Annotated in this window: 34 protein-coding genes; 20 read left to right on the top strand and 14 right to left on the bottom strand. The window is 70.4% G+C overall.

Annotation, left to right across the window (positions count from 1 at the left end; translation table 11 throughout):
- Positions 1–175 precede the first annotated feature (175 nt).
- Complete coding sequence (locus tag Q1K70_RS01370) at positions 176–1564, bottom strand: M14 family metallopeptidase (protein WP_300154691.1); 1389 nt, start codon at positions 1562–1564, stop codon at positions 176–178.
- A 110-nt stretch (positions 1565–1674) separates the two neighbouring features.
- On the bottom strand, positions 1675–2475 hold the full coding sequence (locus Q1K70_RS01375) for an enoyl-CoA hydratase/isomerase family protein (protein WP_300154694.1): 801 nt from the start codon (positions 2473–2475) through the stop codon (positions 1675–1677).
- A gap of 217 nt (positions 2476–2692) precedes the next feature.
- Between Q1K70_RS01375 and Q1K70_RS01380 the strand changes: the two genes are divergently transcribed.
- The 6 genes from Q1K70_RS01380 (at position 2693) to Q1K70_RS01405 (ending at position 10414) form a co-directional block, all read left to right on the top strand.
- A complete protein-coding gene (locus tag Q1K70_RS01380; protein WP_300154697.1) occupies positions 2693–5389 on the top strand; it encodes an acetate--CoA ligase family protein in 2697 nt (898 codons plus the stop codon).
- On the top strand, positions 5386–6513 hold the full coding sequence (locus tag Q1K70_RS01385) for an HD domain-containing phosphohydrolase (RefSeq protein WP_300154700.1): 1128 nt from the start codon (positions 5386–5388) through the stop codon (positions 6511–6513). Before Q1K70_RS01380 ends, Q1K70_RS01385 begins: the two co-directional genes overlap by 4 nt.
- 3 nt (positions 6514–6516) lie before the next feature.
- A complete protein-coding gene (locus Q1K70_RS01390; RefSeq protein WP_300154702.1) occupies positions 6517–7728 on the top strand; it encodes a hypothetical protein in 1212 nt (403 codons plus the stop codon).
- Between the two features lie 11 nt (positions 7729–7739).
- Entirely contained in the window at positions 7740–8561 is an 822-nt protein-coding gene (locus Q1K70_RS01395) for a galactosyltransferase-related protein (protein ID WP_300154705.1), read from the top strand.
- Entirely contained in the window at positions 8558–9577 is a 1020-nt protein-coding gene (locus Q1K70_RS01400) for a glycosyltransferase (protein ID WP_300154707.1), read from the top strand. The genes Q1K70_RS01395 and Q1K70_RS01400 overlap by 4 nt, the downstream gene beginning before the upstream one ends.
- Positions 9578–9661: 84 nt before the next feature.
- Positions 9662–10414 (top strand): SDR family oxidoreductase, encoded by a 753-nt coding sequence (locus tag Q1K70_RS01405; RefSeq protein ID WP_300154710.1) that lies wholly within the window; start codon positions 9662–9664, stop codon positions 10412–10414.
- An 85-nt stretch (positions 10415–10499) separates the two neighbouring features.
- Here the strand turns inward: Q1K70_RS01405 and rnhA are convergent, their stop codons facing one another.
- The 3 genes from rnhA to Q1K70_RS01420 are packed head-to-tail and all read right to left on the bottom strand — an operon-like array spanning position 10500 to position 12182.
- Positions 10500–10979, bottom strand: a complete 480-nt coding sequence (rnhA, locus tag Q1K70_RS01410) for a ribonuclease HI (protein WP_300154713.1) — start codon at positions 10977–10979, stop codon at positions 10500–10502.
- A complete protein-coding gene (locus Q1K70_RS01415; protein ID WP_300154716.1) occupies positions 10972–11493 on the bottom strand; it encodes a TPM domain-containing protein in 522 nt (173 codons plus the stop codon). The genes rnhA and Q1K70_RS01415 overlap by 8 nt, the downstream gene beginning before the upstream one ends.
- Positions 11490–12182, bottom strand: a complete 693-nt coding sequence (locus Q1K70_RS01420) for an ABC transporter ATP-binding protein (RefSeq protein ID WP_300154718.1) — start codon at positions 12180–12182, stop codon at positions 11490–11492. The genes Q1K70_RS01415 and Q1K70_RS01420 overlap by 4 nt, the downstream gene beginning before the upstream one ends.
- Here Q1K70_RS01420 and Q1K70_RS01425 point away from each other — a divergent pair.
- The 7 genes from Q1K70_RS01425 (at position 12181) to Q1K70_RS01455 (ending at position 19551) form a co-directional block, all read left to right on the top strand.
- Entirely contained in the window at positions 12181–12897 is a 717-nt protein-coding gene (locus Q1K70_RS01425) for an arylesterase (protein WP_300154721.1), read from the top strand. The genes Q1K70_RS01420 and Q1K70_RS01425 overlap by 2 nt on opposite strands.
- A 9-nt stretch (positions 12898–12906) precedes the next feature.
- Positions 12907–13716 carry a type III pantothenate kinase gene (locus Q1K70_RS01430; RefSeq protein WP_300154724.1) on the top strand — a complete coding sequence of 270 codons (810 nt, stop codon included), beginning with the start codon at positions 12907–12909 and terminating at the stop codon, positions 13714–13716.
- Positions 13717–13798: 82 nt separating this feature from the next.
- The gene (locus tag Q1K70_RS01435) at positions 13799–14530 is read left to right on the top strand and encodes a tetratricopeptide repeat protein (RefSeq protein WP_300154726.1); all 732 of its coding nucleotides are present in this window, start codon (positions 13799–13801) and stop codon (positions 14528–14530) included.
- 167 nt (positions 14531–14697) lie between these two features.
- Positions 14698–16005, top strand: a complete 1308-nt coding sequence (eno, locus tag Q1K70_RS01440; protein WP_300154728.1) for a phosphopyruvate hydratase — start codon at positions 14698–14700, stop codon at positions 16003–16005.
- An 80-nt stretch (positions 16006–16085) separates the two neighbouring features.
- A complete protein-coding gene (locus Q1K70_RS01445; RefSeq protein ID WP_300154731.1) occupies positions 16086–16868 on the top strand; it encodes a dienelactone hydrolase family protein in 783 nt (260 codons plus the stop codon).
- 113 nt (positions 16869–16981) lie between these two features.
- Complete coding sequence (gene folD / locus Q1K70_RS01450; RefSeq protein ID WP_300154733.1) at positions 16982–17863, top strand: bifunctional methylenetetrahydrofolate dehydrogenase/methenyltetrahydrofolate cyclohydrolase FolD; 882 nt, start codon at positions 16982–16984, stop codon at positions 17861–17863.
- Between the two features lie 11 nt (positions 17864–17874).
- On the top strand, positions 17875–19551 hold the full coding sequence (locus tag Q1K70_RS01455; protein ID WP_300154735.1) for an AarF/UbiB family protein: 1677 nt from the start codon (positions 17875–17877) through the stop codon (positions 19549–19551).
- A 127-nt stretch (positions 19552–19678) separates the two neighbouring features.
- Here Q1K70_RS01455 and Q1K70_RS01460 read toward each other — a convergent pair whose 3' ends face one another.
- The 5 genes from Q1K70_RS01460 to Q1K70_RS01480 all read right to left on the bottom strand — a co-directional run bounded on the left by Q1K70_RS01460 (position 19679) and on the right by Q1K70_RS01480 (position 28485).
- On the bottom strand, positions 19679–21748 hold the full coding sequence (locus Q1K70_RS01460) for a [FeFe] hydrogenase, group A (RefSeq protein WP_300154737.1): 2070 nt from the start codon (positions 21746–21748) through the stop codon (positions 19679–19681).
- A gap of 2 nt (positions 21749–21750) precedes the next feature.
- Positions 21751–23640: an NADH-ubiquinone oxidoreductase-F iron-sulfur binding region domain-containing protein gene (locus tag Q1K70_RS01465; protein WP_300154739.1), complete on the bottom strand. Its 1890-nt coding sequence runs from the start codon at positions 23638–23640 to the stop codon at positions 21751–21753.
- Positions 23640–24146, bottom strand: a complete 507-nt coding sequence (locus tag Q1K70_RS01470) for an NAD(P)H-dependent oxidoreductase subunit E (RefSeq protein WP_300154741.1) — start codon at positions 24144–24146, stop codon at positions 23640–23642. The genes Q1K70_RS01465 and Q1K70_RS01470 overlap by 1 nt, the downstream gene beginning before the upstream one ends.
- A 589-nt stretch (positions 24147–24735) precedes the next feature.
- On the bottom strand, positions 24736–26799 hold the full coding sequence (locus tag Q1K70_RS01475) for a hypothetical protein (protein ID WP_300154743.1): 2064 nt from the start codon (positions 26797–26799) through the stop codon (positions 24736–24738).
- Positions 26800–26850: 51 nt separating this feature from the next.
- Positions 26851–28485: a thiamine pyrophosphate-dependent enzyme gene (locus tag Q1K70_RS01480; protein ID WP_300154746.1), complete on the bottom strand. Its 1635-nt coding sequence runs from the start codon at positions 28483–28485 to the stop codon at positions 26851–26853.
- A 188-nt stretch (positions 28486–28673) separates the two neighbouring features.
- On the opposite strand from Q1K70_RS01480, the gene Q1K70_RS01485 reads away from it, so the two are divergent.
- The 4 genes from Q1K70_RS01485 (at position 28674) to murI (ending at position 33603) form a co-directional block, all read left to right on the top strand.
- Positions 28674–31928: a PAS domain S-box protein gene (locus tag Q1K70_RS01485; protein WP_300154749.1), complete on the top strand. Its 3255-nt coding sequence runs from the start codon at positions 28674–28676 to the stop codon at positions 31926–31928.
- A gap of 77 nt (positions 31929–32005) precedes the next feature.
- Positions 32006–32215, top strand: a complete 210-nt coding sequence (locus Q1K70_RS01490) for a hypothetical protein (protein ID WP_300154752.1) — start codon at positions 32006–32008, stop codon at positions 32213–32215.
- Between the two features lie 26 nt (positions 32216–32241).
- Entirely contained in the window at positions 32242–32718 is a 477-nt protein-coding gene (locus tag Q1K70_RS01495) for an EVE domain-containing protein (protein WP_300154754.1), read from the top strand.
- A gap of 78 nt (positions 32719–32796) precedes the next feature.
- Positions 32797–33603, top strand: coding sequence for a glutamate racemase (gene murI / locus Q1K70_RS01500; protein ID WP_300154757.1), 807 nt, complete (start codon positions 32797–32799; stop codon positions 33601–33603).
- Between the two features lie 16 nt (positions 33604–33619).
- Here the strand turns inward: murI and Q1K70_RS01505 are convergent, their stop codons facing one another.
- Positions 33620–34345 carry a tetratricopeptide repeat protein gene (locus tag Q1K70_RS01505; protein WP_300154760.1) on the bottom strand — a complete coding sequence of 242 codons (726 nt, stop codon included), beginning with the start codon at positions 34343–34345 and terminating at the stop codon, positions 33620–33622.
- A gap of 247 nt (positions 34346–34592) precedes the next feature.
- Here Q1K70_RS01505 and Q1K70_RS01510 point away from each other — a divergent pair, with 247 nt between their 5' ends.
- From Q1K70_RS01510 to Q1K70_RS01520, 3 genes are all read left to right on the top strand, one after another.
- Complete coding sequence (locus Q1K70_RS01510; protein WP_300154763.1) at positions 34593–37919, top strand: PAS domain S-box protein; 3327 nt, start codon at positions 34593–34595, stop codon at positions 37917–37919.
- 4 nt (positions 37920–37923) lie between these two features.
- On the top strand, positions 37924–39216 hold the full coding sequence (locus Q1K70_RS01515; RefSeq protein ID WP_300154767.1) for a diguanylate cyclase: 1293 nt from the start codon (positions 37924–37926) through the stop codon (positions 39214–39216).
- A gap of 512 nt (positions 39217–39728) precedes the next feature.
- Positions 39729–39818: an LPXTG cell wall anchor domain-containing protein gene (locus tag Q1K70_RS01520; RefSeq protein WP_300154770.1), complete on the top strand. Its 90-nt coding sequence runs from the start codon at positions 39729–39731 to the stop codon at positions 39816–39818.
- A gap of 48 nt (positions 39819–39866) precedes the next feature.
- Here Q1K70_RS01520 and Q1K70_RS01525 read toward each other — a convergent pair whose 3' ends face one another.
- From Q1K70_RS01525 to Q1K70_RS01535, 3 genes are all read right to left on the bottom strand, one after another.
- Entirely contained in the window at positions 39867–40670 is an 804-nt protein-coding gene (locus Q1K70_RS01525; RefSeq protein ID WP_300154773.1) for an ArsA-related P-loop ATPase, read from the bottom strand.
- 25 nt (positions 40671–40695) lie between these two features.
- Positions 40696–42606, bottom strand: a complete 1911-nt coding sequence (gene cooS, locus Q1K70_RS01530; RefSeq protein WP_300154776.1) for an anaerobic carbon-monoxide dehydrogenase catalytic subunit — start codon at positions 42604–42606, stop codon at positions 40696–40698.
- Between the two features lie 209 nt (positions 42607–42815).
- The coding region (locus Q1K70_RS01535; RefSeq protein ID WP_300154779.1) for a Crp/Fnr family transcriptional regulator at positions 42816–43476 on the bottom strand (661 nt) is incomplete at its 5' end.

Below are 43476 nucleotides of genomic sequence, written 5' to 3' on the forward strand. Positions count from 1 at the left end.
CCGGGCGGTGCTGGCCGGCTTTGCGGCCTGCGTCGCCCGGCCCATTTCCGCGACCGCACCGGCCGACGCCCCGCCGCCCGCCGTTCCCACACACCTCCCCACCCGCACCCGTCGGGGAGGGTCCGGGAGGGGGTCACCCCCTCCCGGCCGCCGGAGGCATTCTTCCTCTCCGCTCTTACCGTCCAAGCTCCAGTTCGCCGCTTTTTTGCAGCTTGCGCAGCAGCTTGTCGCCGCCGGCCATCGCCGGGGGCTTGGCGTCGAAGGCGGTGAGGATCATGCCGCAGAATTTGTCGCCCTTGTAGACTTCGACGCGGTAGATGGAGCCGGCCTTGTCCACGGAGTAGTTGGTCTGAAGGTCGGCGCGGGTGAGGGTGACGCCGGACTCGTCGGCCATGCCCGGTTTGGAGAAGCCGATGACGTTGGTGCGGTAGTCCCGACTTGGTTCGACACGGAAGGATTTGGCCACGGGCACGACCCGGCCGAAGGGGACGACGCGTTTGACGCCGTCGATTTCCATGGGCACGGCTTCGACGCTGCCGTCGTATTCGCAGTATTGGGGATCGAGTTCGGTGACGTTTTTGTTGCCGAAGTAGACCTTGAGGCTTTTGTCCGCCGAGACCAGGGCCATGATGGGGCTGCCGGGGCGGTATTCCACGGCGCTGTCTTTCTTGAGGGGGATGTAGCGCAGCCGTTCCCTGGCGTTTCGCAGGTCGAGGTAGACCTTGTTGTCGAAAAACGACACGGCCACGTTGCTTTGCAGGGCTTCGGCCACATTGGGCGTGGTCAGTTCGAAGCTGCGTTCGAACCCGATGCCGAAGGAGTGCAGGAAGCTCTCGACCACGGCCAGATGGTAATAGGCCGACATGAAGGGGCTGACGTTCTTGCTGCCTTCGATGCCGAAGGCCGGCTTGCCGTGGTTGATGGCGAAGAAGGTCAGGGTCTTGGACATCTCTTTGGCGGTTTCGTCGTCGAGGTCACGGGTGTGGGTGTTTTTGACGTGGTAGGCGTGCATGGGGTCGTAGAGGCGTGCGGTGGCGTCGGCGGCGGCTGTTTCGGCCCGGGCGGCCAGGTCGCCGACGCGCGAGGCGGCCACGGTGGGCTGGTCGATGATGACGGACTGTCCCCAGCGCTTGGGATTCTGCCACTCGGAGACGTAGGTGGGGCTGAAAAAGCCCCAGCCGTCGTGGAGGTGCAGCACGGCCTCGACGCGGGAGTCGGTGATGATGGACTTGATCTTTTGGACGGCTTCGTATTCCGGGTCCTTGGGATCGAGATCGGCGAACTTGCGGTTCATGTCGCCGTGCATGCCCCGGGAGTTGTGGATCATGGACAGGAAGTTGAGGTTGGGTACCACCCACACGGCCCCGCTGGTGATCTTGTAGTGGGAGACCAGCAGGGCGGCGGTAAAAAAGCCGCCGGGCTCGTCGCCCTGGATGCCGCCCACGACGAGGATGGTCGGTCCGGGGCGGCCGGACTCGAGCTTGTGCAGGGTGAAATCCAGATTGCCGCCGTGCGCGGCCGACGCCAGAGCCAGAAGCAGGAGCGTGGTCAGGAAAAGGCGCATGGGACCTCGACGGGGTGGTTTTGCCTGACGTCCCCCGGGGAAGCCGGCGTTTTTCCCCTAGCCCAAAAGGGGCCGGAAGTCACCCGTGTCCGTCCTGGCGCGGCCCGACGTCACTGGGCCTTGCGATCCTTGCGCCGCTGTTCCAGGGCGGCCTTGAATTCCTGCGAATTGAGCCGGTTGAGAATCAGCATGTCCTCGGTCTCCAGGGACCGGCGCAGCTCGTTGATGTCGCTTTTGAGCAGCTTGCGCAGGGCGAGCATGGTGGCCACCTGCGGCTCCTGGTAATAGGCCGCGACCTTGAGCGCTTCCTCCTCCAGCCTGGCTCCCGGCACGATCTTGTCCACGATGCCGAGGGTGAGGGCCTCCTCTGCCGTGAAGCGCGGCCATTGCAGCACGTCCGCGGCCCTGGCCCCGCCGAGCAGGCGCGACAGGAAGTAGCCGCCGCCGCCCTTGGGGATGGTGCCGAGCTGGGCCGAGGCGTTCTCGAACACGCTCTGCTCGGCCACGATGCGGTAGTCGCAGGCCAGGCTCAGGTTGAGGTGGAAGGCGGAGATATGGCCGGCGTCGGCGTGGATGGTGACCTTGTTGAGGCCCGCCATCGTCACGGTGTAGTTGTTCACGAGGTTGAACAGCCGCTGGAGCAGGAAGTCCTCGCGCCGGGAGACCAGGAACTCGTCGAAGAATTCCAGGGTGTCGGCCGCGCCTTCCTTCTGGGGACAGCCGATGAAGACCACCACGCGCACCTGGTCGGTGTGGGCGATGATCTCCAGGTGGTCGAAGAAGGTGTCGATCTTTTTGAGGTCCCGGGCGTGGCGGGTGAAGTGGGGCTTGCCGCGCACGATGAGCACGGCGTCGCGCCGCTCGGCGGAGAAGAACTCGTTGTCCGTGACCAGGCTGGTGGCGGCTTGCATGGTGCCCTCCTTGCGGACTCGAGGCCGTTTCGCGGCACGCCGGCGGCAGGCCTGATGCAAGCCGGCGTCTTTATTGGAAGCTGCCACCGCCGCCGGGTCCTGTCAACACGTCCGCCCCTTCCCGCGCCCGGTGCCGAAATCCGCGAAACCCCTTGCCTTGCCCGGGCGGGCCTTCTATCCTTGGGCGCAACCCTGCAACATACCCACGGAGCCCCTGTTGAGCGCCCGAAGCCTCGATCCCCTCTTCCGTCCCAACTCCGTGGCCGTGATCGGCGCGTCCGCGGACCCCAGGCATCCGGGCGCGGTGATCATGAAGAACCTGCTCGGGGGCAAGTTCCTGGGCCCGGTCATGCCGGTCAACCCGGCCCTGGACGCCGTCTCGGGCGTTTTGTGCTACAAGTCCGTGGACACGCTGCCCCTGACGCCGGACATCGGCGTCATCGCCACGGAGCCGGCGACCGTTCCGGAATACCTGCGCGAGCTCGGCCGCCGGGGCGTGGGCGCGGCCGTGGTGCTGCCCCCGGGCTGGGCCAAGCTGCCCCGCCACGACAAACGGGTGCTCCAGGCCCGCATGCTGGAGGCCGCCGCGCCCTCGGGCATCCGCATCCTCGGCCCTTCCGGCCTTGGCCTCGTCGTGCCGGGCATCGGGCTCAACTGTTCCCTCGCCGCCTCCGACGCCCTGCCCGGGAAGATCGCCTTCATCTCCCAGTCCGCCTCGCTTTTCACCGCCGTCCTCGACTGGGCGCGCACCAAGGGCTTCGGCTTTTCCCACATCCTGTCGCTCGGCGACCGGGTGGACCTCAAGTACGCCGACATCCTGGACTACATGGCCCAGGCCCCCAACACCCGCTCCATCCTGCTCTACGTCGAATCCATCACCGACGCCCGGTCGTTCATGAGCGCCTCCCGGGCGGCGGCGCGCAACAAGCCCGTGCTCGTCATCAAGCCCGGCCGCAAGCTGTGGTCGGTCTTTCCGCCCGACCCTTCCGAGGGCCGCGACGAGGTCTACGACGAGGCCTTCCGCCGGGCCGGCATGCTGCGCGTGGGCGAGATCGACGCGCTCTTCGACGCCGCCCAGACCCTGGCCCGCTCCAGGCCCCTTCGCGGCGAGAACCTGGCCATCCTGACCAACGGCGGCTCCATCGGCATCATGGCCGCCGACGCGCTCCTGGAGGGCGGCGGAAACCTGGCCGCCTTCGACGAGGAGGCGCGCGAATCCCTGTCGCGGCTGCTCGGCCCCAACTGGCTGCGCCACGGCGTGGTGGACATGAGCTTCGACGCCGCCCCGGCCGACTACGCCGAGGCCCTGCGGGCGCTTTTGCGCGCGCCCGGGGTCAACGCCGTGCTGGTCATCCACGTGCCCTTCCCCGGGGTGAGCGCCGACGAGGCGGCCAAGGCCATGGCCGAGGTGCTGGCCAGGACCAACCGCACGGTGCTGGCCTGCTGGATGGGCTACGACCCCGCCTCGGGCGCGGCGCTGACCACGCTCAACAACGCCGGCGTACCCACCTACGAGACTCCGGACCAAGCCGTGTCCGCGTTTCTGCACCTGCTGCGCTACCGCCGCAACCAGGAACTGCTCATGGAGATGCCGGCCAGCCTGCCCCTGGAATACGCCCCGGACCCGGACGCCGCCCGGGCCGTGGTGGAGCGGGCCTTCGCCGAGGGCCGGCTGATCCTGACCGACCCCGAGGCCAAGGAGGTGCTCGGCTACTACGGCGTGCGGGCCGTGGCCTCGCAGTTCACCGAGGACGTGGACGACGCCGTGGCCGCCGCCGAGGCCCTGGGCTTTCCCGTGGCGGTCAAGGTCGTTTCCCCGGACGTGCCCCAGCCCTTCGACGTGGGCGGCATCGTCCTGGACCTGGCCGGGCCCGAGGCCGTGCGCGAGGCGGCCGAGGCCGCCCGCCAGCGCGTGTGCGAGCACGTGCCCGGCGCGCGCGTCGAGGGCTACGTGGTCCAGGAAATGGGCCGGCGGGCCGGGGCGTACGAGGTGACCATCAAGGCCCGGGTGGACCCGGTGTTCGGCCCGTACATCGTCTTCGGCCAGGGCGGGCTGGCCGCCAGGATCACCCGGGACCGGGCCGTGGCGCTCACGCCGCTCAACATGTCCCTGGCCCGGGACCTCGTCTTTCGCACCCGGGTGGCCGCCTCCTTCGGCGGCGAGGCCGGGCAGCCGGCCGTGGACGTTTCCGCGCTTTGCCTCACCCTCAACCAGGTCTCCCAGTGCGTGGCCGACCTGGAGCGCATCGCCGCCATCGACCTCAACCCGGTGCTGGCCCAGCCGGACGGCGTACAGGTCATCGGCGCGGCCATACGCCTCACCGCCGAGGCCGAGCCCGACGCCCACCGCCTGGCCATCCGGCCCTATCCGCGCGAGCTCGAGGAGTGCGTGACGCTGCGAAACGGCCGCCACGCCCTTCTTCGCCCCATCCGGCCCGAGGACGAACCGGCCCATTTCGAATTCTTCAAGCACCTCTCGCCCGAAGACCTGCGCTTCCGCTTCTTCGGCGTCGTGCGCGAGCTGACCCATACTGAAATGGCCAAGCTCACCCAGATCGACTACGAGCGCGAAATGGCCTTCATCGCCACGGCCCCGGGCGAGGACGGCAAGCCCGAAACGCTCGGCGTGGTGCGGGCCTCGACCCGGCCGGACAACGCCTCGGCCGAGTTCGCGGTCATCATCCGCTCGGATTTGAAGGGCCTGGGGCTTGGCCGGCTGCTCATGGAGAAGATCGTGCGCTATTGCAAGGGGCGCGGCACGCGGGAACTGACCGGCCAGGCGCTCATGGAAAACGGCGGCATGCAGGGGCTGGCCGAGAAGCTCGGCTTTTCCGTGGTGCGCAACTACGACGAGGACGTCGTGGAAATGCGCCTGCCCCTCAATGAACCGGGCTCCGGGGGAGGCGCGTCGTGACCCGCGACGCCTGCGCGGCCGAAGAGGCCGTGTCCGCCCAGGAGCTCAAGTCCTACCTGCCCGTCAAGACCCTGTCCCTGCGTCCCTGGGGCAAGGGGCGCTTTTCCCTCTACGTGCGCAAGGGCGGCGGCCTCGTGCTCTACGCCACGCGCGGCGCGGCCTTCACCGCCGAGCAGCTGGCCAGGCTGCGGGCCATGGGCGTGGGCACGGTCTACATCCACAAGGGCGAGGAGCGCCACTACGAGAACTACCTGCGCGAATCCCTGGGCGAGCTTTTGCTCGACGAATCCATCCCCCTGGCCGCCCGGGCCGAGGTCTGGCACGCCAGCGCCGTGACCCTGGTCCGGGGCGTGCTCGAGGAAAAGCTCCCCCACAACATCAGCCGCGCCCGCTTCGACCAGGTCGGCAAGCTCGTGCGCCAGTCCATCGGCTTCCTCCAGGCCCAGGACGCCGTCAAGAACGTGGGGCGGCTCATCAGCAAGGGCTACCAGGAATACCAGCACGGCCTGGCCGTCATGGTGCTCACCTCGCTCGTGCTCATGGACCGGCCCGGGGCCGACGAGGACCTCATGGTCAAGGTCGGCGTGGGGGCGCTGTTGCACGACGTGGGCAAGCTCGGACTGCCGACCGGGCTGCTGGAGCGCCGGCCCGAGACCTGGACGCCCGAGGACGAGGTCGCCTTCCGCTCCCATCCGGCCCTTGGCGTCGGCATGTGCGTGGGCCTGCCCCTGCCGGCCGAGACCATGCACTGCATCCTCTTCCACCACGAGCAGGAGGACGGCCGGGGCTTTCCCGCCGGCCTGCCGGGCACGGGCATTCCGCCCTACGTCAAGGCCCTTTGCGTGTGCAACACCTACGACGCCCTGACCCGGGCCTGCGTCTGGCGGCCGGCCTACCCGCCCTTCGAGGCCCTGCGCAAGATGGAGGCGCGCAAGGAGACCCTGGACCGGACCATGTTCAAGCGGCTCATCATGATCCTGGCCGATGCCGAGATGCTGCCGGGCGGCGGCCAGGCGGCCAGGAAGGGCGAACTGCCCCCGACGCCCCAGCCGGCCCCGTCCGCCCCCACGGGCCAGACAGGCCAGACGCCGGGGCCGGGCGAGGCCGCGCCCGGAGACGGCTAGGCCGTGTCCCAGGCCGCGCGCTACGATCCGGGCGTGTTCGCCGCCACGGTCCTCGACCCGGCCAGGCTTCGCCTGGAGTCCGGGCCGCGCCCGCCGCGCCTGACCGTGTGCCTGCCCCACCTGCACAAGGACCACGTCTTCGGCGGCCTCGGCTCCGTGCTGGAACTGGCCCGGTTCCTGGCCCCGCACTACCCGGAGGTGCGTTTTTTAAGCCTCACCCCCCTGCCCGGCCAAGCCGACCGCCTCGACGCGGCCGCCTGCCTCGGCCGCCGGGACGGCCCGCCGCCCGAGGTCGTCTCCCTGCACGACGACGCGACGCTCACCGTCCACGGGGGCGACGTTTTCCTTTGCACCTTCTGGCGGGCCGTGCCGGTCTGGGAGGCTTTCTCCGACCTGCTGCGCCGGGCCGGGCGGCCGGTCAATCCCTTCTACTACTTCATCCAGGACTGGGAGCCGGGCTTTTATCCCATGAGCCTCGACCACATGCTGGCCGAGGCCACCTACGGCCACGGCCAGGCCTGCACGGCCGTGGTCAACTCCCTGGAGCTGGCCCGGTTTTTGGCCAAGAAACGCTACGCCCTTGGGCAGGTCGTGGCCCTGCGGCCATCGCTCAATCCCGTGCTGGCCGAGGCGCTGTCGGCCCTGGGCCGCCGCCTGCCGGCGCGCCCGGCGGACCGGCTCAACATCCTGGTCTACGGCCGGCCCGGGCACCACCGCAACTGCTTCCCGGCCCTGCTCGCCTGCCTGTGGGCCTGGTTGTCCGCCTTCCGGCCGGCCCGCGCCCTGCCCGTCAACCTCGTGAGCGCCGGCACGCCCCACGAGGACGTGGCCTTTCCCGACGGCTCGACCCTGGTCAGCCACGGCATGCTCTCCCTGCCGGACTACGTCGCGACGCTGCTCCAGTCCCATGTCGGCCTGTCCTTCATGGCCTCCCCCCATCCGTCCTATCCGCCGCTGGAAATGGCGGCCTTCGGCCTGGAGGTCGTGACCAACGCCTACCCGTGCAAGGACCTGTCCAAGGGCCATCCGGCGGTGCGCAACGCGCCCATGCACCGCCCGGCCGCAGCGGCGGCCGTCCTCGACCAGGCCGCGGCCGCCGCCCTGGCCGGGGCGGGCGCCCCCCGGCGCTCCGTGCTGCCGGAGTCCCTCAGCCCGGACGGCTGGCAGGCCAACTTCCGCCGGGCCGGCATCCCCATCCTGGCCCCGGCCGTCTGAACCGGATCGCCATGCACGCGAAGATCGACCTGACCCAGGCCACCGTCCTCGTGACGCTCAAGTTCGATTCCGTGGAGCGCGTGCGCAACCTCATGGTCGTGCTGCGCTTCCTGGAGCGCCACGTCGCCACGCGGGCGCTGCTCCACGAAACGGGAGACGCTCCCCGCTTCCAGGCCCACCTCGGGGCGCTGCCGGCCTGCGCCAGCTATGCCTTCGTGCCGGACGACAGCCCCTTTTTCCACCGCACGCGGCTGCTCAACCGGATGCTCCGCCAGGTCGCCACGCCCCTGGTCGTGGTCTACGACGTGGACGCCATCTGCCATCCGGCCCAGCTGAGGAGAGCCCGGGACGCCGTCCTTGGCGGGGCCGACGTCGCCTTTCCCCACGACGGCCGCTGCCTGGACGTGCCGGAAGCGCTCATCCCGCGGCTCCTCGGCCCGCCGGCCGGCTTTCCCGGCCCCGGGGAATGCCGCACGCTCTACCCGGACGCGACCGGAGGCGTGGTGTTTTTCCGCAAGGCCAGCCTGGTCGCCGCCGGCCTCTACAACGAGCGCTTCCGGTCCTGGGGCCACGAGGACCGGGAACTGCTCCACCGCATGACGACGCTCGGCTACGCCGTCGCGCGCATCCCCGGCTGCGTCCTGCACATGCGCCACCCGCGCCATGCCGACAGCCATCCCGAAAAAAACCCCCATTACGCCGCCAACACCGCGGAATACGAACGCGTCAAGGCCATGGACGAGACGGAGCTGCGCGCCGTCGTGGCCGGCTTTCCCTGGCTTCGCGAGGAGGCCGTCATGGAAGGGGACGCAGGGGGAGGGCAGCGGCCGTGAAGCGCCTGGCCTGGCTGGCCAACCCTCTGTTCGCCCCGGACCTGGGGCCGGCGCTGGCCCCCCACGGCTGGAGCGTGACCCACGTGCACGTGCCGGCCCACCGCTTCTTCGCCTGGGACGATCTGGTCGCGGCCTTCGGCTTCGCGCCGGACGCCCTGGTCTACGGCGACATGAGCGTGCCGCCCATGCTGCTCGGCCTGGAGCGCTACCCCTGCCCCACGGTCTTCGCCTGCGTGGATTCCCACATCCACGCCTGGTATCCGCTCTACGCCCAGGCCTTCGACCTGTGCCTGGTCGGGCTGGCCGATCATCTGCCCGCCTTTGCCGGGCCGCGTGGCGACGCCTCGCGGCTTTTGTGGTCGCCGCCCTTCGCCGCCGCCGCCGACCGGCCGGGCGAGGCGGGCCTTGACGGCCCCAAGCGCCACGACATGGTGTTCGTGGGCAAAGACGACCCGATCCTCACCCCGGTGCGAAGCGCCCTGCTGGCGCGCCTGCGGGAGCGCCTCCCGGGATTCGCCGCCATGACCGGCCCCTTTCGCCAGGCCTTTCGCCAGGCGCGGCTGGTACTTAACATCGCCGAGCACGGGGACCTCAACTACCGGGTGTTCGAGGCGCTCGGGTGCGGGGCCTGCCTGGTCACGCCGCGCATCGGCCACGGCCTGGACCGGCTTTTCACCGACGGCCAGGACCTCTTCCTCTACGACCAGGGGGATTTCGAAGGGCTGTGCCGACTCGTGGAGGGGCTGCTGGCCGATCCCGAACGCCGGCGGCGCGCCGCGGCCTCGGGCCTAGCCAAGGTGGACGCCGGGCATCGGGCCGTCCACCGGGCCCGGGCCTTCGCCGACTGGTTCCTGGAAAAGCCCTTGTCCGCCCTGGCCGCCGGGCGCGTCGCCCGGGCACGGGACATTCACGAACGCGTGCTGCGCCGGCTCTACCTGCACTGGGCCGAGGCCAGCGGCGGGAAGGAGCTGGCCGGGCGGTTTCTTGCGGCCGCCCGGGCCGTGACCGGAAATTGACGGACCGGGGCATCGACAACGCCGCTGCGCAGCGTATGCTCGGGGCGCGCAACCCGCGCGAACCCGCTCCCAAAGGAGGCCTTCATGAAAATCGCGCTCGTCACCGGCGGCAGCCGGGGCCTTGGCAAAAGCATGTGCCTGCATCTGGCCCGCAAGGGCCGAGGCGTGGTCCTGACCTATCGGGAAAAGGAGGCCCAGGCCCGGGAGGTCGTCGCCGCCGTGGAGGCCATGGGCCGCAGGGCCGCGGCTCTGCCCCTGGACGTGGCCGACAGCGCGGCTTTCCCGGCCTTCGCCGAAGCCCTCGGCCGGACGCTCGGCGACGTCTGGGGACGAACGGACTTCGATTTCCTGGTCAACAACGCGGGCTTCGGCATCGACGCGCCCTTTGCCGACACCACAGAGGAGCAGTTCGACCGGATGGTGGCCGTGCACCTCAAGGCCCCCTTCTTCCTGTCCCAGGCCCTGCTCCCCCGGCTGCGCGACGGCGGGCGCATCGTCAACATCTCTTCGGGCCTGACCCGCTTTTCCTTTCCGGGCTACGCCGCCTACGCCTCGTGCAAGTGCGGCGTGGAGGCGCTGACCCGCTACATGGCCAAGGAGCTCGGCCCGCGCGGCATCGCCGTCAACGTGCTGGCCCCGGGGGCCATCGCCACGGATTTCGGCGGCGGCGTCGTGCGCGACAACCCGGGAGTCAACGCCTTCATCGCCTCCCAGACCGCCCTGGGGCGCGTGGGCGAGGCCGACGACATCGGCGCGGCGCTCTCCCTGCTCCTCGACGACGACGCCGGCTGGATCACCGGCCAGCGCATCGAGGTCTCGGGCGGCATGCTCCTGTAATGGAGCGAAAAAGAGGGAGGAAACCGCCTCGGGCGACCAGGAGGGACGATGTCCCTCCTGGGCCTTTCGGTCGGGAAGGCGCGGCCTAGCCCGGGTAGCCCTCATCGGCGGGCAGCCCCCGCGAATTGGCCGCCTGCTTGGCCAGCACGTCGCAACGTTCGTTGTCGGCGTGGCCGGCGTGGCCGCGCACCCACTGGAACCGGACGGCGTGGCGGGCCAGCAGCGGGATGAGCCGCTGCCAGAGGTCCTGGTTTTTGACCGGCTTCTTCTCGGCGTTGACCCAGCCGCGCTTCTGCCAGCCGACCAGCCAGCGCTTCTCGATGGCGTCATGGACGTAGCGCGAATCCGTGACCAGGATGACCTTGGTCGGTTCGACCAGCGCCTCCAGGGCCACTATGGCGGCGAGCAGTTCCATGCGGTTGTTGGTGGTGAGCTTCCTCCCGCCGAAAAGCTCCATCCGCTCGCCGTCCGCTTCCCACACCGCCGCGTAGCCGCCCGGGCCGGGATTGCCCAGGCACGCCCCGTCGGTGTGGATGACAAGCGGCGGCATCGTCGTCTCAGTCATGTCGTTCTCCTTTGCCCCGGCCCGCCGCTGCGTCCAGGGCGTCGACAAGCAGTCCCACGGCGGCCAGCGCCCCCTCGCGCAGCCGCCCTTCCCGGCAGGCCGCGTCGAGGTGCTCCCGGCCGAGGTCCTCGGCGAATCCCGGCGGCAGGGCCGAGACGGCCAGGGGCGCGAGGATCGCCCGGCTGGCCCGGCAGTCGGGGTCGGCGTAGACGAGGGCGGTGTTCGCCCCGGGGACGACGTCGTCCGGGGGCGCGCCACCCAGGCGCAGCCGCAGTTCCAGCCCGAAGCGCGATCGCAGGGCACCGGCCAGGTCGCGAACCAGGTCCCGGTCGGCGGCGTCGAGCACGCCCGTCGCGTCGGCCACGGTCCCCTTGGTCCGTGCCTTTTCGATCACGGCGTTGAAATGTCTCTGATAGGCCACGACGACCAGGAGGAACACGCCCGCCAGGAGCGCCCCCCGGGCCAGACGCTCCAGGGGCCGGCCGCCGCGCGGCGAAAAGAAAAACCGCCTCACCCGTCCGCCGCTCCGCCGTCCTCCACCCGGCCGTCGCGCACCCGGACCATGCGGCCGCAGCGCCCGGCCAGGCCAGGATCGTGGGTGACGAGCACGAGCGTGGCCGCCTCGGACAGGGAAAAAAGCAGGTCCATCACCATCTCGCCCGTGGCCCCGTCGAGGTTGCCCGTGGGCTCGTCGGCCAGAAGCAGGCGCGGCCGCGGGGCCAGGGCCCGGGCCAGGGCCACCCGCTGCTGCTCGCCGCCGGAAAGCTCGGCCGGGTAGTGGCCCAGCCGGTCCTTAAGCCCGACGGCCGCCAGCGCCTCCCCGGCCCGGGCGAAGGCGTCGCGCCGGCCGGAGAATTCCAGGGAGAGGGCGGCGTTTTCCAGCGCCGTCATGGCCGGGGCCAGATGGAAGGCCTGGAACACGATGCCCACGTTTTCCCGGCGAAAGGCCGCCAGCCCGTCCTCGTCAAGGGCCGAAAGGTCGTGCCCGGCCACCCGCACCGTGCCCGAGGACGCCCGTTCGAGGCCGGCCAGGAGCATGAGCAGCGTGGTCTTGCCCGCTCCGGAAGGCCCCATGATGGCCAGCCGCTCGCCCGGGGCGGCCCGAAGGTCCACCCCGCGCAGGATGTTGACCGTGCCGGCCCGGCTCTGTAACGTCAGGCGCACGTCGGACAGCGAAATGATGTCTCCGGCTCCGGCATCCATGCGAAAAAAAACCTCCGGCCACGTCGCCGTCAAAGGATACCAGCTTGTCGGCAAAAGACAAACCCGGTTCGCGGCCATGGCCGCGCTCCTGGCCTGCCTGCTTTGGGCGGGCCCGGTGACGCCGCCAGCCCTGGCCGCCGGCCCCCGCATCGCCGCCCTCGGCGACAGCCTGACCGCCGGCTACGGCCTGCCGGCGGACGAGGCTTTTCCGGCCCAGTTGGAAAAGGCCCTGGCCGCCAGGGGCCGGCAGGCGACCATCGTCAATTTCGGCGTCTCGGGCGACACCACGGCCGGCGGCCTGGCCCGGCTCGGCCAGGTGCTGGCCATGCGCCCGGACGGCGTGATCCTGGAGCTCGGGGCCAACGACATGCTGCGCGGCCAGGACCCGGAATCGGCCCGGGCGGGCCTCGAGGCCGTCATGAAGCGCCTGTCCGAGGCCGGCATCCCGGTCCTCGTGTGCGGCATGCGCGCGGCCAGGAATTTCGGCGCGGACTACGCCGCCGAGTTCGACGCCGTCTATCCCGAACTGGCCAAAAAATACGACGCCCTGCTCTACCCCTTCTTCCTGGACGGCGTCGCCGGCCGGCCCGACCTGACCCAGCCCGACGGCCTGCACCCCACGGCCCGGGGCGTGGCCGAGGTCGTGGCCCGCATCCTGCCCACGGCCGAGGCCTTCCTGGACCGCATCGACCGGACGAAAGCCCAAAACCCCTGACGCACAGCCATGCCAGCCCTGCTCATCGACGTCGGCAACACCAACATCAAATTCGGCCTGGCCGAGCGCCAGGGCCTCGGGCCGTCCTTCGCCGTGCCCACGGACCGCGCGGCCACGCCCGACAGCCTGGGACTGACCCTGGTCACGGCCCTGGCCCTGCACGGCTGCGCCCCGGCCGACGTGGAGACGGCCGTGGCCTCGTGCGTGGTGCCGCCCATGGCGCCGGTCCTGGCCGGGGCCGTGTCGCGCTACCTCGGCGTGCGGCTGCGCTTCGTGCCGACGGACGTGCCGGTGCCGCTCAAAAACCTCTACGGCCGGCCTCACGAGGTCGGGGCGGACCGGCTGGTCACGGCCTATGCCGGACGCATGGCCGTGGATGCCGCGGGGGTCATCGTCATCGATTTCGGCACGGCCACCAATTTCGACTGCGTACGGGACGACGCCTTTCTCGGCGGGCTCATCTGCCCGGGCCTACTGACCTCGCTTTCGGGCCTGGTCAGCAAGACGGCCAAGCTGCCCCACGTGGCCCTCGATCCCCCGGCCGACGGGGCCCTGTCCATCGGCCGGTCCACCTCCGAGTGCATCAACCAGGGCTTCGTGTTCGGCTTCGCGGACATGGTGCAGGGCGTGACCACGCGCCTGGCCGCCCACCTCGGCGGCGAGGTGCGGGTGCTGGCCACGGGCGGGTTCGCCGAAAAGCTGGCCCCCATCTGCCCGGTGCTGCGCGACGTGCGCCCGGATCTTCTCCTCGAGGGCCTGCGCCGGCTGTGGCTCGGACACCAGCCGCCGCGGGCAGGGACAAAAAAGGGATTGTCATAATCTTCTCCCCGTCGCACAATCGAACGATAGAAACGGCGAGGGCCGCCTTTCCGCCAGGCCGGCGCCCAACCAGGAACGCCCCATGCTCCCGGAACTGCTCGGCTGCTACCAATCCCAGAAGCTCGAAAAGATGGGCAAGACCGCGGGCTCGGGCCGCGACTTCACCCAGCGCATCAACTGGCTGGCCATGCGCCTGGACGCGGCCCGCATCCTGATCTTTCCCCTCAACGACAAGAACCTGCCCATGCCCCTGCAAAAGACCGTGACGCCCCAGGAGTTCCTGGGGCATTTCCTGCCCGCGCCTCTGGTCTTCAAGGAGCAGCTGGCCCCGGCGGCCCTGGTCCTCGGCCGGCTGCTCGGCGGCAGCGGCGGCACGGCCATCGACCAGAACGCCCTGCCCGAGGCCGAGCGCGCCCTTTTCACCGTCATCCTGGTGGCCCTTTCCGCCGGCGGCCACGACGACAGCGACGGGGCCGTGCTGGCGGTGCTGACGGGCAGCGGCGCCACCAGCGGCGGCGACGCCCAGAAAAGGACCATCAACGCCTTCGGCATCGAGCTGCGCAAGCAGAAGGACTTCGAGACCGCCGCCGCCTATTACCGCACCGCCCTGGAACTGGCTCCGGGCGACGAGCGCCTGATGTTCAACCTGGCCCGGGTGCTCTACGAACAGGGCGAGCTGGCCGGCTGCCGCGACCTGCTGGAAAAGGCCGTGGCCGCCGATCCGGACTTTTCCGAGGCCCGAAAGTTCCTGCGCCACGTCCGCCGGCGCGAGGGCGTGCTGTCCGAGGTCGAATTCCCGGACATCTCCCTCTAACTCTAAGGCCCGGGGCGTCCCGACAACACGCGCACGCCGTCGCGAAAACGCCGTACGCCGGGACTTATAAATCGCCGCGAATTGCGTTACAGCCTGTAGCGGCGGGCCGCCCGGCCCGCCTTCCAAACACGCCACACCGACCCAAAAGACCGAACAAGGAGACGCTCATGAGCACCATTGCCGCCGTCTGGGCCAGGGAAATCCTTGATTCCCGCGGCAATCCCACCGTCGAAGTGGAGGTCACCCTGGAATCCGGCGCGTCCGGACGGGCCGCCGTGCCTTCCGGCGCCTCCACCGGTACCCGCGAGGCCCTCGAGATGCGCGACCAGGACGCCTCCCGCTTCGGCGGCAAGGGCGTGACCAAGGCCGTGGAGCACGTCCAGGGCGAACTGGCCGAGGCCGTCATCGGCATGGACGCCCTGCAGCAGGTGGCCATCGACAACACCATGATCGACCTCGACGGCACGGAGAACAAGTCGCGCCTGGGCGCCAACGCCATCCTGGGCGTGTCCATGGCCGTGACCCGCGCCGCCGCCATGTTCCTGGGCCAGCCGCTGTACAACTACCTCGGCGGCATCAACGCCAAGGTGCTGCCCGTGCCGCTCATGAACATCGTGAACGGCGGCGCCCACGCCCCCAACAACCTGGACATCCAGGAGTTCATGATCGTGCCGCTCGGCGCGCGCACCTTCGCCGACGCCCTGCGCATGGGCGCGGAGACTTTTCACACCCTCAAAAAGATCCTGGCCGCCGACGGGCACATGACGGCCGTGGGCGACGAGGGCGGCTTCGCCCCCAACCTCAAGGACCACGACGAGGCCTTCAAGTACATCATCAAGGCCATCGAGGAGTCCGGCTACCGTCCGGGCAACGAGATCTCCCTGGCCATCGACGCGGCCGCCTCGGAGTTCTACAAGGGCGGCAAGTACGTGCTCGGCGGCGAAAAGCGCTCCATGAGCTCCGACGAGATGGTCGCCTACCTGTCCGGGTTCGTGGACCGCTACCCCATCATCTCCATCGAGGACGGCCTGGCCGAGGGCGACTGGGAAGGCTGGAAGAAGCTCACCATGGAACTGGGCGAACGCATCCAGCTCGTGGGCGACGACATCTTCGTCACCAACCCCGACATCCTCGACGAGGGCATCCGCCAGGGCGTGGCCAACTCGATCCTCATCAAGCTCAACCAGATCGGCACCGTGACCGAGACGCTCGACACCATCGAGATGGCCAAGCAGGCCGCCTACACCACGGTGGTCTCCCACCGCTCGGGCGAGACCGAGGACAGCTTCATCGCCGACCTGGCCGTGGCCATCAACGCCGGCCAGATCAAGACCGGCTCGCTTTGCCGCTCGGACCGCCTGGCCAAGTACAACCAGCTCCTGCGCATCGAGGAGGAGCTGGAGGACGCGGCCATCTTCTACGGCCCCTACATGGCCGAGAACTGGTACGACGTCGAGGAAGACGAAACGGAATAGGCGCTTGGCCGTTCCCCTTTCGGCGCGCCGGGCAGGTCAGGCCTCCCGGCGCGCTTGTTTTTTCCCCGGAGGTTGCGCCCTTGGCCCCAGCGAACCCGCGCGCCCTGTGGCTTGGCCTGCTCCCCTGCCTGTGTCTGCTGCTGGTTTCCCCGGTCGCCCGCGCGGCCGGCGAGGACATCGCGACCCGGACCGTGACCCTGCCCGCCGCGCGGCATCCGGTGACCGCGACGCGCTTTGTCGCGGCCGGTGACGCGCCGCGTCCGGCCGTGCTCCTCCTGCACGGCCGGCAGGGGCTTACGCCCTTCGCGGACTTCTACCGCCGGCAGGCCTTGGCCCTGGCCCGGGCGGGCCTGGACGCCTATCTCTTCACCTACTACGACGAGACGGACCCGGCCCGGGCCAACGACCCGGTCGCCGCGACGCGGCAGGCGCTTTTCCGGGAACGGGCCCCTGCCTGGGCCGCGCTCGTGCGCGACGTCGTCGGCGACGTCCTGGCCGACGCCAGGTCCTCGGGGCGCGTGGGACTCCTGGGGTTTTCCCAGGGCGGCTTCCTGGCCGTCGGCGTCGCCGGCGCGGACCCGCGCATCGACGCCCTCGTGGTTTGCTACGGCGGCGTCCCGGATGTGTTTCGCGACGCCGTCAGGCGGCTGCCGCCGCTTCTGGAACTGCACGGCGACGCCGACGACGTCGTCCCCCCGGCGCAAGGGAAGGCCCTGGTCGATCTGGCCCGGCGACTCGGGCAATCGGCCGCGATGACTGTCTTTCCCGGGGCCGGACACGGCTTCTCCGGCGAGGACGCCCGCAAGGCCCAGGCCCTGACCGTGAACTTCCTCGGCCGCAGGCTGGGCGAAAACGCCGACTGAAGGGTGGACGCGGGCCGGGCTTGGCGGCTAATGGAGGGAAGACGCGCAAGCCTTCCGGTCGCGCCGTTTTCGCCCGCGACCCCGGGTCGCGGCCACGCAAAGGAGAAACCGCCATGCTGCTCATCGATGGAAAGAAAGTCGCGGCCGAACTGCGCCTGAAAGTCCGAAGCGAGGTGGACGCCATCGCCCGGGAATACGGCCGCCCGCCGCATCTGGCCGTCATCCTCGTCGGCGACGACCCGGCCTCCCAGGTCTACGTGCGCTACAAGGAAAAGGCCTGCGAGGAAGTGGGCATCGCCTCGCGCATCTGGCGGCTCGACGCCGGGACCACCCAGTGCGCCCTGGAGCGCCACCTCACCGAGCTTTGCGAAAGCGACGACATCGACGGCATCCTGCTCCAGCTGCCCCTGCCCCGGGGCCTGGACGCCAACCGCTGCCTGGCCCTGGTCGACCCGAGAAAGGACGTGGACGGCTTCCACCCGGAAAACGTGGGCCGGCTGTCCATCGGCCTGCCGGGGCTCAAGCCCTGCACGCCCTACGGCGTCATGAAGCTCCTCGAATACTACGGCCTCTCGCCGGCCGGCAAACAGGCCGTGGTCGTCGGGCGCAGCAACATCGTGGGCAAGCCCATGGCCATGCTCCTTTCCGCCCAGACGCCCTTCGGCAACGCCACCGTGACCCTGTGCCACTCGCGCACCCCGGACCTGGCCGCCGTGTGCCGCCAGGCCGACCTGCTCGTGCCGGCCATCGGCAAGGCGAAGCTCATCACCCGCGACATGGTCAAGCCCGGGGCGGTCATCGTGGACGTGGGCATGAACCGCCTGCCCGACGGCAAGCTCTGCGGCGACGTGGACTACGAAAACGTCCTGGACCTCGTCTCGGCCATCACCCCGGTGCCCGGGGGCGTGGGGCCCATGACCATCGCCACGCTCATGGCCAACACGGTGGAGGCCTTCCGCTGGCGGCGCGAAAAACCCCTTTGCCCGGCGGGCTAGGCCGGGGCTCCATGTTCTCCCTGGCCTCCATCCCGAATCTGGCCCGAAACGCCCGGCGGTTCACGGAAATCGCCGGCGTGTTGGCCAAGTACGGGCTGGCCGAGTTTTTGGCCGCCACGGACACGTCCCTGTTGCGCGGCCGGCTCAAGGGGCCGGCCGGCGCGGCCCTTTCCGGGCTCAAGCGCGAGGAGCGCCTGCGCCTGGCCATGACCGAACTCGGGCCGACGGCCGTCAAGATCGGCCAGATACTCAGCACCCGGCCCGACCTCGTGGGGCCGGAGACGGCGGCGGAGCTGGCGAAACTGCGCGACGACACAGCTCCCGACGCGCCGGAGGTGGTGCGGGCCACCATCGAGGCGGATCTGAGCGCGCCGCCCGAGGCGCTTTTCGCCACCTTCGAGGAGATTCCCGTCGCCTCGGCCTCCATCGGCCAGGTCCACCGGGCGACGCTCGCCGACGGGTCGCGGGTGGTGGTCAAGGTGCGCCACGCCGGCATCGAGGAGGACGTGCGCGCCGACCTCGACATCGCCATGGGCCTGGCCGAGCTGGCCGAGCGCGGCGTCGTGGAACTGCGCCTGTACCAGCCCCTGGCCGTGGCCGCCGAGATGCGCCGCACCATCCTGCGCGAGCTCGACTTCACCCGCGAGGAGCGAAACATGCGCCATTTCGCCGCCAACTTCGCGGGCGACGCCCGGGTGGCCTTTCCCCGGACGTTTCCGGCCCTAAGCGCCCGGCGCGTGCTGACCATGGAGGAGTTCGACGGGCAGTCAGTGGCCGCCCTGGCCGCCGCCCCGGCCACGCCCGAGGAGTCCGAGCGCCGCACGCGGCTGGCCAGGAACGCGGCCGACGTCTTTTTGGAGATGATCTTTCGCGACAACTTCTTCCACGCCGACCCGCACCCGGGCAATATCCTCATCCTGCCCGGCGACCGGCTGGGGCTGCTCGACTGCGGCATGGTCGGCCGCATCGACGAGCGCACGCGCCGGGCGCTCGAGGACGCGCTTCTGGCCGTGGCTTCGGGCGACGCCCAGGCGCTCACCGAACAGGTCATGCGCCTGGGCCGCCTGCCGCCCGGCCTCGACCGGCAGGCGCTCGCCGCCGACGTGGAGGAGTTCGTGGCCGACTACGCCGGCCAGGCCGTGGGGGCCTTCGACCTCAGCGGGGCGCTCTTCGACGTCTCGTCCCTGGTGCGCCGCCACGGCATCCTGCTGCCGCCGACGGTGGCCCATCTCATCAAGGTCTTCGTGGTCCTGGAGGGGGCGTCGCGGGCGCTGCAGCCGAACTTTTCCCTGATCGAGGTCATCACGCCCTACGCCTCGAAGATCCTGGTGCGCCGCTTCTCCCCGGCAGAGATTTTCGGCAGGCTCCGGCGCAGTTCCCGGGACTGGAACGCCCTGTTCGAAACCCTGCCCCGGGACGCGGCCGAGATCCTGCGCCGGGCCCGCGACGGCCGCCTCGACGTGCGCCTGGACCACAAGGGCCTGGACGGCACGGTCAATCGGCTGGTCTACGGCATCGTCACGGCGGCGTTGTTCCTGGGCTCCTGCCTGGTTCTGTCCAGCCGGGTGCCGCCCCTGGTCTTCGGCGTTTCGCTTTTCGGGGCGCTCGGCTGCCTGTGGGCCATCGTGATCGGCCTGCGGCTTTTGCGCGCCGTCAAGCGCAGCGGCGACCTGGGCGGGCGTTCCTGACGCCCGCGCCCCGGCCTCCCCTCCTCAAAAAAAGAAACGGGGCCGCTCCCGAGGGAGCGGCCCCGCCAGCAGGCCCGCGCGGCGGCCGGACGGTCACCGACCGTCCGGGCCGTCCGGGCGAGGAGTCCTAACCCTTGCCGCAGCCGCAGCCGTGGCCGCAGGCGTCCCCGACCGCGGCGTGGGGCAGGGGGTTTTGCAGGTGGCGGTCCAGAGCGGCCAGGACCGTTTCCAGGGTGCAGTGGCTGAGCATCTCGGAGCCGACCTGCACGTTGGGGCCGCTGGCGCACAACTCGTGGCAGAACGAGGCCTTGACCACCACGGCGTTTTCCAGACCCTGTTCGATGATGTGGGCCAACAGGCCGTTTAAGATGTCCTGGGCCCCGCGCAGGTGGCAGCTCGTGCCCAGGCACACCTGCACCTGGATGCGCGGCTCCCGGGCGTCGCCGAGCAGCACCAGCGTCTCGTCGGTGATGCGGCGGCGGCTCTGGTAGGCGGTGTGAAGCAGTTCGTGGGCCTTGTGCCCGCCGATGTCGCCCAGAAACTTGGCGTAGCACTGGTTGACGAAGATGTTGTCCTGGGCCTTGTGCAGCTGGCGGCCCTTGTCGCTCTTGTACAGGCCCAGGGCGCGGCGCTTGCGCACGGCCAGGTCCAGGTTGACCGGCTGGCCCGCGCCGCCGACGCAGCCGCCGGGGCAGGCCATGACCTCGATGAGGTCGTAGTCGCATTTGCCGGCCTTGACCTTCTCGGCCACCACCCGGGCGTTGGCCAGGCCGTAGACCACGGCCAGGCGCAGGGTCGCGCCGCCGACTTCGATATTGATCTCGCGCAGGCCGGAATCGCCGCGCACGTCGGTGAAGTCGGTGTCGTAGAGGGTCTGGCCGGTCACCTTCTCGGCGGCGTAGCGCAGCACGGCCTCGGTGACGCCGCCGGACGCGCCGAAGATCACGCCCGCGCCCGTGCCGAAGCCGAAGGGCATGTCGCGCGCCTGGGGCTCCAGGTCGTTGAAGCGAAGGCCGGCCTGCTCGATCATGCGGGCCAGCTCCTGGGTGGTCAGCACGTAGTCCACGTCCTGGACGCCGTCATGGCCGAACTCGGGGCGGCGCGCCTCGAACTTCTTGGCCGTGCAGGGCATGACCGAGACGATGGCCAGTTTCTTGCGCGGAATGCCCATCTGCTCGGGCAGCATCTCCTTGACCAGGGAGCCGAACATCTGCTGGGGCGAACGGCAGGAGGACAGGTTGGGCAGCAGTTCGGGGTAGTACTGCTCGGCGAACTGGACCCAGCCCGGACAGCAGGAGGTGAACTGGGGCAGCTTCTCGCCCTTGGCCTTGCGGGCCAGGAACTCCTCGGCCTCCTCGATGACCGTGAGGTCGGCGGAGAAGGTGGTGTCGTAGACCTGGTCGAAGCCGATGGTCTTCATGGCCGCGACCACCTTGCCCATGACGGGCTCGCCGGCCGGGGTGCTGAAGCACTCGCCGATGCCCACGCGCACGGCCGGGGCGATCTGGGCCACCACGGTCATCTCCGGGTCGGCGAGCAGATTCCACACGTCCTCGATCTCGGACTTGGGCGTGAGCGCGCCTGTCGGGCACACGCTCGAGCACTGGCCGCAGTTGACGCACTCGACGTCGGCCAGGCCCTTGCCGAAGGCCGGCAGCACGGCGGTCTTATGCCCGCGGTAGGCGAAGCCGATGGCCCCGATGCCCTGGATCTCCGAGCACATGCGCACGCAGTCGCCGCACAGCACGCACTTGTTGGGGTCGCGCACCAGCGACGGCGAGGACACGTCCACGGCCACGGGCTCCTGGATGGGCTTGAAGCGCACCTGGGACACGCCGAGCTTGCGGGCGATCTCCTGGAGCTTGCACATGCCGTTGCGAAAACAGGTCGGGCAGCTCTGGTCGTGGTTGGCGAGCAAAAGCTCCACGGCGATCTTGCGGATCTCGCGCAGCTCCTTGGTGTGGATGCGGATCTCCATGCCCGGTTCCGGCGGCGTGGAGCAGGCCCCCATGATGCCCCGGTTCTTGACTTCCACCAGGCACAGCCGGCAGGCCCCGTAAACCGACAGATCGGAATGGTAGCAGAAGGTCGGCAGGTCGATGCCCACCTTGCGGATGATCTCGAGCAGGTTGCGCTCCCCTTCGATGGGGACGACCTTGCCATCGATGACGACGGAGTTCTGGGTATTCCTGGTCATGGCTAGATTCCCTCCACCGCGCCGAACTTGCAAGCCGCCGCGCAAGCGCCGCATTTGACGCAAAGCCCCTCGTCGATGCTGTGGGGCTGCTTTTTCTCGCCCATGATGGCCCCCACCGGACAAGCCTTGACGCACAGGCGGCAGCCCTTGCAGACGGCGGGATCGATGCTCGGACGGGCCAGCGCCTTGCAGCGCCCGGCCCGGCAGCGCTTCTCGAAGACGTGCTCCTCGTACTCGTGGCGGAAGTGCCTGAGGGTGGAGAGCACGGGGTTGGGCGCGGTCTTGCCCAGGCCGCACAAGGAGCCGATCTGCACGGCGTGGCCGAGGGTTTCCAAAAGCTCCAGGGTCTTGGCCGTGCCCCGGCCCTCGATGACGTCGTCAAGCAGCGCCAGGAGCTGCTTGGTGCCCTCGCGGCAGAGCACGCATTTGCCGCAGGACTCGCGCTGGGTGAACTCCATGAAGAACCGGGCCACGGAGACCATGCAGGTCTTCTGGTTCATGACGACCAGGCCGCCGGAGCCGACCATGGCCCCGACGGAGCGCAGGGAGTCGAAATCCATGGGCAGATCGAGCATGTCCGGGGTCAGGCAGCCGCCCGAGGGGCCGCCGATCTGCACGGCCTTGAAGCCGGCCTTCTCGATGTTGCCACGGTCGTCGGTGACGCCGCCGCCGATGTTGAGCACGATCTCGCCCAAGGTGGTGCCGAAGGGCACCTCGATGAGGCCCGTGTTGCAGACGTGGCCGGTGAGGGCGAAGGTCTTGGTGCCCGGGGACTTCTCGGTGCCGAGCTGGCGGTACTTGGCCGCGCCGCCGAGGATTATGCGGGAAATCTGGGCCAGGGTCTCGACGTTGTTGATGATCGTGGGCTTGCGCCACAGGCCCTTCTGGGCCGGAAAGGGCGGCTTGGGCGCGGGCATGCCGCGGCGGCCCTCGATGGAGGCCATCAGTGCCGTCTCCTCGCCGCACACGAACGCGCCGGCCCCTTCCATGACTTCCAGGCGGAAGGACTGGCCCGAGCCGAACAGATCGTCGCCGAGGAACCCGGCGGCCTCGGCGTCGGCCACGGCCTTGCGCATGCGCTTGACCGCCAGGGGATATTCGGCGCGCACGTAGATGTAGCCCTCGTCGGCGCCGATGCCCCGGGCGGCGATCATCATGCCTTCGATGACGCTGTGGGGGTTGCCCTCCATGACCGAGCGGTCCATGAACGCGCCCGGGTCGCCCTCGTCGCCGTTGCAGATGACGTATTTCTTGGCGCTGTCCTGGACGCGGGCCGCCTCCCACTTGCGGCCGGTGGGGAAGCCGCCGCCGCCGCGGCCGCGCAGGCCGGACTCGGAAACGACGTCGCACACGGCCTTGGCGTCCATTTCGGAAAAGGCCTTGCGGGCGGCGGCGTACCCGCCGTGGGCCACGTATTCCTTGATCTCGTCGGGGTCGATGAAGCCGCATTCCTTGAGCACGTCGCGGCTTTGGCGCTGGTAGAAGGGAATCTGGTCCGGGCCCAGGCACTTCTCCCTGGACCGGGGCTCGACGTAGAGCAGGCGCTCGACGGGCTCGCCCTTAAGGAGCGTCAGGCCCACAATATCGGCGACGTCCTCCTCGGTGACTTTCGTGTAGAGGATGTTCTCGGGCAGGATGGTGACGAGGGGGCCCATCTGGCAAAAGCCCTGGCAGCCGCTGTGGGACAGGCGCACGCCGTCGCCGTGGCCCTCGGGCTTGAATTCGAGAACCACGTCGAGGCCGGCCTCGGCCATCTGTTTCTCCAGGGCGTCGAGCACCTTCCTGGAACCGTTGGCCACGCAGCCGGTGCCGGCGCAGACGATGACCCGGCGCAGACCCGAGGCCGCTTCGCTGCCCGGGGCCTTGGCGGAATCCTGAATGGGACCTTCCATTATTGCAGCTCCTTGGCGCGGATGGCGTCGACAAGCGACACGGCGCGGTCCGGGGTCATCTGGCCGTAGACGTCCTCGTTGATGACCATGACCGGGGCCAGGCCGCAGGCCCCCAGGCAGGCCACGGTCTCCACGGTGAACAGCATATCCGGGGTGGTGCCCTTTTCCTCGGTCACGCCCAGGCGGGCGCGCAGGGCGTCCAGGATGGGGATGGAGTGCTTGACGTGGCAGGCGGTGCCGTCGCACAGGCGCACGATGTACTTGCCCTTGGGGGTGAGCGCGAAGTGGGCGTAGAAGGTGGCCACGCCGAAGACGTTGGCCTCGGGGATGCCCAGGGAGGTGGCCACGTAGGAGAGCACTTCCTCGGGGAGGTAGCGGTACTCTTCCTGCAGGGCCTGCAGAATGGGCACCAGCCGGGCGGGGTGGCGACCGTAGTGGTCGAGAATGCCGCACAGCTTCTGGAATTTGGTTGTTTCCGCCAGGGAGGCGGCCATGTTCGGCTCCATCCGTTGATCTCCTTTTCGACTGCAAGCGTTTATCGGAGTCTACACGCCGGGTATTTCGTCACTCGCCTCCGCCCTGGCCGCCGTGTCCGCGCGCCTGGCCATGCGGCGGCCGGGGCGCAACACCCGAAAACGCCTCGCCGCCGTCGCCGCCCGAAAGCCCCCGGGTACGACGCAAGGCAGCGCCGCCCCTCACGGGGAGCATCGGGAATCGATCGTTTCATCGAACCAGGGTCATTTGCCGGCGGGGGCGCGAAGGATAGGCTGCGCAACCGCCGGTATGCAGTGCAGCAAAATGCATGCTACGGGCGGGAGCGCCGGTTGCGGGCTCGGGTTAGCGCTCTTTTTTCATTGATGAAATTGACCGGAAAGCCGTCACGGACCGCATCGGTTTCCGGGGCTGGCGGGGAGGCACTTGTTGCGTATTCGCATCATACCATGCAAATATGCAACATACCTGACCGCGTCGATGGTGTTTCTGCAACACGACATGGCGGCTGGCAGACGATTCTGCGGCAAATCTGCAACGCGTCGCACCCCCCGATCACCGGCTCCCGGACGAGCCCCGGGTTCCCGGTCGCCCCATGCCGCGTCAGGGTCCCTCACGATCGCGCAGCGTCAGCAGCATGGCCGCGCCGTCGCCGGTCCACAGCCTGGCGCTGCCGGACAGCGTGAAGCGGACGAAGAAGGAGGCCGCGTCGGGCGCGAAGCCGGCCTCCAGGCAGGGCTCGAAGAGCCCGGTGGCGTTGTCGTTTCCCGACCCGGCGTAGCGGGCGAAGGGGTGGTAACTGACGCCGTCGGCGGACCAGGAGGCCTCGACGAAGCTCTCCGGTCCGGGCGAGGACACTTTGGGGTAGAAGGTCAGCCCGGCCCGGGCCACCGGTCGCGGCGCGGCCACGGCGTAGACGATCTCGGCCGTTTGCGCCTCGGCGCGCCGGCCGACGAAGCGCGCCCCGAAGCCCGTCCCGGCCTCGACGCCCCGGCTTTCGGCCAGGCGCACCGGCCCGGCCGCCGCCGGGGCCAGGGGGTCGGCCAGCACCACGATGTCCCCCTGCTTTGGCCGGTAGACGGCGTAGTCGGGCAGGGTCTCGGCCAGGGCGTAGGTGTTCTCGATGGCGCGCAGGACCTGCGGGTCCTGGAAGGTGGGGCGCAGCACCACCACCGGGAACCGCCGGGCGGCGATGTCCCGGGCCAGCCGGGAATCCCCGAAGGACCACAGCCCGACCCGCTCGAAGAACTGGCTTTCCGTGGCGTCGAAGAAAAAGAGCTTCCCGCCGCCGCCGGCCAGAAGCGGCGCTGCCCCCTCGGCGTTGACCAGGGCCTCGGCCCCGCCCACGGCGCGCCTCAGAGCCTCGTCCCGGGCGGCGGCCGCGGCCGCGCCCCCCTCCCCGGCCGCGTCCCGGGGCACGGGCGTCAGGGGCGAGAGGAGCAGGGCCAGGGCCAGGGCCGCAGCCCGGCCGCGCTCCCCGGCCGCCCGCAATTCGCCCAGGAGCGCGCCGGCCCGCAGGGTCAGGATGATGCAAAAGCCCAGGAAATAGTTGGTGTCAGCGCCCCAGGTCGCCACGAGCTTGACTAGGAAGGGCGCATGGACCAGGGCCAGCCAGTCCAAAAGATGCAGCCGACGCCGCCGGACGTCGTCGGCCAGGGCCAGGAGAAAAAGGGCGAGAAGCCCCCAGTAGGCCCGGGCAAAGGCGGCCAGGCGCGGCCAGGCGTTGTCCAGGTTGGTGATGGAGGCGTCGGCGGCGAGCCGGGCCGGGTAGATGACGCAGTGGAGCAAAAAGGCCCCGTCCGTGATCCGGTACAGGGCCGCGCCGGCCGCCAGGCCCATGACCCCGGTCAGCGCGGCGAAACGCAGGCAAAGGCCCACACTCGCCTGCCCGACCAGACAGGCGGTGACCAGTCCGCAGCACACGGCCACGGTCTGCTGCTTGGTGAAAAGCGCGGCGGCCATGCACACGGCGGCGGCCACCGGCCAGTCCCGGGTCACCCGGTCCCTGGCCTTGGCCGCGAAAAGCCCCGTCGCGGCGAAGGCCAGGGACCAGGCGAGCAGGTCCGGCCGGATCTGGCGGATGTAGCCGGCCATGTAGGGCCCGGCAGCGAAGCTCAAGGGGACTAGGGCGGCCAGAAACAGGCTTCGCGCCTCGCGGCGGGTGATCCAGGCCATGACGCCCAGAAGCCCGGCCCAGCCGACGTAGCTCACCAGATGCCCGCCGCCGGCCACGTCGCCCGGGACCACGGTCCGGGCGGCCAGGGCGGCCAGGGAATGGTAGATGGGCGTGTAGAGCGTCACCAGGAACGGGTAGTCCCGCATGTCCGGATAGATGCCGCGCCCCTGGGTCAGGAGCCAAATCTTGACCGTTTCGCGGCCGTCGATGAGGGAGGGCACGAGGCCGTGGACCAGGGCGTCGCGGGCGCCGCGCAGCTCGGCGACCACGTCCGGCGCGATGCCGAGGAGCAGCCAGGCGCACAGGAAGCCGCCAAGGCCCGAAAGCAGCGCCCGCCGTCCCGCGAACGCGCCCGTGAAGGACAGGGCGAGGCCGGCCAGGGCGCAGGCGGCGTAGAAGGTCGGGAAACGTCCCGCCAGGAAACCGGGGACGGCCCAGGCAAGGGTCAGGGCGAGGCCCGCGCCGATCCAGGGGATGGCGCGTCGCGGCATGCGGTCGTCCATGCGTTCCGAAGGGTTGGAGTTGGGGAAGCAGCGCCTGCCTTACCCCGAGGCCGGGGCCGCGTCCACTCCTTGGGGGAGCCCCGGCGACGCCGGGGCGGCGCAACGCACCTGCGCCAGGCACGGTCCCGGCCCGGCCAGGCCCTCGGCCAGGGCGGCGTCGAGCTCCCCGGCGCGGGCCACGGTCAGGCCCCGCGCGCCCAGGGACCGGCCCAGCGCGGCGAAGTCGACCCCGCACGCGGCCGGCGAGCCCTGGCCGAGCACCACGAACAGGACCGGCAGGCCGAGGCGCGCCGCCGTGACGACCTCCGCGCCGAGGGACAGCATGCCCGATACGTCCGTCACGCAGGCCACGGGGCGTTGCGGCAAGGCGAGCCGGACGCCCACGGCCGCCGCCACGGCCCAGCCCGCCGGCGCGACCTCCGAGGCCGTGAAATAGGCTTGGGGCCGATAGACCGTAAAGGCGCGGGTGAAGACCTGCCGCACCGGCCCCGGATCGACGACGAGACAGCCGTCGCGGGATAGCGCCCGGCGCAGGGCCTCGGCCACGGCAGGCGGGGACGGCGCGGCCTCGTCCCCGGCCGGGTCCGCCGGTTCAGGACGGCCCGGGACTTCGCCGCGCAGTTGGCGCAGCCAGGCGGCACGGGCCTGGTTGCCCGCCCGCAGCCGGTTGATCCTGGCCGAGCCGCCCTCCAGCATGAGCGTAAGCGCCGTGCGGCAGTCCCCGGCCACGGGCACGTCCACGCCGAAGGAACGGCCGATGACGCCGGGGTCCGCGTCCACCTGGACCAGCCGGCGCGAAGGAGCGGCCAACCTCTCCCAGTCCGGGCCGTCCTCCTCGGGCAGGCCGCAGCCGAGGACCACCAGGGTCTCCAGACGCGGCGACAGCAGCGCCCCGGCCGCCGGATCATGTCCGCCCGGGCCGAAGACGCCGAGATGCAACCGATGGTCGCCGGGAAAGGCCCCCTTGCCCCGCGCCGTGGTGGCCACGGGAATCTCGAACTGCTCGGCAAAGGCGATGAGCCGCCGCACAGCCCCGTCCCGTTCCACCCCGGCCCCGGCCAGCACGGCCAGGCGCGTCGGCGTGAAATCGCCGCCTTCCGGCACGAGGACGCGCCACAACCGCTCCACGGCCGCCGCGTCCGCGTAGCGCGGCCGGTAGACGGCCTCGTCCAGGGGCGTCCAGGCCCCGTCCCCGGGCGCGTCCGGCGTGCCGTCGGCAGGCAGGCCAAGGAGCGTCGGCCCCTGCGCCCCGGCCAGCATCCGGGTCAGGGCGGCCCGCAGACGGCCCTGGAGCCGGCGCGGGTCTTCCACGATGTAAGACGCCGCCATGGCCGGAGCCAGCAAGGAAGGCCCGTTTGCGAGGGACGCGGCAAGATCGGGAGACGCGGAAATGAAAAGCACGGGCGAGGCGTCGGCCCGGGCCGCTGCCGCCGCCGGGGCCATGGCCGCGGCCTGCGCGGCGTCTGCCGCCAGGCAGACGCCGAAGCGGCCCGTGGCCCGGGCGTGGCCGTCGGCCATGCAGGCCGCGCCCAGGGGCTGGGCGGCCTCGACGAGGACGACGGAGCTTTGCGCCGCATCGGGCGGGCAAGAGCCGGCCATGCTTCGCGACGCGGCGAACGCGTGGCGCAGGCCTTCGGCGGCGAGGACAGGAAAGAGGCTGACGGCGGCGCGCATCTCCCCTCCGGGATGAACGTTGCACCTCAAGCGACATGATGCGCCCGGGGAGACAGCGGCGTCAAGGCCGCCCCATGCCGGCCGTTGCCTGGCCCCGGCGACCAATGCTAATGTAAGTGCAACCCGTCTTGAAAAAAGGTCGTCGTGTGCGGCCGGATGTTTTCGTGCACGAAGCGGAGGCAGGAGGCATGAGCGACAGCGACGCCGCCCCGAACAGGCGCGGGCATACGCCGCCCGAGAACGGCCCGGGGGCGGACGATTCCGGCACTGCCCGCTCCGGGGCGTCGGCAACCGAACGCGACGCCGCCGAGCGCGAGCATATGGACGAGGAACTGCGGGAAAGCGAGGCCCGCTTCCGCAAGCTCTTCGAAAACGCCCCCCTGGCCTACCAGTCCCTGGACGTCGACGGCCGCATCCTCGACGTCAACCGGAAGTGGCTCGACACCCTGGGCTACGAAAAGCACGAGGTGGTGGGCCGATCCATCTGCGACTTCCTGCCGTCGGAGTTCGTCGGGCATTTCCAGCGCAACTTCCCGCAGTTCAAGGATGCCGGCGTCATCGACGACGTCGTGTTCGAACTGCTGGCCAAGGACGGCCGCCTCGTGCGAGCGAGCTTTTCCGGCCGCATCCAGCGCGACGCCGCCGGGGGCTTCGAGCGCACCCATTGCATCTTCACGGACGTCACCGAGCGCTCCCGGCTGGAGGTGGCCCTCAAGGAATCGTCCGATCGACTGGTTCTGGCTCTCGACACGGCCCGGGCCGGCATCTGGGAATGGAATCCGCAGACCAGGGAGAGTGCGTGGTCCGACCAGGTATGGGACCTCCTGGGCCTGGACAAGTCGACCTCGCTGCATGCCCAAAAGGCCTGGCAGATGGCCGTGCATCCCGCGGACCGAAGCGCGGCCGAGGCGGCCTTCCTGGCGGCCCAGGCCAGCGGCAGCCCCATCACCGCGGAGTGGCGCACGGCCCTGCCCAAGGACCGGGAGCGCTGGATGCTGTCCGTGGGCCGCCCGGTGCTCGACCCCGACGGCGGCGTGCGGTGCTACCGGGGCATCCTCCTCGACGTCACGGAACGCAAGAATGCGGAACGCCAGCTCGCCGCCACCCTGGACAGCATCGCGGACGGCGTGCTCTCCTTCGACGCCCGCTGGCGCTACCTCTACGTCAACCCCTGCGCCGAGCGGCTCCTCGGCATGCGCCGGGAATCCCTGCTCGGCAAGGTCTGCTGGGACGTCTTTCCGGTGCTCCTCGGCTCCTTCTTCGAGACCGAATGCCGCCGGGCGGCCGCCGGCGAGCCCAGGGACTTCGAATACTACTACGCGCCCTGGGGACGTTGGTTCCACAACCGCTGCCGTCCCCGCGAAGACGGGGGCCTGACGATCTATTTCCAGGACGTCACCGAACGCAGAAAGGCCAAGGACGCCCTGCGCCAGGCGGAACAGGAGTTGCGCAGCGCCCAGCGTCTGGCCCATGTCGGCAGCATCTATTATGACGCCCGCACCGGCCTCAGCACCGCCTCCGAGGAGCTGCGCGCCATCTTCGGGCTGCCCGCCAGCGCGCCCCTGCCGTCGTTCGACGAACAGCGCGGCCGCCTGTACCCGGAACAGGACTGGCTGCGCTTGAACGCGGCCCTGGAGGACGCCCTGCGCACGGGGCGGGGCTTCAGCCTGGATCTGCAGGCCCTGCGCGACGGCGAGCCCATCTGGATCAGCTCCCGGTGCGAGGTGGTCAGGGACGCCGACGGCCGCATCGCCGGGCTGCGGCGTACCATGCAGGACATCACCGAACGCAAGACCATGGAGCAGGCCCTGGCCTTCGTGGCCACCTGCGGCCACGCCCAGGACGGCCGGGACTTCTTCCAGTCCCTGGCCGAATACCTGGCCAAGGCGCTGCGGGTCGAATTCGTGTGCGTCGACCGGCTGGAGGCCAACGGCCGGCGCGCCGCCACCCTGGCCGTGTACCACGACGGCCGTTTCGAGGACAACATGGCTTACGACTTGGCCGACACGCCCTGCGGCCTGGCCCTCGGCAACGCCGTGCTGAGCTTTCCCCGGGGCGTGCAGGCGCTTTTCCCCAAGGACGGGATGCTGGTCGACCTGCAGGCCGAGAGCTACGTGGGCGTCACCCTGTGGGACAGCGCCGGCCGCCCGAACGGCCTCATCGCCGCCGTGGGCCGCAAGCCCCTGACCAACCAGCGCCTGGTCGAGTCCATGCTGACCATGGCCGGGGCCCGGGCCGGCAGCGAACTGGAGCGGCGGCAGGCCGAGGAGGCCCTGGTCACGGCCAAGGAGGCGGCCGAGATCGCCAACCGCGCCAAGTCGGAATTCCTGGCCAACATGAGCCACGAGATCCGCACGCCCTTAAACGGCGTGCTCGGCATGCTCCAGCTCATGGGCACCACGCGCCTGGACCCCGAGCAGGCCGAGTACGTCCAGGCCGCCACCCTGTCCTCCCTGCGCCTGACGCGCCTGCTCTCCGACATCCTGGACCTCTCCCGCATCGAGGCCGGCAAGCTGATCATCAAGGAGGCCCCGTTCGCCCTGGCGGGCCTGCGCGGGGCGGTCCTGGACCTTTTCGCCGCGACCGCCCGGGACAAGGGCATCGACCTGATCTTCGACGTGGATTCGCGCCTGCCGGCCGAGCTCGTCGGCGACGAGGTCCGGCTGCGCCAGATCCTGTTCAACCTCGTGGGCAACGCCGTCAAGTTCACGGAAGCGGGCTCCGTGCGGGTGGAAGCCTCCCTGGTGCGCCACGAGACAGCCCGGGTCCGAGTGCTTTTTTGCGTCGTGGACACGGGCATCGGCATTCCTCCCGAGCGGCTCGACGAGGTCCTCGAACCCTTTGTCCAGGGCGATGGGGCCTACACCCGCCGGTTCCAGGGCGCAGGCCTGGGCCTTTCCATCGTGCGCCGCCTGGCCCGGCTCATGGACGCCGACCTGACCATCGACAGCGAGGAAGGCCAGGGCGCGTCGTTTTGCCTGTCCCTGGCCCTGGGCCTGCCCGGGGTCCAGCCCACCCGGGAACGCCCGACCCCGCCCGAACCGGGGCCGGGAAAAAAGCTGCGCATCCTGCTGGTGGAGGACGACATGGTCAATCTCCTGGCCGGCAGGCGCATGCTCGAAAAACTCGGCCACGACGTGGTCACGGCCGAAAACGGCCGCCAGGCCCTGGCCCGTTTGCAGGAAAGCGCCATCGACCTCGTGTTCATGGACATCCAGATGCCCGTCATGGACGGCCTGGAGGCCACCCGGGCCATCCGGGCCGGCCGGACGCCCCGGCCGGACGTGCCCATCGTGGCGCTCACGGCCTGCGCCATGCCCGTGGACCGGGAGCGCTTCCTGGCCGCCGGCATCGACGACCACGTGTCCAAGCCCGTGGAGACGGGCGCCCTGGCCGAGGTCATCCGCCGCGTCGCGGCCCGGAGCGGCAAGGCCCCGGCCTGACCCGACCGGCCATTGCCCGGGGCCCTGTCATTGGGATATGCTCGCCGGCGGGGCATTCCCCCGCCAAGGAGGACGACATGTCGCACGAGAAAGCCGTTTTCGAGGCCACCTGCCCGGGTTGCGGCGAAAAGGTCCGCGTCGAGGCCGGCCGAAAGGACGTGGCCGGGAGCCAGGCCCGCGTGGAAACGACCTGCCAGCGCTGCCTGGGCCGGTTCGAGGCCATCGCCGAACTCGACTGCCTGGAGTGGGACGACGCCTGCAAGACCGAGATCGGCCGCCTGGGCTAGACCGACATTTTTTCCGAGAGGACTCCATGCCGCGCCACTGGCTGCTCAAGACCGAACCGGGCTGCTTTTCCATCGACGACCTGGCCGCCGCCCCGGGCCAAACCACCGCCTGGGACGGGGTGCGCAACTATCAGGCCCGCAACTTCCTGCGCGAGATGGCCGTGGGCGATCTGGCGCTTTTCTATCACAGCGTCGTCAATCCCTCGGCCGTGGGCGTGGCGGAAATCGTGCGCGAGGCCTACCCGGACCCCACGGCCCTGGACCCGGACGACCGCCATTTCGACCCCAGGGCCACGCCCGAAGACCCGGTCTGGTTCATGGTGGACGTGCGTCTCGCCGCTCGCTTCGCCGCGCCGGTGACGCTTGCCGCCATGCGCCGTGAGCCGGAGCTTGCCGGCATGGAGCTTTTGCGCAAGGGCTCGCGCCTGTCGGTCATGCCCGTTTCGGCCGAGGAGTTCGCCCTGGTCCGCCGCCTGGGCGGCCTTGGGCCACAAAAGGCTTGACGCCGCCCCCGGACCGGGGTGTAGCGCGGTCGTGCGCATGACGCCCCGGCGTCGAATCCGCGCCCAAAGGCCCTTTCCGTGCACTGCGACGCAACCTGCCCCATCGGCATCTTCGACTCGGGCGTCGGCGGCCTCACCGTGGCCCGCGCCGTCATGGACCGCCTGCCGAGCGAACGCATCGTCTATTTCGGCGACACCGCCCGCGTGCCCTACGGCGTCAAGTCCCCGGACACCGTGGCCCGCTACGCCGCCCAGATCACCCGTTTCCTGCTGGCCAAAAACGTCAAGCTCCTGGTCGTGGCCTGCAACACCATGGCCGCCGTGGCCCTGCCGGCCATCGCCTCCATCTCGCCCGTGCCCGTCATCGAGGTCATTTCGGCCGGCGCGAAAAGCGCCCTGGCCGTGACCAAGACCCGGCGCATCGGCATCATCGCCACGCCCTCCACCGTGGCCAGCCGGGCCTACGAAAAGGCCCTGGAACTCTACGGCGGGCCGGACGTCCAGGTGATCGCCAAGGCCTGTCCGCTCTTCGTGCCCCTGGTGGAGGAAGGCTGGCTCGACCATCCGGCCACCCGCATGGTGGCCGAGGAGTACCTGCGCCCGGTGCTCGAGGAGCGCCCCGACACCCTGATCCTGGGCTGCACCCACTATCCGCTTCTGGCCCCGCTTCTGGCCTCGGTGACCGGGCCGGAGGTGCGCCTGCAAGACTCGGCCACGGCCATGGCCGACCGGGCCGCCGCCGTGCTGGCGGAGCTCGGCCTGGCCCGAAACGACGGCCCGCCGCGCCACGTCTTCCACGTCACGGACATGCCGCTACGCTTTCGCGAGATCGGCGAACGGTTCCTGGGTCGTCCCATGGAGGACGTGCGCCTGGAGAAGATGTAGCCGGAAGGTTCGGGTCCTACGGATGCGTGGCGCCGCCGGCTCCCTGGGCCGGGGCGGGCGCGGCGGCGGCCGGCGCGGGCGCGCCTTGGGGCTGGGGCTTTGGCGCGGGTTTCGGCCCGGGCTTTAGCGCGGGCGGCTCGGCCGGAGGGGTTTCGGCCCGGGCGCAGGACACGCGGGCGTTTTTGTATTCCGTCACGGCCGGGGCGTAGGATGGGTCGAGGATCATGGCCTTGCGATAGGCGGTCAGGCCCTCGCGGCAGTCGCCGGCGATCATGGCCAGATTCCCGAGATAATACTGGACTTGGGCGCTCCTGGAGCCGCGCCGGACGGCCTCGGCCAGCCGCTGCCCGGCGGCGTCGCGGCGGCCGGCCGCGTACAGGGCGATGCCCAGGGCCTCCAGTGGCCTGGGGTCGTTCGGGTCGCGCGCGGCGGCCTCGCCCAGCGCGTTTTCGGCCCGGGCGAGGTCGCCCGTCTTGGCCGCGCACAGGCCGAGGTAGAGCCGGGCCTCGACCGAGCCGTCGTCCAGGCGCGCCGCCTCGGCCAGCTCGTCCATGGCCTTGGCGCAGTCCCCGGCGGCGGCGGCCCGCTTGCCCGCCTCCAGGCGCGAGGCGGCCGCGGGCGCGGCCGGGACCGCGGCCGTCGTCCCCACGGGCGCAGACGAAGGCTGCTTCTGGCAACCGCAAAGGACAAGGGCCAGAGCCGCCGCCACAAGGGCGAACCTGGGAAAAGTGCCACCGTGCATGCGCGCCTCCCGATAGCGCCGCCCCGTCCCCGCGACGGCGTGGCGCGGCCTGGGCTGTAGCGCCGGCCCCGGGCCGTGTCAACGACCGCCCCCCTTGACCCCTGGACCGCCTCCCCATAATGAGAATCGAGACTCCGGTTCCTGCGGACCGGGTCGCCGTCCCTGGAGTCGCCGTGAATCGTCGCATAGCTTCGCCCACTTCCCTTGCCGGACGTCGCCGCCACGACGCCCCCGCTTTTCCGTCTGCATGAACGGCCCCGGCGACGCGCCCAAACCGTCCCCAGCCCGAAACGCGGCCCTCCTTCCCGTCCTGGCCGGCCTGGCGGCCCTGGCCGCGCCGGCCGTGCTGGCCGCCTGCGGCCTGCTGGACCGCGCCGCCTTCCATGCCCTGACGCAAATGGCCTGCCTTGCCGCCGCCGCGGCGATGTTTCTGGTGCTGTGGAACGCCCGCCGCTACCTGGAGCGCAATTTCTTCGTGCTGCTGGGGCCGGCCTTCCTGGCGGCGGCCGGCATCGCCGCCCTCCACGTCCTGGCCGCCCCGGGCCTGCTGCGCCTTCCCCTGTCCCGGGACATGGTCCAGGCCCTGCCCGTGGCCGGCGACCTGGGGCTGGCCGTCGCGCTGTGCGCCGGGGCCTGGATTTCGCCGAAAGGACACCTGGACGCCTGGGCGGCCCTGGCTCTGGTGGCCGGAGGCGACCTCGTTCTGTGGCTGCTCCTGGGCCTGGCCCCGGCGATCGACCCCCAGGCCGGCCCCTCCCTGGCCGGCCTGGCCCATCCGGCCGCCCTGGCGCTTTTCGCGGCGGCCGCCCCGGCCCTGCTCCGGGACCGGGCCAGCCTCGGCCGGGACGTGACCCGGCCGGTCCTCGGCATGCTGACCTGCCTGGCCCTGGCCGAGGCGGCCTCCGTCTTGGGGGACCGCTCCTTGTGGCCCGACCTCCTCGGCCACACGGCCAAGCTCGTGGGCTATTGCCTGGGCTGCCGGGCGGCCGTTGTGGCCGCCGTGGCCCGGCCCCATCAGCGCCTGCGCCACGAAATCGCTCTGCGCGAGACGGAGCTGGCCGCGCGCCTGGCCCGCCTGGGGGCCCAGTCCCAGGCCGTGCTCGAACTGACCCGGCTCAAGGCCCTGGAGGGCGGCGCATTCGACGATTTCGCCCGCACGCTTCTGGCCCGGGCCATGGCCGTGCTGCACCTGGAAAGGGCCAGCATATGGCTCCTGTCTCCGGACGGGGACCGCCTGGTCTGCGCCCTGGGCGTCGGGGCCGCCGCCATCGAGGAGGGCCAGGTCCTGGACCTGGCCGGCCTGTCGGATTATCGCGACGCTCTGACCCACGAACGGGTGTTGGCCGTCCACGACGCTGCGACCTGGCCCCTGGCCGGGCCGGTGGCCGCGACCCTTCTGACCGCGCGCGGCGTGACGGCCTGCATCGACGCCCCCCTGCGTTTTTCCGGCCGCCTGGCCGGCGCGCTCAAGCTCGAACAGGGCGGCGGGGCCCGCCGCTTCGACGCCGACGAACTGGCCTTCGCCGGCAACCTGGCCGACCTGCTCGTCCTGGCCCGGGAATCTTCCGAGCGCCGCCTGGCCGCCCGCAACCTGGCCGAAAGCGAGCAGCGCCTGCGCTCCCTGGTCGAGGCCATGCCCGACCCGGTCTGCTTCAAGGACGCCGGCGGCCGCTGGGTGGTGGCCAACCAGGCCATCCTCGGGGTGTTCGGCCTGGCCGGCAGGGACTGGGCGGGGCTGACCAGCCGCGAGCTGGCCGAGCGCTGCGCCGGCGACCGGCAGGCCCTGGAAACCCTGGAGGCCGCCGATTTTCGGGCCTGGGCCGCCCGCAGGCCCGACGTCTTCGGCCTGTCCCTGACCACGGCCGGCGGCGAGGTCCGGCACTTCGACGTCATCAAGGCCCCGCTCTTCCACGAGGACGGCCGTCCCAAGGGCATGGTCATCCTGGGGCGCGACGTCACGGCCTACCAAAACGCCCTGGCCCGTCTGGGCGAGACCAACGCCGAGCTGGAGGCCATCTACAACGAGACCTCCGACGGCCTGGTCATCGCCGACATCGGCAGCCGCACGGTGGTGCGCGTCAACGCCGCCGCCTGCCGCATGTTCGGCTACGATTCCCGGGCGCTGACCGCCCTTTCGCCCTGGGACCTGCACCCGGCCGAGGATCGGGAACGCTCCCTCGAACTGTTCGGGGCGATCGCGGCCGGCCGGCTGCGCCTGCTGGAGGACATCGCCTGCCTGCGCGCCGACGGCACGATCTTTTTCACGGACATCTCCGCCCAGTCCATCAGCTACGGCGGCCGGCCGGCCATCCTGGGCTTCTACCGGGACATCACCGAGCGCAGGGCCGCGGACGCGGCCCTGCGGGCCTCGGAGGAACGCTTCCGCCGGGTGTTCAACAGCACCTACGACGCCATCTTCCTGCACGACGCCCGAGGCAACGTCCTCGACCTCAACGACAAGGCCCTGGAACTCTTCGGCCTGCGCCGGGAGGACGCCGCCACGCTCTCCATCGAGCGGGACATCTCCGCGCCGGACAGCCCCATGCAACGGCTGCGCGAAGCCTGGGAGGCCGTCATGGCCGGCCAGGAACGCTTCTTCGAATGGAAGGCCAGGCGGACCCACGACGGCGGAGCCTTCTACGTGGAGGTCTACCTGCGCCGCATCCTGCTCGGCGACCGGCCGGTGATCCTGGCCAACGTGCGCGACGTCACGGAGAGAAAGCGCGTGCTGGCCACCCTGGCCGCCCGGCAGGAGGAGATCACGGCGCTCAACCGGAGCCTGGCCCGCCGGGTGCGCGAGGCCACGGAGAAAAACCGCCAGAAGGACATCCTGCTCCTCAACCGCACGCGCCTGGCCGCCATGGGCGAGATGATCGGCAACATCGCCCACCAGTGGCGCCAGCCCTTAAACGCCCTGTCCATCCTGCTGGCCAACATGCGCTTCGAGCAGGAGGCCGCCTGCGGGGGAGAAACGCCCGAGCTGGCGACCGCCCACCGCCAGGCCGGGGACATCCTGCGCAAGATGTCCGCCACCATCGACGACTTCCGCAACTTCTTCCGGCCCGACAAGCAGCCCGAGGCCTTCTCCGTGGTGGAGGCCGCAAGCGACTCCCTGCTCCTGATCGAGGCGAGCCTGGCCCAGCACGGCATCGCCGTGCGTTTCACGGCCCGCAGCGACCCGCGTGTGGTGGGCTTTCGCGGCGAATTCTCCCAGGTCGTGCTGAACCTCCTCGGCAACGCCAAGGACGCCATAAAGGCCCACCGCGACCGGGGCGGCATCATCGCCATCCGGGTCATGGAACGCCGGGGCATGGCCGTGGTCCATGTCCGCGACAACGGCGGCGGCATCCCCCAAGACGCCCTCCCCCGCGTGTTCGACCCCTACTTCACCACCAAGAGCGACACCGGCGGCACGGGCCTTGGCCTGTACATGTCCAAGATCATCATCGAGGAGCACATGCAGGGCGGCCTGACCGCGGCCAACTTCGCCGGCGGGGCCAGGTTCGCCGTGCGCGTGCCCGTGGCCCCGGCCGCCCCCGGGACGGAACCCAGCCCCCTTTCACCAGGAGAATGACCTCGTGCCCAGAAACGCCGCCTACCAGCAGAAGTACCGACAGCTTTCACGCCTGCACATCCTGGTCGTCGAGGACGACCTCCTCGCCCGGGAGCAGATGGGGCTCATGCTGTCGCGCTTCGCCGGCCGTCTGAGCACGGCCGGGGACGGGGCCGAGGGCCTGGAGCTCTTCAAGCAGGAGCGGCCCGACATCGTGGTCACGGACATCAACATGCCCCGCATGGACGGACTGGACATGGCCGAGGCCATCAAGACCATGGACAAGGCCGTGCCGGTGGTCATGGTCACGGCGCACAGCGACGCCTCCTTCTTCCTGCGCTCCATCGCCATCGGCATCGACGGCTACGTGGTCAAGCCCGTAGAGGCCGAAGCGCTGCTCGGGCTGCTCACCCGGCTGGGCAAGGGACTGGCAGAGGCCCGGGCGGCGGCCAGTCGGGCCCAGCTCTTCCAGTTCACCCTGGACATCAACCCCAACTTCATCCTCACCTGCGACGCGGGCGAGGTGGACTACATCAATCGAACCTTCCTGAATTTCCTGGGCGCGCCGAGCCTGACCGCGCTCAAGGCCGGCAGCCACGCCGGCCGCTTCCTGGAGATCGACGGCCGCCGCCACGATCCGGCCGACCTGGCCTGGGTCAGGCTCATCGGCTCGCGCGAGGGGGCCACGCACCAGGCCGTCTTTTCGCTGCTGCCCGGCGAGAAGGGCCGCCAGCGCACCTTCCTCGTCTCGGCCTCGGACTTCCCGGAACTGGAGCGGCGCATCCTGACGTTCACCGACATCACCCCCCTGGCCGAGGAGCGCCGTGCCCTGCTGCTTCGCGCCGTCACCGACGCCCTGACCGGCATCGCCAACCGGGCCGGCCTCGACGACGTGCTCGAATCCGACCTGCGGCGCGCCATGGCGGAGGACCTCCCCCTGTCCGTGGTCATGTTCGACATCGACCACTTCAAGGCCATCAACGACACCTACGGCCACCAGGCCGGGGACGCGGTGCTGGTGGAGCTGACGCGGCTCGTCGGCGGACACGTTCGGTCCGGGGACACGCTCGGCCGCTACGGCGGCGAGGAATTCCTCATCGTCGCGCCCGGCGCGGACCGGGACGTGGCCGCGCGCCTGGCCGAGCGGCTGCGGACGGTCGTGGAGAAGCACCTGTTCCCGGTCGCGGGCAGCCTGACCTGCAGCTTCGGCGTGGCCCAGGCCACGCTCGGGGAATCCCCCGCCGCCCTGGTGGGCCGGACCGACGAGGCGCTCTATCGGGCCAAGGAGGCGGGTCGCAACCGGGTGGCCGCCGGCTGAGGCCCCGCCGGGACGGATGCGGCGACGGCTGCTCCGCGAGGGCGGGGCACTCGCAGCACTCGATTCATTTCAATCTGGAAATAATTTTATTTTTATAACAATTCGGCTTTGTTAACGACAGAAGCGGCCGGCGCTCCGCCTGCGAATGTGATTTATTTCCCATGAAACCCTTGCCAGCCGGCCGGGCCGGGCGTAGCCCTGGACTTGCGCCCGCCCGACCGGGCGTCCGGCCTGTCGCGTCAGGACAGGGCCGGACGCCGACAAGGCGGCGCGCCGGGTTGTGGGGATGTCGGCCGGCCCTGGAAGCAGCTAACGCGACAACCAATGCCCCTCGTGTCACGTTTTTTTGACCGGAAACCCGCCCCTCGCGGGGCGCAAGCCTGATCGACGAGACCCGGACTCCTTCGAAGGCGCGCCCGGGCCGCGGACGCCACACGAGATCGCCGGACAAAAACCCGGTGGACGACGGCAGCCGCCCGCCGGCGACTTGGGGACGCCCCAAGGAGTCGGACATGAGTCTGATGGATGTCGGCGCCATAGCTGGCGCAGTGGTGTTTCTGGCTCTCTTCGGATTGTTCTTCTGGAAGCGCTGCCTCAAGTAGCGGCGTCACGGGCGTCCGTCCCTCCCGGGGCGGACGCCCGCCTCCTTTTCAGGCCGCCGAACGTTCCCGCTCCAGCCTGGCCAGGAGCGCGGCGCAGGCCGCGTCGGCCACCGCCACGGCATTGAGCGACAGCACCGAGCCGTCCTCGGCCTGTCGGGCGGTCAGCTCCGCCACCAAGGGCACACGCGTGACATCTTCCGGCAGCCCCGGCCGGGCGGCCAGGGCCGTCGCCGCGACGGAAGAAACGCCCCGGGTCAGGGCCAGCGCCTGCCGCGCCAGACCGATCTCGCGCCCCATGGCCGACACCCGCGCCGCCACGTCCAGGGACCGGCGGCTCTCCTCGCTGACCACCACCAGCGCGTCCAGGTCCCCGGCCGTGCCCCGGCCCAGGTGTTCCACGCCGGCCTCGAAGTCGACGAGCACGTGGCCGGGCATGGCCCCGAGCACGTGGCGCAGGACGGCCCGCAGCAGCGTGCCGGCGGCGCAGGCGCAGCCCGACCCGCCCGAAACGACGCCGCCCATGACCAGCAGGCGCTTGCGGCCGACCGTCGCGGCGTAGCGCGGCCCGAGCCCCACGGGCACGTCCACGCCGAGCGCCTCCGGCAGGTCGCCCACCTCCGGGGTAAGCGCCAGAAACGCCCCCTCCCCGATGCGCTCGCGCACGAGCCGCTCGCGCGCGGCCAGGGGGGGCGGCAGCGCCTCGGGCCCCAGGCCGCAGGCCGCGCCGAGCGAGCCGGCCGTGTCCGCATCCACCAGATAGACGTCCTCCCCGCGCCGGGCCAGGTAATCGGCCATCCAGGCGGCCAGGGTCGTCTTGCCCACGCCCCCTTTTCCGGCAAAGGCGATCTTCACGTGAACCTCCGCAACCGGTCTGCGCCTAGGAATAGACCGCGCCGTCGTAGCGGTCGTTGAGCCCCAGGGCCAGGCGCTTGGCCGTGATGCTCCGGCCGATGGCCTCGGCCGCCTTGGCCGCGTCGGACTCCACCATAAAGGCCGCGCCGTAGACGTCCTCCAGGCCGCGCAGGGCCAGGTCGCTCACGAGCGGGCTGCCCAGGATGTTGGGCGGCAGGCCGAGGTGGGTGGGGATGCCGCTGGCCACGGCGTAAAGCCCGATGGCGGCGGCCTTTTCCGAATACCATTCCGGGGCGCTGGCGGCCACGGGCAGGTCGGCGATGTCCACGTCCAGGGCGTCGGCCAGCAGGGCGCACAGGTGGAGGATGCGGGAATTGTCCACGCAGCTGCCCACGTGCAGGACCGGCGGGATGCCGAGGTGGCCGCAGAAGTCGGCCAGACCCGCGCCGGCCTGCTCCGCGCCCGAGGCGTCGAGGAGCCCGGCCTTGCCCATGGCCACCGTGGCGCAGCCCGTGACCAGGACCAGGATGTCCTGCTTGATCAGCTCCCGGGCCAGGCCCACGAGCAGGCTGTCGTGCTTGATCTTGGGGTTGTTGCAGCCGACGATGCCGACCACGCCGCGCACCATGCCGATCTTGACCGCCTTGAGCAGGGGCTCGGGCGTGCCGCCGCAGGCTTCGAGGATGGCCTCGTTGGAAAAGCCGGTGGTGACGGAGACCGGCTCGGCCGGGATCTCCACCCGGGCCGGGTCGCGGCGGGGAAAGGCCTCGATGGCGAGGGCCACCGCCTCGCGGGCCTTTTCCAGGGCGTTTTCCAGGGTGAATTCCAGGTGCGTGGCCCCGGGGAAGCGGGCCTTGTCCGACGTGGTCACGAACCGGGTGTGGTAGCAGGCGCTTATGGGCACAAGGCTCGGCATGACGCACTGGTAGTCCACCACGATCATTTCCACGGCCCCGGTGACCAGGGCCAGCTCGGTCATGAGGTGGTTGCCGGCCAGGGGCACGCCCTGGCGCATGAGCATCTCGTTGCCGGTGCAGCAAAGCCCGGCCACGTTGATGCCCTCGGCCCCGGCCGCCCTGGCGGCGGCGAGCATGTCGGGCTCGCCCGCGGCGGCCAGGATCATTTCCGAAACCACGGGGCTGTGGCCGTGGACCAGGATGTTGACCTTGGTCTTCGAGAGCACGCCGAGGTTGGCCTCGGCCTTGGCGGGCTTTGGCGTGCCGAAGAGCACGTCCGAGAGCTCGGTGCCGATCATGGAGCCGCCCCAGCCGTCGGCCAGGGCCGTGCGGGCGGCGTGCAGGCAGATGGAGGCCGGGTCGCAGTCCACGCCCATGTGGGTGCGGTGGAGCATCTCCACGCATTCGCGGTCGATGCCGCGCGGGGTGGAGCCGGTCTTTTCCCAGATGGCGCGTCGCTTTTCCGGCGCCCGGGAGACGAAGGCGAGCGCCTTGCCGCGCATGGCGTAGTCCGCGAAGAGGACCTCGGCCAGGGCGCGGGCCTGCGCGGCCGTGTCCAGGCCGGCGACGTCGATGCCGCACTCGACGCACAGGCGCGCGAGCTTTTGCGGATCGCGCACGGCATAGGCCGGGGCCGTGCCCGTGCCGACGCCGTGCAGGGCCTCCAGGAGGTCGCGGCCGTGGTCGCTGTGGGAGGCCGCGCCGGCGGCGATGAACCGGCCGAAATTGCGGGCCACGGTCAGGTCCGCGTCGGCCCCGCACACGCCAAGCCGGCGCTTGGGGCCCTTGGTGTTGATGCGGCAGGGGCCCATGACGCACTTGTTGCACGTCAGGCCCTGGTCGCAGAAAGCGCACTGGGGGGTCTGCTCCTCGAGCCTGTCCCAGACGGTGGTCACCCCGTCGCGGGCGGCCTTTTCGAGCATCCTTTGGGCGTCCTCCCAGAGGGAGCGTTCCTCGACGGATTTCGGTTCCTTGGCCATGCGATCCTCCCGTGATGCCGTCTCCGCAGCGCGGTCGCGCCCGGAGCGTCGAATGCGGGCCAAGGGTTACTTTTTTGGCAAAACGGCGTCTGTCAGATGGCCGACAAATGGCCGCATCTCCAGGCCCGTCGGCGGGACAAGGAAAGAGATGCCTCATGATTCAGGGCTATTGCCCGGATCGTGGGGAGCAAAAATTTCCGAGAAAAAAACTAGGATTCCGCCAGGGCTTCCAGGGCGGGCAGGTCGGGCACGCAGATGACGCCGCGCGCCTTGAGGGTGATCACGCCCTCGCGCTCCAGGACGTTGAGCAGCGAGGACACGGTCTGGCGCGAGGAGCCCACGATGCTGGCCAGCTGTTCGATGCTGAGCCCATGGTCGAAGCAGACGGCCCCCTGCCCGCCGGCCTGGGCGCGCCTCGCCTCCAGGAGCAGAAGCTGCACCAAGCGCTTGCGCACGTCGTGGAAGGCCAGGCCGTCGATGACTGTGAAGGCGTGGGAAAGCAAGTCGCCGAGCACCTTGACCATGGAAGTGGTCAGGGCCGGCATGGCGGCCAGGAAGCGGCGCACGGCGGCGATGTCGGCCACCAGGATCTCCAGGTCGTCCAGGGCCGAAACGTGGGCCCGGGTGTGGGTGGTGTAGACGTCGCCCACATCCAGGATGGCCATGGTGAATTCCTTGTCCCGGTAGGCCAGGTAGACCCTGGCCCGGCCGCGCACCACGATGAAGAGCCGGTTTTTCGCCTCGCGCGGGGAGAAGACCTGCCGGCCCTTGGCGTAGCGGCGCGTCACGAAGGCCCGCCGCACCTCGGCGAATTCGGGCTGGTCGAGTTCCGCCAGCAGGTCGGCGTCGGTCAGGCGCATGGGCTTCCCC

This window comes from Solidesulfovibrio sp. (assembly GCF_029978005.1).
Lineage (GTDB): Bacteria > Desulfobacterota > Desulfovibrionia > Desulfovibrionales > Desulfovibrionaceae > Solidesulfovibrio.

Excerpts from the sequence above, each read along its gene's own strand:
- Q1K70_RS01510 (WP_300154763.1), top strand. The coding sequence starts at position 34,593 with ATGAACGGCCCCGGCGACGCGCCCAAACCGTCCCCAGCCCGAAACGCG.
- folD (WP_300154733.1), top strand. The coding sequence starts at position 16,982 with ATGCTGCTCATCGATGGAAAGAAAGTCGCGGCCGAACTGCGCCTGAAA.
- Q1K70_RS01465 (WP_300154739.1), bottom strand. The coding sequence starts at position 23,640 with ATGGAAGGTCCCATTCAGGATTCCGCCAAGGCCCCGGGCAGCGAAGCG.
- Q1K70_RS01455 (WP_300154735.1), top strand. The coding sequence starts at position 17,875 with ATGTTCTCCCTGGCCTCCATCCCGAATCTGGCCCGAAACGCCCGGCGG.
- cooS (WP_300154776.1), bottom strand. The coding sequence starts at position 42,606 with ATGGCCAAGGAACCGAAATCCGTCGAGGAACGCTCCCTCTGGGAGGAC.
- Q1K70_RS01370 (WP_300154691.1), bottom strand. The coding sequence starts at position 1,564 with ATGCGCCTTTTCCTGACCACGCTCCTGCTTCTGGCTCTGGCGTCGGCC.
- Q1K70_RS01395 (WP_300154705.1), top strand. The coding sequence starts at position 7,740 with ATGCACGCGAAGATCGACCTGACCCAGGCCACCGTCCTCGTGACGCTC.
- Q1K70_RS01435 (WP_300154726.1), top strand. The coding sequence starts at position 13,799 with ATGCTCCCGGAACTGCTCGGCTGCTACCAATCCCAGAAGCTCGAAAAG.
- Q1K70_RS01475 (WP_300154743.1), bottom strand. The coding sequence starts at position 26,799 with ATGCCGCGACGCGCCATCCCCTGGATCGGCGCGGGCCTCGCCCTGACC.
- eno (WP_300154728.1), top strand. The coding sequence starts at position 14,698 with ATGAGCACCATTGCCGCCGTCTGGGCCAGGGAAATCCTTGATTCCCGC.
- Q1K70_RS01460 (WP_300154737.1), bottom strand. The coding sequence starts at position 21,748 with ATGACCAGGAATACCCAGAACTCCGTCGTCATCGATGGCAAGGTCGTC.
- Q1K70_RS01495 (WP_300154754.1), top strand. The coding sequence starts at position 32,242 with ATGCCGCGCCACTGGCTGCTCAAGACCGAACCGGGCTGCTTTTCCATC.
- Q1K70_RS01420 (WP_300154718.1), bottom strand. The coding sequence starts at position 12,182 with ATGGATGCCGGAGCCGGAGACATCATTTCGCTGTCCGACGTGCGCCTG.
- Q1K70_RS01375 (WP_300154694.1), bottom strand. The coding sequence starts at position 2,475 with ATGCAAGCCGCCACCAGCCTGGTCACGGACAACGAGTTCTTCTCCGCC.
- Q1K70_RS01430 (WP_300154724.1), top strand. The coding sequence starts at position 12,907 with ATGCCAGCCCTGCTCATCGACGTCGGCAACACCAACATCAAATTCGGC.
- Q1K70_RS01485 (WP_300154749.1), top strand. The coding sequence starts at position 28,674 with ATGAGCGACAGCGACGCCGCCCCGAACAGGCGCGGGCATACGCCGCCC.
- Q1K70_RS01520 (WP_300154770.1), top strand. The coding sequence starts at position 39,729 with ATGAGTCTGATGGATGTCGGCGCCATAGCTGGCGCAGTGGTGTTTCTG.
- rnhA (WP_300154713.1), bottom strand. The coding sequence starts at position 10,979 with ATGACTGAGACGACGATGCCGCCGCTTGTCATCCACACCGACGGGGCG.
- Q1K70_RS01425 (WP_300154721.1), top strand. The coding sequence starts at position 12,181 with ATGCGAAAAAAAACCTCCGGCCACGTCGCCGTCAAAGGATACCAGCTT.
- Q1K70_RS01490 (WP_300154752.1), top strand. The coding sequence starts at position 32,006 with ATGTCGCACGAGAAAGCCGTTTTCGAGGCCACCTGCCCGGGTTGCGGC.
- Q1K70_RS01505 (WP_300154760.1), bottom strand. The coding sequence starts at position 34,345 with ATGCACGGTGGCACTTTTCCCAGGTTCGCCCTTGTGGCGGCGGCTCTG.
- Q1K70_RS01405 (WP_300154710.1), top strand. The coding sequence starts at position 9,662 with ATGAAAATCGCGCTCGTCACCGGCGGCAGCCGGGGCCTTGGCAAAAGC.
- Q1K70_RS01480 (WP_300154746.1), bottom strand. The coding sequence starts at position 28,485 with ATGCGCGCCGCCGTCAGCCTCTTTCCTGTCCTCGCCGCCGAAGGCCTG.
- Q1K70_RS01470 (WP_300154741.1), bottom strand. The coding sequence starts at position 24,146 with ATGGAGCCGAACATGGCCGCCTCCCTGGCGGAAACAACCAAATTCCAG.